Origin of the sequence: Nesterenkonia cremea (genome assembly GCF_014642675.1) — a bacterium.
Lineage (GTDB): Bacteria > Actinomycetota > Actinomycetes > Actinomycetales > Micrococcaceae > Nesterenkonia > Nesterenkonia cremea.
Map to the genome: position 1 here is coordinate 229717 of NZ_BMIS01000002.1, position 57671 is coordinate 287387.

Below are 57671 nucleotides of genomic sequence, written 5' to 3' on the forward strand. Positions count from 1 at the left end.
TGCTCGTAGAGGGCATCGATCACCCCGATGTCCTCGGTCACCTGCTCCAGCTCCTCACGCAGCCCCTGTTCCGAGGGCTTGAGTGTGCGGCGGTACACCGCTGCGGCGGCATGGCCGGCGCGGCTCTGCTTGAAGCTCTGCAGGCTCCGGCGCACCCGGGAGGCCAGCTGCTGTGTGGCTGAGGGCCGGGCGCCTGCGGTTGCGTCCGCCTTCCCCTCCCCCTCGAAGGGTTCCCTGGCCGGTGGCTGCCAGCTCTGCCCGTGGGGGAGCAGGTAGATCCGCTCGCGCTCCAGCCGTGCAGTCAGCTCCTGGGGGCGCAACTCTTGGGGGCTCGGCGCGGCGCTGTCCTCCCTGTCCGCGATCCACCAGGCGGTCAGCCCCAGCTCCAGGTCGGAGACCTCCGAGGCTCCCCGGATATGCCGGTGCACCAGGTGGTCCGTCTCCTCGGCGCTGCCCGGGACCGCCGCAGTGACAGCGGCGGACTGGTAGCGGAAGGCGGCCAGATGATCTGCCGCGTAGTGGGTGGGGTAGCGGTGCTCCGGGCTGACCGGCAGCAGGATGTCTGCTGCGCTGGGATCCAGTTGAGCCCAGGTGGTCAGGGTGAGCTGTGCGGCGTCGGGAAGCTCTTGGGCCTCCATGGCCGTGCGCAGCTCCTCGGTGATCTCCTCGGTCACCGCGATGACACGTTCCGTGGGCACCGAGACCTCGACGCCGGTCCGGCGCGCGGCCCCAGCCAGCAGATCGGCTCCGTGGTGGTGCAGGAAGACCTCACGGATTCCGGTGGACTGCACAGCGCGCAGCTCCTCCAGGTCCAGGTCCTCCAGGCGCTGCCGCACGTCCTCGGCGGAGCGGGCCGTATGCACCTGCGGGTACCGGGTCTCCACGCCGCGGCTGTAGGTGGAGAGCACCATGGTCCCGGAGGCCTGCAGCTCCAGGACCCGGTTGGCGAACATGGTCATGGAATCGGTCACCGAGTTGAAGTTCACCGCCACATCGGTGATGCGCTGCAGCTGCATGAGCTCGTCGTGGCCCATGGACTCGGTGCGGTGCGGCCAGTACTCAAACGGCACCAGCTGATTGGGCGTGGGCAGGCGGGTCACCGGGTTCTTCGCGCCCCACCAGCGGTCCACCAGGGCGAAGGGCCGTCCGGCCGAGAGCACGCCGTCCAGAATCCAACGGGCGTAGCGGGCCCGCTGCGGATACTTCCGGCCCATCCAGGAGCCGGCGAAGAAGATCAGGTCCTGCGGGGCCGTGGGATGGGCGGGCCGGCCTACGTCCTCACCGTGCCCCGGCCGCGGACGGCGTGAGCCCAGTGGGGTGTGCAGCTGCGGATTCACCGCGAAGGGCAGCACGGAGATGCTGCGGGCCTGCGGGCAGTCTTGGGCGTAGCGGGGGAGCATCTCCTCCGCCGTGGTGGCGATGTGCTCACAGGCCTGGGCCACATCGAGGAACTCCTGATAGTCCGGCGGGTCCTCCTTGCCGTAGAACAGCGTGGGGACGCCGTGGTCCCGGTAGGCGGGCAGAATCTCCTCGATGAGCATCCGGCGTCGGGCCGGGGCCTCCTCGGCGGTGACGTCCCAGGAGTGTCCGTCGTGGCCGCGCCAGGTGGCGGCCACCAGCAGCAGGTCCAGCTCTCCCAGATGCTCCCGCCAGTTCGAGCCGGTGATGGGGGTCAGCGGGGCCAGGCCGGTGAAGGTGTCGTAGAGGAAGCGGTCACAGATGATGCCGATCCGCAGGTCCAGGGCGGGCCGGGAGATGCCGTCCTCCGGGCTGGGCAGCTCCTCGGCGGCGCTCAGCGCCTGGGCGATCAGGCTCTGGGGCCGTGCCGCGGCCAGAGCGGCCGTGCTGTGCTCCTGTTCGGGGCGGGGGTCCTCGGCCCGAGCGGCGAGATCGGCGGCGCGGCGCTCATGGGCCTGACGCAGCGGCTGCCAGCGCTCGGGGAAGCGGGTGGTCTCCCGCAGCTGCGCCGCAGCGGCTCGGTGAGCCTCGGCGGCCTCGCTCAGGCGCTGGCAGTAGGTCTCCGCGGCATGGTCCTGTGAATGCACGTACCGACTCTAACGGCTCCCGCGCGCCGGATTTGGCATAGCCGTGCAGGCTGGGGCTAAGATGTGTGAAGCGCTCACAGCGCAGCGCCGGACCGCCAGGACCGGCAGAGCGGGGATGTAGCTTAATGGTAAAGCTTCGGTCTTCCAAACCGACGACGCGGGTTCGATTCCCGTCATCCCCTCCGATGGAGAAGCCCAGGGTCTACTTCGTGGTCCAACCGACCGTAGCCCACTACCGTGAGCCTCTGCTCCGGAACCTGCTGAAGTCCACCCGAGTCGCCTATGACCTGGTCGGACGCTTCAAGAACTCAGAGGGCGCCGCGGCTGACCGCATCCAACCGGCCTCCGAGGATGTCCTGAACCACGTCACCCCCATGACTTTGCGCACCGCCGGACCCATGTGGTGGGAGGACGGTCAGGTCCGCGATGTCTTCGTCGGCGGCCATGACGCCTATGTCCTGGCCGGACGCATCTACACCGTCTCCGCCTGGGCCGCCCTGGTGGCCGGCAGGCTGCGCCGCCGTCGGGTCATCTTCTGGGGCCACGGCTGGAAGCGTCCGGAGAGCGGCGCCAAGCGTCGGCTGCGCCTGGCCTTCTACGCCCTGGCCGACGGCCTGCTGGTCTACGGCGACCGGGCCAAGGAGCTCGGCATCTCCTACGGCGTGCCCGCCGAGAAGATCAAAGTCGTCTACAACAGCATCTACCCCGAGGCACTGACCGGACGGACCCGCCTTCAGGAGAGCTCCGCCGAGCAGACCCCCGACGCCGAGCGCCCCACCATCATCTACAGCTCCCGGCTCACCGCACGCCACCGGCTGGACACCCTCGCCGAGGCGCTGCATGCGTTCCCGCAGGACCGGCCGCGTCCGCGCGTGGTCGTGGTCGGGGACGGCGCCGAGCGCCCGCGGCTGGAGGAGAAGTTCGCGGCCCTGGGCGTGGAGGCAGAGTTCCTGGGCGCGGTCTACGACTATGAGCGGCTCAAGGCGCTCTACGCCCGGGCCGATGTGGCCGTGTCCATCGGCGGGGCCGGGCTGAACGTCACCCAGGCGCTGAGCTTCGGGGTGCCCGTGGTGGCCGAGGACGGACACCCGGATTCCAGCCCCGAGATCGAGGCCGTGATCGAGGGGGAGACCGGCCGGTATTACGCCACCGGCAGTGCGGAGGCCCTGCAACAGGTGCTCACCGAGGTGCTGGCGGACCCGGAGCAGCTGTGCCGGCTCGGCGAGCAGGGCCTGGCCGTGGTGCGGGACCGCTACACCGCGGAGAAGCACGCGGAGGCCATCGACCAGGCTCTGCTGGAGCTGTTGGAGAGCTGAGCCCGCTCAGCGGGGGCGGAGGATCATATTGGTCATCCGCGCCGTGGAGAGGCGGCGGCCGGCGTCGTCGCGCATCACGATCTCATGGCTGGTCATCTGCTTGCCCAGGTTCAGCGGCGTGCAGGTGGCGGTGACCGTACCCTCGCTGATCGAGCGGTGGTGGGTGGCGCTGAGCTCGGTGCCCACCGTCGGATGCACCTCGCCGAGGTTCTGATAGACGTGCAGCAGCGCGGCCACTGAGCCCAGGGACTCGGCCAGGACGAAGTGCGCACCCCCGTGGAGGATGCCCACATTCTGTTCATTGCCGGCCACCGGCATCGTGGCCACCATCTTCTCTGCAGACATCTCCACCATCCGGATGCCCAGCTTGCGGTTCAGCGGGGCCACGCCGTGGGGCCCCAGCAGGTGATGGAACTCCTCAGGGACGCCGCTCTCCTCGAGCAGGGCAGACCGGTCCTCATCGCTGGGGAAGGGCGTGGGCGCCGCGGCGGTCATCGTCTCGGAGGTGATCTCGGGTGCGGAATCGCTCATAGGGGCCACTCTATCGATAGGCTTGGACTGTGAATCCGAGTCCTGTGAACCCCGCGAGTGAGTCCCCTGAGAAGCTTCTGGTGGTCGATGGCCACTCCATGGCCTTCCGAGCCTTCTATGCGCTGCCCCCGGAGGCCTTCATCACCGACTCCGGGCAGTACACCAATGCGGTGCACGGCTTCACCAATATGCTGCTGAAGCTCATCCGCGAGGAGCGGCCCACCCATGTGGCCCTGGCCTTCGACCTGGACACCCCTACCTTCCGTCACCAGTCCTACGACGAGTACAAGGGCGGACGGGATAAGACCCCGGAGGAGTTCCGCGGCCAGATCGACCTGATCAAGCAGGTGGCCGAGGCGCTGCGCATCCCCGCGGTGACCCTCGAGGGCTATGAGGCCGATGACATCGTGGCCACCTACGTCACCCAGGCTGAGGCCGCCGGCTGGGAGACTCTCATCGTCTCCGGCGACCGCGACGCCCTGCAGCTGGTCACCGAGAACACCCACCTGGACTACCCGACGTCCGGGGTCTCCAAATCGGTGCGCCTGGACCCGGCCGGTGTGGAGGCCAAATACCTGGTGCCCCCGCAGCGCTACCGCGATCTGGCCGCACTGGTGGGCGAGAGCGCGGACAACCTGCCCGGTGTGCCCAAAGTGGGCCCCAAGACTGCGGCCAAGTGGATCGGCGAGTACGGCTGCGCCGAGGAGATCATCGCAAACGCAGCGAACATCAAGGGCAAGGTGGGGGAGAACCTGCGCGCTGCCCTGGACGACGTCCGGCGCAACCTGGAGCTCAACCAGCTCATCTGTGACCTCGACCTGCCCGTGGCGCTGGAGGACTGCCTGCTGACCCCGCCGGACCGCGAGGTGGTGGAGCCGCTCTTCGACTCTCTGCAGTTCAACCAGATCCGCGACCGGCTCTTCGAGGTATTCGCCAGCCGCTTCCCGGAGGCCGACCTCTCCGCCGAGCCCACTGAGGCCCTGCCCGAGGTCCGTGTGGCATCCTCGGCCGCCGAGCTGAGCGCCTTCCTGCAGGATCACGACGAGGCGCCGCTGGCGCTGACCCTCTGTCTGGACCGCTCCGGAGAGACCCACTCCACCAAGGCCAGGCGCGATGAGGCCGCCCGGGTGGCCGAGGCGCTGGCCGTGGTCCTGGTCCCTGCCTCCCAGCAGTCCGAGGGAGCAGAGGAGCCGGAGACGGTGCCCGCGCTCGCCATCGCGCTGACCTCCGCCGATGAGGAGTTGGAGGGTGCTCTGGTCCAGTGGCTGGGCGCTGCGGGGAAGCCCAAGCTGCTCCATGACGTCAAGGATGCCGGCAAGCGGCTGGCCTGGCGCGGTCTGCCGCTGCGAGGGGCCGTGGAGGACACGCTGATCTCCGGCTACCTGGTCCAGCCCGACAGGCGGAACTTCGCCTTCGAGGACCTGGTCACCCAGCATCTGAGCGGCTCGGTGGAGCCTGGCGACTACATCGGTGGCGAGGAGTTTAAGGACGCCGGTGAGGAACCCGTTCAGGGTTCGCTCTTCGACGAGTCCGAGGAGCCGGTCCCGGGCGTCACCGAGGAGGACCTGGCCCGGGCCGGGGTACGCGGCATGCTGCTGCACAGCCTCTCCTCCCGCCTGCATGCCGAGCTGGTGGATCGCAAGGTCGAGCAGCTCTTCTACGAGATGGAGATCCCGCTGGCGGAGATTCTGCTGCAGATGGAACTCACCGGCATCGCGGTCAGCACCGAGAAGCTGCAGGAGCTCGACGCCGACTTCGCCCAGAGCATCGAGGCCTCGGCCCAGGCGGCCTATGACGTGGTGGGCCACGAGGTGAAGCTCGGCTCGCCCAAGCAGCTGCAGACGGTTCTCTTCGAGGAGCTGCAGCTGCCCACCGCCGGGGTGAAGAAGAACAAGACCGGCTACTCCACCGATGTGGAGACCCTGCAGGACCTCCTGACCAAGACCAGCCCGGAGACCCCCGGCAACCAGTTCCTGGTCAATCTGATGGCCCACCGAGACTCCACCAAGCTGCGCCAGACCGTCACCGGGCTCATCGAGTCCGTGCAGGGCGGGCGCATCCACACCACCTACGCCCAGACGGTGGCCGCCACCGGACGGCTCTCCTCGCTGCACCCGAATCTGCAGAACATCCCGGTGCGCACTGCGGCCGGCCGGCTGATCCGCGACGCCTTCGTGGTCGGGGAGGGCTATGAGAGCCTGCTGACCGCGGACTACTCGCAGATCGAGATGCGCATCATGGCTCACCTCTCCGGGGACGAGGCGCTGATCGAAGCCTTCAAGGCCGGCGAGGACCTGCACAACTTCGTGGGCGCACGGGTCTTCGGCGTGGGCACCGATGAGGTCAGCGCCGAGCAGCGCTCCAAGGTCAAGGCCATGAGCTACGGCCTGGCCTACGGGCTCTCCAGCTTCGGACTGTCCAAACAGCTGGGCATCGGTGTGGACGAGGCCCGGGACCTGATGAACGAGTACTTCGAGCGCTTCGGCTCCGTGCGCGACTACCTGCGCGAAGTGGTCACCCAGGCCAAGAAGGACGGCTTCACCTCCACCATCTACGGCCGCCGCCGCTACCTGCCGGATCTGACCAGCGACAACCGTCAGCTGCGCCAGATGGCCGAGCGGGCCGCGCTCAACGCGCCCATCCAGGGCTCGGCGGCCGACATCATCAAGCGCGCCATGATCGATGTCGACGCCGCGCTGACTGAGCGGCAGCTGAAGTCCCGGATGCTGCTGCAGGTTCACGATGAGCTCATCTTCGACGTCGCCCCCGGGGAGCGCGAGACCCTGGAGGCGCTGGTCCTGGAGAAGATGGGAGCCGCCGCGGACCTCTCGGTGCCGCTGGAGGTCCACGTCGGCGTCGGCTCCAGCTGGCATGAGGCGGCCCACTGATGACTGCCCAGCCTCCGCAGGTGACCCCGCTGGCCGAAGGGCTGAGGGTGCGCACCTTCGCCGCCGCGCTGAACGAGGACGGAACTCCCGACGCCGACGGCGCGGCCTTCACCCGCACGGTGGAGCACGGCTTCTACGAGCCCTGGCAGAGCGACGAGCAGCTCAGCCGCTGGCTGCCCACCTTCGTGGAGGACGGCCAGCAGCTCACCGGAGTCTATGTGGACCCCGGCCTCGCCTCCCTGGAGCCCTGGGGAGAGGCCTTTGAGACCTATGGCTTCGGCCCGGAGCATCCGGTGGGGACCTTCGTCGACTATGACAAGACGCTCAACGCTGGGGGAGCGGAGCCCGTGCCGGCCCGGCTCATCACCGGGGTCACGGTGAACCCGGGATTCCGGCGTCGCGGGATCCTCAAGCACATGATGACCTCCCGGCTGGCGGCCGCCGTGCAGGAGGGTGCGGCGGTGGCTGCGCTGACCGCCTCCGAAGGTGGGATCTACGGGCGCTTCGGCTTCGCCCCGGCCACCCGAGAGCAGGAGGTCGCCTTCAACGTGACCGAGGCCGGGGAGGGCTTTGCGCTGCGCGGGCCCTCCACCGGACGGGTGCTGCCGGTGGATCCCAGCACGCTGGAGGAGCTGCTGAAGGAGACCTTCGTGCAGTTCCACGCCCGCACCCGCGGCTCGGTGGGCCGCTCGCCCGCCTACTGGAAGGCCGGGACCGCCCGCTGGGAGCCGGGGAACATCACCAGCTGGAACAGGAGGCTGCGGGCAGTGGTCCACGTGACCGAGGAGGGCGAGGTCGGCGGCTATGCCGTCTTCACCCATGAGGGCTGGGACTCCGATCCGCACACTCTGCGGGTCCACGACATGATCGCAGCGGACGCCGTCTCCCGCAGGGAGCTGATCCGTCATCTGGCTCAGATGGATCTGATCCAGCGGATCGTGATGAAGCAGGCGCCGGTTCAGGACACGTTCTCCCAGATGCTGGTCAATCCGAGGGCCGCCGCGGTGAAGTCTGTGCACGACCACCTCTGGGTCCGCGTGCTGGACCCGGTGGCCGCGCTGGAGGGGCGGGCCTGGGGCGCCGACGGCGACTTCACCCTCACGCTGACCGACCCGCTGGGGATCAGCTCCGGGACCTATGCGCTGCGGATCCGCGGCGGTTCGGCCGAGGTGGCCTCCGTCTCGGCGGAGGATGCGGAGCCGGCTCAGCATGTCACCATGGAGGCGGAGACGCTCGGAGCCCTCTATCTGGGTGATGTCTCCGTGCTGACCCTGCGCGATGCCGGCCGGGTGAGCGCCCTGGGTGAGGTGGCCTGGGAGCAGCTGGCCGCTGTGGTCGATCTGCCCGGAGCTCCGTACTGCGCCACGCACTTCTGAGCGGAAGCTCTGAGAGGGGGCCCGGAGGCGCTGAATCGGCTCTGTCACAGCGGTTGAACCGGATTGGCCGGTCAGTATAGACTGGCCTGGCGCGTTCTGCGCACAGAGTCGATTCCAGACTGTTTGACTCCAGGCTGAACGGATCCAAATGGTTCCAAGCTGTCTGACTGTCCATCGCTCAGTGCGTGACCTGATGCTCTCTTCTCTGTGTGCCTCAGGACCGTGCACTGACCAACACGCTAACAATCCATATCGGAGCCCCTACTACATGACCACCACTACCACCGCCCCGCAGGTCGCCATCAACGATATCGGCACCTCCGAAGAGTTTCTCGCCGCCGTCGACGAGACCATGAAGTACTTCAACGACGGTGACCTCGTTGAGGGCACGATCGTCAAGGTCGACCGTGACGAGGTCCTCCTCGACATCGGGTACAAGACCGAAGGCGTCATCCCGTCGCGCGAGCTGTCCATCAAGCACGATGTTGATCCGGACGAGGTCGTCGCCGTCGGTGATCAGGTGGAGGCTCTGGTCCTCACCAAGGAGGACAAGGAAGGCCGCCTCATCCTCTCCAAGAAGCGTGCTCAGTACGAGCGTGCTTGGGGCGACATCGAGCGCATCAAGGACGAGGACGGCGTCGTGTCCGGCACCGTCATCGAGGTCGTCAAGGGCGGCCTCATCCTGGACATCGGTCTGCGCGGCTTCCTGCCCGCCTCCCTGGTCGAGATGCGCCGCGTCCGCGACCTGGCACCCTACATCGGCCAGGAGATCGAGGCTAAGATCATCGAGCTGGACAAGAACCGCAACAACGTGGTCCTGTCCCGCCGCGCATGGCTGGAGCAGACCCAGTCCGAGGTCCGCTCCTCCTTCCTCAACAAGCTGGAGCGCGGCCAGGTCCGCACCGGCACCGTCTCCTCGATCGTCAACTTCGGCGCCTTCGTGGACCTGGGCGGCGTCGATGGTCTGGTGCACGTCTCCGAGCTGTCCTGGAAGCACATCGACCACCCGAACGAGGTCGTCGAGGTCGGCCAGGAGGTCACCGTCGAGGTCCTCGAGGTGGACATGGACCGCGAGCGTGTCTCCCTGTCCCTGAAGGCCACCCAGGAAGACCCGTGGCAGACCTTCGCCCGCACCCACGCACTGGGCCAGATCGTGCCCGGCAAGGTCACCAAGCTGGTGCCCTTCGGTGCGTTCGTGCGCGTCGAGGACGGCATCGAGGGCCTGGTGCACATCTCCGAGCTGGCCATCCGCCACGTGGACCTGGCCGAGCAGGTCGTGTCCGTCAACGACGAGGTCTTCGTCAAGGTCATCGACATCGACCTGGAGCGTCGCCGGATCAGCCTGTCCCTGAAGCAGGCCAACGAGGGCGTGGACCCCGAGGGCGAGGAGTTCGACCCCGCGCTGTACGGCATGGACGCCGAGTACGACGAAGAGGGCAACTACAAGTACCCCGAGGGCTTCGACCCGGAGACCAACGAGTGGATGGAAGGCTTCGAGGAGGCCCGCGCCGCATGGGAGGCTCAGTACGCAGCCGCTCAGGAGCGCTGGGAGGCTCACAAGAAGCAGGTCGCCGCTTCGCTGGCCGCCGACGCCGAGGCAGCAGCCGAGGCATCTGTGGGCGGCAGCAGCAGCTCCAGCAGCACCCGCAAGGCTGAGCCGGCGCCGTCCAACTACTCCTCCTCCCAGCAGGCACCTGTTGAGGATGCAGGAACTCTGGCCTCCGACGAGGCCCTGGCAGCTCTCCGCGAGAAGCTGACCGGCAAGTGATCCTGATCAGCTGAACAGCTGGACACGAAGAAGCCCGCCCCACCGATCAGGTGGCGGCGGGCTTCTTCGTATCCGCAGCCCGCCGAACAGGCGAGGGCAGTGCCGAGGGTGCTAACCGCGGCGGACGGAGCGAGTGACGGTGAAGGTCGGGTTCTTGGCCAGCTGCTCGGTGGCGCCCACGCGGCGCTCCAACCAGGCACGGTACTTCAGATGTGAGTTCCACACCGTATAGAGGACTCCGCCCGCGCGCAGGACGCGGGCCGACTCGCTGATCAGCCGATGCGCCACCGAGGTGTCCACGGCATTGCCCTGATGGAAGGGCGGGTTGAGCAGGATCAGGTCCTCGGAGGCCTCCGGCAGGCTGCTCAGCGCATCATCGCGCAGCGTGGTCACACGCTCGGCCACTCCGTTGGCCTCGGCGGTCATCCGCGTGGAGGTCACGGCGGAGGCCGACTGGTCGACGGCCAACAGCGGCAGCTGCGGATGGCGCAGTGCGGCCCAGGCGCTGATGGTCCCATTGCCGCAGCCCAGATCCACTGCTCGCTGCGGCGTCGGACGCCCATCACCGGCGGGGAAGTCGTCGAGTCCGCTGAGCACCTCCATCAGGAACCGGGTGCCGTGATCCAGCTTGGTGCCCCCATAGGTGGCGCCCAGGCTGCGCAGCTCCAGCTCCAGGCCGGCCTCACGCCGGGCCTGCCGGGGGAATGGAGCGGGCTGGTCCCGACGTGGACCGCGCGCGGTGAGCACCCGGGCCTTGGACCGGCCGCGTCCCGGAACCACCGATTCGAAGTGCCGCTCCAGCACTGTGTTCATCGAGCGGCTCATATGCTTATCACGGCCGCCGGCCAGCAGCACCACATCAGTGGCAGCGTGTTCGGCGATCATCCACGCCCAGTCCTCCAGCGCCTCCAGAGAGCGCGGCAGCGGCAGCAGCACAGTCCGCGCGCCGCGGAAGAGGTCGGCGGTGATCTCACCGCAGGAGGGGAACTCGACCCCGAGGGCCTGGGCATTGGCGGCCAGCGCCTTCTCCGAGACGATTCCATCGGCAGCAGTGCGCACCCGGCCGGGGGCGAAGGTCTCCAGAGCCAGCGTCAGAGCGCCCCAGCGGTCATCCAGGACCACCAGATCCTCCTGCGGATGTCCGTCGGCGAACCAGGCGGCCGCCGTATCCAGCATCAGCAGGTCCGCGGCATCGCAGCCCGGGGCCTCCCGGCGGCGGGGCCAGGCCCTGACCTGGGAGAAGTCGATGATCTCGGTCACGTCCGAGCGGGTGACATCAGGGGTCCGGCCGAGCGGCGTCTGGGAGGGCATCCACCACAGTCTAGAAGGGATGAGGCGGCGGCCACCACGTCGATGTTTCGGCTCGCGGAAATGTCTGCATGAGATTCTGTGTGATCTGCGGTAAGTATGGTGTCAGAACGAGACATTGGGAAAGATCGCACGAAACCAGAACTGAGCCCGGACGAAAGGCCTCTGATGTTACAGAAAGTCCATGATCTGTTCAGGCTGCGGACCAATCCGCTGCTCTTCTTCACTTCGTCGGGGATCATGCTCCTCTTCGTGGTAGCCACTCTGTTCATCCCGGAAGCGATGGGGGCCTTCTGGGCCGACGTCGCAGCGTTCGTCTTCGACTACTTCGGCTGGTTCTTCGTCTTCGGCGTCTCGGTCTTCCTGATCTTTCTGATCTACATCGGTCTGAGCCGGTTCGGCCGGCTCAAACTGGGCGCCGATGACGAGAAGCCCCAACATTCGGACATCGCCTGGTTCGGCATGCTCTTCGCCGCCGGCATCGGCACCATTCTGATGTTCTGGGCCGTAGCCGAGCCTGCCAACCACTTCGCCGAGCCCCCGCGCGCAGAGGACCTGGGCATCGAGCCGCGCAGCCAGGAGGCCGCCCAGGAAGCCATCGGGTTCACGCTCTACCACTTCGGCCTGCACACCTGGACGATCTTCGCTCTGCCCGGTCTGGCCTTCGCCTACTTCATCTATAAGAGGAACCTGCCCCCGCGCGTCTCCTCGCTGTTCCAACCGATCCTCGGAGACAAGATCCACGGCGGCATCGGCAAGGCCATCGACATCTTCTCCATCGTGGGTACGATCTTCGGCATCGGTATGTCCATCGGGCTGGGCACCCTGCAGATCCACTCGGGCCTCGCCGCCCGCTTCGGCGTCCCGGAGGAGAACTGGGCGATCTGGGTGATCATCGGCACGGTGACCGTGGTGGCCACGATCTCGGCCGTGGCCGGCATCGAGAAGGGGATCAAGCGCCTCTCGAACTTCAACATCGGCGTGGCCATCGCGCTGCTGCTGTTCATCCTGCTGACCGGGCCGACGGTCTTCCTGCTGCGCGGCATGGTGGAATCAGCCAGCATCTACGCCGGAATCCTGCCCGAGGTGATGTTCTGGAACGACACCTTCGCCGACACCGGATGGCAGCAGGGCTGGACCATCTTCTACTGGGCATGGACCATCTCCTGGGCACCCTTCGTGGGTATCTTCATCGCCCGCATCTCCCGCGGCCGCAGCGTGCGACAGTTCGTGGCCGGCGTGCTGGGTCTGCCGACCCTGTTCACCATCATCTGGTTCGGCATCTGGGCGGCCGGCACCTTCGACATCGAGTTCGAAAGAGGGGGCGGCCTCGTGGACACAGTCCTGGACGAGGGCCCCGAGGCGGCCATGTTCGCCTTCCTGGAGTACTTCCCACTGGCTGATGTGACCAGCGCCGTGGCCATCATGCTGGTCGGCATCTTCTTCATCACCTCGTTGGACTCTGCCTCCCTGGTGCTGGACGACATGTGCAACGGCTATGACGGCGACGGGCGCCCCAAGGGCACCACGGCACCCCACCAGCGCGCGGTATGGACCGTCTACATCGGCATCGTCGCAACTGTGCTGCTGACCTTCACACCCGGCGAGGAGGGCGGCGTGGCCGTGCTCCGTGACGTGGCACTGTTCTTCGGTCTGCCGTTCATGATTCTGGCGTTCTTCATGATGTACAGCCTCCAGCGGGCCATGAAGGAGGACGCCGGTGAGATCGGATTCCTGCGCAGCCGTCGGTGGCTGAAGACTCTGCCGCCGGAGGAGTACGAACGACGCATGGAGGAGAACGACCCCACGCTGGCCAACATCGTGGTGGCTCCGGACTACGCAGAAGGGACACAGCCGGAGAATGCCCCGGAGGTCGAGCACGCCGAGCAGCCGGAGATCGTCGAAGAGTACCGGATCCGCACCGGCGAGACTCCGACCGTCGACCCGGTCACCGGTGAGCCTGCAGAAGGACCCGGAGAGGAGCCCCGGAGCTGACTCTCTGTGGGCCTGTCCGCGAAACGGTCGAGCCGCAGCGTGGGGTGGTGACTATGAGTGAGTGTCTGAGCGTGGGGCTGACTGGGGGGATCGCCTCGGGGAAGTCGGCGGTGTCCCGGCGGATGGCTGAGCTCGGGGCAGTGGTCATCGATGCTGACGTTGTGGCTCGTGATGTGCTGGCTCGGGGGGGTGAGGGGCTCGCCGAGGTGGTCGAGGCCTTCGGCGAGGAGGTCCTGGCAGCGGATGGTTCCTTGGACCGGTCGGCGCTGGGGCAGATCGTCTTCGCCGATGAGACGGCGCGTCAGCGGCTGAACTCCATCGTGCATCCTCGGGTGCGGGCGGAGTCGGCCCGGCTGCGCGAGGCCGCCCCGGCCGGCTCTGTGGTGGTGGAGGACCTCCCGCTGCTGGTGGAGACCGGGCAGCAGGAGCGCTTCGACGTCGTCGTCGTGGTCCACGCTCCGGAGCAGGAGCGGATCCGGAGGATGGTGGAGGACCGAGGCTCCACTGAGGAGGATGCGCGGTCGCGGATGGCCGCCCAGGCCACCGACGCCCAGCGTGAGGCGGCCGCCGATGTCCTGCTGGACAACAGCGGCACCCCCGACCAGCTGCGGGTGCAGGTGGATGAGCTCATGGAGAAACTCACAGCGCAGGCCGCGGCACGGGCGTAAGCTGGTCCCGTGAGCTTGGCACCGAAGATCTCCAGGACCGTCGCCCCCTTCGAAGTCGTCAGCCCGTATGAGCCCTCGGGCGATCAGCCCAAGGCCATCGAGGAGCTCGCCGAACGGATCGAAGGCGGGGAGAAGGACGTCGTGCTGATGGGTGCCACCGGCACCGGCAAATCGGCCACGGCGGCCTGGCTCGTGGAGCGCATCCAGCGGCCCACCCTGATCATGGTGCAGAACAAGACCCTGGCCGCCCAGCTGGCCAATGAGTTCCGGGAGCTTCTGCCCAACAACGCGGTCGAGTACTTCGTCTCCTACTACGACTACTACCAGCCCGAGGCCTATGTGCCGCAGACCGATACCTTCATCGAGAAGGACTCCTCGGTCAACGAGGAGGTGGAGCGACTGCGCCACTCGGCCACCAATGCGCTGCTGACCCGGCGTGACGTCGTCGTGGTGGCCACCGTCTCCTGCATCTACGGTCTGGGCACCCCGGAAGAGTACATCGAGCAGATGGTCCGCATCCGCCGAGGCGAGCAGATCGAGCGCGACCAGCTGCTGCGCCGGTTCGTGACCATGCAGTACGTGCGCAATGACACCGACTTCCACCGCGGCACCTTCCGCGTGCGCGGGGACACGGTGGAGATCATCCCCATGTACGAGGAGCTCGCCGTGCGCATCGAGTTCTTCGGCGACGAGATCGAGGCCATCTACACCCTCCACCCGCTGACCGGCACTGTGGTCCGCGAAGAGGAGGAGATGTACATCTTCCCGGCCAGTCACTATGTGGCCGGCGACGACCGGATGGCCCAGGCCATCACCCGGATCGAGGATGAGCTGCAGATCCGTCTGGAGGAGCTGGAGTCCCAGGACAAGCTGCTGGAGGCTCAGCGGCTGCGCATGCGCACCACCTACGACCTCGAGATGATGCAGCAGATGGGCTTCTGCAACGGCATCGAGAACTACTCGCGGCATATCGACGGCCGCGGCCCCGGCTCGGCCCCGCACTGTCTGCTGGACTACTTCCCGGACGACTTCCTGCTGATCGTCGACGAGTCCCATGTGAGCATCCCGCAGATCGGCGGCATGTACGAAGGCGATATGTCGCGCAAGCGGACCCTGGTGGAGCACGGTTTCCGGCTGCCCAGCGCCATGGACAACCGGCCGCTGAAATGGGACGAGTTCCTGGAGCGGATCGGGCAGACCGTCTACCTCTCGGCCACCCCGGGCAACTATGAGCTCTCCCAGTCCGACGGCGTGGTGGAGCAGATCATCCGCCCCACCGGTCTGGTGGATCCGGAGATCGTGGTCAAACCCACCAAGGGTCAGATCGACGATCTGCTCGGCGAGATCCGCAGCCGCTCCGCCCAGGACGAGCGCGTGCTGGTGACCACGCTGACCAAGCGGATGGCCGAGGACCTCACCGAGTACCTGCTCGAACACGGGGTGAAGGTGGAGTACCTGCACTCCGATGTGGACACGCTGCGTCGCGTGGAAGTGCTGCGCGAGCTGCGCAAGGGCACCTATGACGTCGTCGTCGGGATCAACCTGCTGCGTGAGGGGCTGGACCTGCCCGAGGTCTCCCTGGTGGCCATCCTGGATGCCGATAAGGAAGGCTTCCTCCGCTCGACCACCTCGCTGATCCAGACCATCGGCCGTGCCGCCCGCAACGTGCAGGGCCAGGTGCATATGTATGCCGACCGGATCACCGATTCCATGCGCTACGCCATCGATGAGACCGAACGGCGCCGGCAGATCCAGACGGCGTATAACCAGGAGCACGGGATCGACCCGGCCCCGCTGCAGAAGAAGATCGCCGACATCACCGACCAGCTGGCCCGCGAGGACGCCGATACTGCGGACCTGCTGCAGGGGATGGGCGGCCTGGCCACCGGCTTCCAATACGGCAAGGGCCACCGCGGCCTGACCGGCTTCCAGAAGGACGGCGAGGAGCCCGAGCAGCAGACCGCAGCCTCCACCACACCGGCCAAGGATCTGGCGGACCTCATCGAGCAGATGACCGAACAGATGCACAACGCCGCCGAGGAGCTGAACTTCGAGCTGGCCGCGCGGCTGCGCGATGAGATCGGAGACCTCAAGAAGGAGCTGCGTCAGATGAAGGAGGCGCAGTAGCCGCCATGTCTCAGAGCGTGACGCGCCTGTTGGACCTCTCCGATGTGGAGGAGCTGACGGAGCTGCTGCGGGTGAACCGGGACTTCCTCAAGCCCTGGTCGCCCGCATGGGACGACGAGTTCTTCACTGTGGAGCGGCAGCAGGAGCTGGCCGAAGAGGCCCTGCGCCTGCACCACGATGCCTCCATGGTCCCCTGGGTGATCTGCGATGAGCACGGCCGCATCGCCGGGCGGCTCAACCTCAACGGGATCGTGCGCGGCGCGCTGCAGTCCGCCGCCGTCGGCTACTGGGTGGGGGAGCAGTTCAACGCTCAGGGTCTGGCCACCGCAGCGGTGGCCGAGGCCGTGGTCCACAGCCGCGAGGTGCTGGGTCTGCACCGGCTCCAGGCCGAGACTCTGGTGCACAACATCGCCTCCCAGCGCGTGCTGGAGACCAACGGCTTCTCCCGCTACGGAATGGCCCAGGAGTATCTGAAGATCGAGGGCGTCTGGCAGGATCACCTGATGTACCAGAGGATCCTCTTCTGAAGCACTGGCGCTTCTGAGGAACAGGAGTATCCTTAAAGGGTGCGAGGGAGTATCCCTCAGCGCTGCGGACGTCATCACGCAGAGCTCCTACAGCTCCGCCGGACGCAGCGAACCGGCTCGGCCGTCGTCGGGATCGGGGGGAGAGACTCGCGACGTTGCTCAATGCCGTCGCGAAAGGTCTGATCCATGGAGATCACCCCGTTCCTCTGGGGCACCACCCTCTCCCTCATCATCGGTCTGCTGGTCTTCGACTACGTCTTCCACGTCCGCAAGGCCCATACGCCCACCATCGGCGAGGCTGCCGTCTGGTCGGCGGTCTACATCGGGATCGCCCTGGCCTTCGGCCTGATCTTCTTCGCCCTGGGCGACGCCGACCACGCGCTGCAGTACTACGCGGGCTATCTCACCGAGAAGGCGCTGAGCGTGGACAACCTCTTCGTCTTTCTGGTCATCATGGCCTCCTTCCAGGTGCCGCGGAACTATCAGCAGAAGGTGCTCCTCTTCGGCATCACCTTCGCGCTCATCTCCCGCACCGCGTTCATCGTCCTGGGTGCGGCGATCATCGAACGCTTCTCCGCGGTGTTCTACCTCTTCGGTGCGGCTCTGCTGCTTGTGGCGGTCCATCAGCTCAAGGTCCAGCTCGAGGGCGGGCACAGTGCTGGCCAGGAGGCGGACAACGTCATGATCCGGCTGGCGCGGCGCCTGCTGCCCAGCTCCGAGCACTACGACGGCGACCGGCTCACCACGCGGGTGGACGGGCGCAGGCTCATCACTCCCATGCTGCTGGTGATGATCGCCATCGCTGCCACAGATCTGCTCTTCGCCTTCGACTCCATCCCGGCGATCTTCGGCCTGACCCAGGAGCCGTTCATCGTCTTCACCGCCACAGCCTTCTCCCTGATGGGGCTGCGCCAGCTCTACTTCCTCATCGATGGGCTTCTGGACCGGCTGGTCTACCTCTCCTACGGCTTGGCCGCCATCCTCGGGTTCATCGGCGTGAAGCTGATCCTGCACGCCCTGCACGAGAACAGCCTGCCCTTCATCAACGGCGGTGAGCATCTCCCCGTCCCGGAGGTGCCCACTCTGCTCTCCCTGGGCGTCATCGCCGGAATTCTGGCCGTGACCGTCACCGCCTCGCTGCTCAGCCCCGCGGGGCGCAGGCCGCGGACTTCGGATCAGGGGCGCCCGGTGCGCTCCAGGAGCGTAGAGAAGATCTGAGCGCCGTCGTCGCCGATCCCATCGTGGTGGAAGTCGGCGGTCTCCCAGACCGTCAGATTCGCCACTGCGGCGGCGGTCTCCAGGCTGAGCTCTCGGGCCACGAAGACGTCATCGGTGTAGACCGCAGCCGCGGCGGGCACAGTATTGCGCCCCAGCTGCTCCAGGTCATAGAGACGGTTCCAGTCCTCGACGCCGGCCAGGACCTCCGCGGTCTCGGCCAGCGGCGCCAGCGCAGGATCCAGGGCCACATGCTCGGGCAGGATCATCTCTCCCAGCAGCAGGGGAGACTCAGCCTCCGGGGAGAAGGCCGGGAACTTATCCCGCACCCGCAGCGCGGCCCAGCCGGTCTCCCCGCGCCCCTGGGTCTGCTCAGCGGGCTGGCCGTAGATGGATTCGTGGACCACGGCGTAGAGCGGATTGGCGGCGAAGGAGATCTGATGTCCGACGCCGGCCAGGAAGGTGTCGCTGAGCTCAGTCCCCGCATGGTCGGCGAAGGCCTCCTCCAGCAGATAGTGCAGCGAATCGATCCGGGTGTTGCCGCCCATGAGCATGCCCAGCAGCTGCAGACGGGACACGGTCAGCTCGCTGCCGTCGAGCAGCCGGACCGGATCGCCCTCGGCCGCGCGCCCGCGCAGATGGGCCACCACAGCGTCCACGCGCTCGCGGTCCTCCGGGTAGCGCTGGAAGTACTCCGCATTGCGGGCCGTCATCTTCGCGTAGGTGTGCTCATAGACGCGGTCGGCATGACCCGTCAGCGGGGCCAGCCCGCCGGTCAGCAGGGCACGGTCCAGAGATTCGGGGAAGAGGGAGAGGTAGGTCAGCGTGCAGAACCCGCCGAAGCTCTGGCCCAGCACACTCCAGGAACTCAGCCCCAGGTGCTCACGGAAGGCCTCGACGTCGCGGATGATGCTGTCGGCACGGAAGAGCCGCAGATAGGCTGCCTGGCTCTGCGGATCCATGCCGCGCAGCCTCTGCCGGTTCAGCGCAGTGGAGAGCCCGGTGCCGCGCTGATCGAGCATCAGAATGCGGAAGTCCTTGGCGGCCTCCTGCATCCAACCGGAGAGCCGTGCCGGTCGGCTGCCCTTGCCTCCCGGGCCGCCCTGCAGGAACAGCAGCCAGGGGAGTGCGGCCGCCTGCTCCGGGCTGTGCTGACTGCCGCGGAACCCGCGGGCGTAGACACTGATGCGTTCTGCGTCGGGGTGGTCCCAGTCCAGCGGCACCTCGATCCGATGATCGGTGATCGCCGTGCCGTCCAGCAGAGTACGGGTCTGGGTCTCCACGGCGGTGCTCATGCGGCTCCTCCCAGTTCGCCCACGCGGTCCATCACCACGGCAGGGGCTCCGGCCTCGTCGGAGGCGGTCAGGTCGATCCAGGCGTGGATGCCCCAGTCGTGGTTGCCCTCGGCGTCGTCCAGGACCTGGACGGCATACCACCAGGAGCGCTCTGGGTCCGGCGTGTCCTGTGGGCTCTGATCGATGCGGATCAGCCCGGGGCCCCGGGAGGAGGCATCGATGAAGACATCGTCATAGATGTCGAAGAAGGCGTCCATGGCTTCGCCCCAGCGGTCGGCGTCCCAACCTTGCTCGCCGTCGAGCTCTTCGAGCCGGCGCTCCTTCTCATCGGCGAAGAGCTCGGCGCGCAGGAACATGGCGTTGCGGACCATCACCGTGAAGGCACGCCGGTTGGCGGTGACCTTCTCCGGCTGGTCCATCTGGGCGATGTCCTGCTCCTTGACGGCAAGCTCTGCGAGCTTCTGGGGGTCATCGCCGGCGCTGAGCCGCTCCCACTCCTCGAGCAGGGAGTTGTCGGTCTGGCGCACCACTTCGCCCAGCCACTCCAGCAGATCCTCGAGCTGCTCGGTGGTCTTGGACTCCGGGACCGTCTGACGCAGCGCCTTATAGGCATCGGAGAGGTAGCGCAGCAGCACACCCTCCGAGCGGGCGATGCCGTAGTGATTGACCATATCGGTGAAGCCGAAGGCGCGCTCCAGCATGTCCCGGACCACCGACTTGGGCTTCAGCTCCTGATCCGCCACCCAGGGGGCGCCCGAGCGGTAGGCCTCGAACTGCTGGTTGAGCAGTTCGGCCAGCGGCTGCGGGTGGGTCAGTTCATCGAGGATGCGCATCCGCTCCACATAGTCCACGCCCTCGGCCTTCAGCTCGCCGAGCCGCTCCGACTTCAGCTGCTTCACCTGGGCGCCGGTGATCTGGTGCGGAGTCTCCAGGATGGATTCGATCACGCTGATCACGTCCAGGGCATAGGATTCGCTCTCCGGATCCAGCAGGTCCAGAGCGGCCATGGCGAAGGGAGCCAGCGGCTGGTTCAACGCGAAGTCATCCTGCAGGTCCAGGGTGAGGTCCACCGTCCGGCCGTCCTCATCGGGCCCATCCAGTCGCTCCAGCACACCGGCGGTCAGCAGCTCGCGCAGGATCTGCAGGGCACGCCGCTGCAGCTGGGCCTTGCGCACCGGGGTCTCATCGGAGGCCAGGATCATCCGGCGCATCGCGCGGATCGGGTCTTCGGGGCGCTCCAGCAGGTGCAGCACCATCGCATAGCTGACCTGCATGCGGGAGACCATCGGTTCCGGCTCCGCCCCGATCAGCCGTTCGAAGCTCTTCTCGCTCCAGGAGACGAAGCCCTCCGGCGGCCGCTTCTTCGGCGAGGACTTCATCGCCTGGGCGACCTTCTTCTCGTCCCCGCCGTGCTTGGCCTGGGCCTTGGCCAGCATGGCCTCATTCTCGATCACATGCTCAGGGGCCTGGACCACCACGGTGCCCGAGGTGTCGAAGCCCGCCCGCCCGGCCCGGCCCGCGATCTGGTGGAACTCCCGGGCGTTGAGCTGACGCGTGCGCTCGCCGTCGAACTTGCTCAGCGCAGTCAGCAGCACGGTACGGATAGGCACGTTGATCCCGACGCCGAGCGTATCCGTCCCGCAGATCACCATCAGCAGCCCCTCCTGGGCCAGCTGCTCGACCAGCCGCCGGTACTTCGGGAGCATCCCGGCGTGGTGGACGCCGATGCCGGAGCGCAGCAGCCGATTGAGCGTCTTGCCGAAGCCCTTGGCGAACCGGAAGGTCTCCAGGCGCTGCCGGATCCGCTCCTTGTCCTCTTTGGAGAGCACGTTGAGCGAGGCCAGCCCGGCGGCGCGCTCAGCGGCCTCCCGCTGGGAGAAGTGCACCACGTAGACCGGGGCCTGCCGGGTGGAGACCAGCTCCTCCAGCTTGGCCTGCAGGGGAGTCGTGGAGTACTCGAAGTGCAGCGGCACGGGGCGCTCGGCGCTGGTGACTGTGACCACATCGCGGGCGGTGCGCTCGGCGATCCGCTGTTCGAAGCGGCTGGTGTCGCCCAGAGTGGCCGACATGAGCAGGAACTGGGCCTGCGGCATCTCGATCAGCGGCACCTGCCAGGCCCAGCCGCGCTGCGGCTCGGCATAGAAGTGGAACTCGTCCATGATGACCGGGCCGACATCGGCGTCGGCGCCGTCGCGCAGCGCCTCATTGGCCAGGATCTCAGCGGTGCAGCAGATGATGGGGGCATCGGCGTTGACCGAGGAGTCCCCGGTGACCATGCCCACCTTCTCCGCGCCGAAGATCTCCACCAGGGAGAAGAACTTCTCCGAGACCAGGGCTTTGATCGGTGCGGTGTAGACGCTGCGCCGTCCCTGCTCCAGGGCCAGGAAGTGGGCGGCGGCGGCCACCATCGACTTCCCCGATCCGGTGGGGGTGGCCATGATGACGTGATGGCCCTCGGCAAGCTCCAGGACAGCGTCCTCCTGGGCCGGGTAGAGGGAGATGCCGCGGGATTCGACCCAGCTGTGGAACTTCTCCAGGCTCACCAGCCGCGCTCCCGCCACTGGGCGAGCTTGGGTCGCTCTGCGCCGAGGGTGGTGGGGTCGCCGTGGCCGGGGTGGACGATCGTGTCGTCCTCATAGACGGAGAAGATACGTTCCTCCACATCGTCGATCAGCTGTCGGAAGTCCTCCTCGGACCAGGTCTTGCCCACACCGCCGGGGAACAGGGAGTCGCCGGTGAACAGGTGGGTGGGTCCGTCCTCCACCGGGTAGACGAAGGCCACCGAGCCGGGGGTGTGGCCGCGCAGATGGATGACGTCCAGGCTGATGCCGTCATAGCTGACGGTGTCTCCGTGCTGGAGCTTGGTGGAGATGCTCACACCCTTGTCCTGTTCGATGGTCTCGGCGTCGTCTCCGCCGGCGGCCAGTGCGACGCCGGCATCGGCCAGTGCGGGCAGCGCACGGATGTGGTCCCAGTGCTGGTGGGTGGTCAGCACGGCGTGCAGGCCGGGAGAGCAGGGGGTGTCGGCGCCGGCTTCGGTCATCATCGACCGGATGGCCGCGGCGTCGTCGGCCGCATCGATGAGCACCTGAAGCCCTGATTTCTTCGAGGTGAGCAGGTAGACGTTGTTGCTCATCTCGGAGACCGAGATGCGCCGTACTGTGACGGCGGGGAGATCGTGAATCAGAGAACTGTCCGTGGCCATGACCGTCAGTCTATGGTCTGGCGCAGAAGCTGGGCCACCTTTGGACGGACTCTGCGGAGCGGGACCGCCCGCGGCGACTTCCCCGGCGCTGCGGGGATCGAATGTTTGTTCGAAAGGTGCCTCTGTGCTTAGACTTGTGCGCGTGTCTGAGACTAGAGCTGAAGCGACCGAGATCGTGGTGCAGGGTGCTCGCGAGCACAACCTGAAGGACGTCGGCGTCGAGCTGCCGCGCAACTCCTTCATCGTCTTCACCGGACTCTCCGGCTCCGGAAAGTCCTCGCTCGCCTTCGACACCATCTTCGCCGAGGGGCAGCGCCGCTACGTCGAGTCCCTCTCCGCCTACGCCCGCCAATTCCTTGGGCGGGTGGACAAGCCGGACATCGACTTCATCGAAGGCCTCTCACCGGCGGTCTCCATCGACCAGAAGTCCACTTCACGCAACCCGCGCTCCACCGTGGGAACGGTCACCGAGATCCACGACTATCTGCGTCTGCTCTGGGCGCGCATCGGCGTGCCCCACTGCCCGGTCTGCGGGGAGAAGATCGACCGGCAGACCCCACAGCAGATCGTGGACCAGGTGCTCACCTTCCCGGAGAGGACCCGCTTCCAGGTCCTGGCGCCGGTGGTCCGCGGTCGCAAGGGCGAGTTCAAGGATCTCTTCCGCGATCTGGCCGGGCAGGGCTTCGCCCGCGCCGTGGTGGACGGCGAGGTCATTCAGCTCAACGAGCCGCCTACGCTGGAGAAGCAGTACAAGCACACCATCGACGTGGTCATCGACCGTCTGGTCATCCGCGAGGGCATGCGCCAGCGCCTCACCGACTCGGTGGAGACCGCGCTGAAGCTGGCCGAGGGCCGCGTGGTGATCGACCTGGTGGACCTGGAGGAGGACGGCACACCGTCCGACCCCGACCGCGTGCCCGAGGGTCTGGCCGGCCCCAAGCTGCGATCCTTCTCCGAAAACCTGGCCTGCCCCAATGAGCACCCTCTGGAGATCGACGAGATCGAGCCCCGCTCCTTCTCCTTCAACTCTCCCTTCGGCGCCTGCCAGACCTGCTCCGGCATCGGCTCCCGTCTCGAGGTGGACCCGGAGCTGGTGGTCCCGGACGATTCGCTGACCCTGGAGGACGGAGCCATCGCGCCCTGGGCCATGGGCAAGGGCACCAAGGAGTACTGGTTGCGCATCATGGGTGGTCTGGCCGATGAGCTGGACTTCTCACTGCGCACCCCGTGGAAGGACCTGTCCAAGAAGGTCCAGAAGGCGCTGCTGCACGGGCGGAACTATCAGGTCACCGTCCAGTACCGGAACCGCTGGGGCCGGGAGCGCCGCTACTCCACCGGCTTCGAAGGCGTCATCGGCTATATCGCCCGGAAGTATGAAGAGGTCGAGTCCGACAACGCGCGTGACCGCTATGAGCAGTACATGCGCCAGATCCCCTGCCCGGACTGCGACGGCCAGCGGCTGAACCCTGCCTCGCTGTCGGTGCTGGTGGAGGGACGCTCCATCGCAGAGATCGCCCGCCTGCCGCTGGACGAGACCGCAGAGTTCTTCCGCGGGATGACCCTGTCGGCCCGTGACGCGCAGATCGCAGACCAGGTGCTCAAGGAGATCCACGCGCGGCTGGACTTCCTGCTCGACGTCGGCTTGGGATACCTCAACCTGGAGCGGGCCGCCGGCACGCTCTCCGGCGGTGAGGCTCAGCGCATCCGACTGGCCACCCAGATCGGCTCCGGCCTGGTGGGCGTGCTCTACGTGCTGGACGAGCCCTCCATCGGCCTGCATCAGCGCGACAACACCCGGCTCATCCAGACACTCACCCGGCTGCGCGACCTCGGCAACACCCTCATCGTGGTGGAACATGACGAGGACACCATCGCCGAGGCCGACTGGATCGTGGACATCGGGCCCGGGGCAGGGGAGCGCGGCGGCGAGATCGTCCACTCCGGCTCCGTGCAGGGGCTGCGGGATAACGAGAAGTCCATCACCGGCGACTACCTCTCGGGCCGCCGCTCCATCGCAGTGCCCCAGGAGCGCCGCCCGCTGGACCCCGAGCGCAGCCTGCAGATCGTCGAGGCCTATGAGAACAACCTGCAGGACGTCTCCGTGGACGTGCCGCTGGGCGTCTTCCTGGGCGTCACCGGCGTCTCCGGCTCCGGCAAGTCCACACTGATCAACGAGATCCTCTACAAGTCGCTGGCCAATAGGCTCAACAACGCCAAGCAGGTGCCCGGACGGCATCGGCGGATCGACGGCGTGGACCACCTGGACAAGATCATCCACGTGGACCAGAGCCCCATCGGCCGGACCCCGCGCTCCAACCCGGCCACCTACACCGGCGTGTTCGACCACATCCGTAAGCTCTTCGCAGAGACGCAGGAGGCCAAGACGCGCGGCTATCAGCCGGGCCGATTCTCCTTCAACATCAAGGGCGGCCGCTGCGAGTCCTGCTCCGGCGACGGCACGCTGAAGATCGAGATGAACTTCCTGCCAGACGTCTACGTCCCGTGCGAAGTCTGCCAAGGCGAGCGCTACAACCGGGAGACCCTCGAGGTCCTCTATAAGGGCAAGTCCATCGCCGAGGTCCTGGACATGCCGATCGAGGAGGCCGCCGAGTTCTTCTCCGCCTTCGCCCCGATCGCACGGCACCTGAACACGCTGGTGGACGTGGGGCTGGGCTATGTGCGCCTGGGCCAGGCGGCCACCACGCTCTCCGGCGGTGAGGCGCAGCGCGTGAAGCTGGCCACCGAGCTGCAGAAGCGCTCCAACGGTCGCTCCATCTACGTGCTGGACGAGCCCACCACCGGCCTGCACTTCGAGGACATCCGCAAGCTGCTCAACGTCCTCCAGGGTCTGGTGGACAAGGGCAACACTGTGGTGACCATCGAGCACAACCTGGACGTCATCAAATCCGCCGACTGGCTCATCGACCTGGGCCCGGAGGGCGGCACCGGAGGCGGACGCATCCTGGTGGAGGGAACTCCCGAAGATGTGGCTCAGACGGCCGAGGAGACCGGCTCCCACACCGGTGCCTTCCTCAAGCCGTTGTTATGATTCCGTGGTGAGTTCAGCAGAGGCATTCCCCGGCGAGAAGCGTGTGGTCACCCATGACGCCATCCGTAAGACCTTTGCGGGGATCGTCCGCATCTCCTGCCGCCCGGTCATCACCGGATTGGACGACGTGCCCGCCGAGGGCGGGTTCATCGTGGCCTCCAACCACCTGTCCTTCTTGGACTCCGTGCTCATCCAGGCCATCTCCCCGCGCCCGGTGAGCTTCTTCGCCAAGGCCGAGTACTTCACCCAACCCGGGCTGAAGGGGCGCGCCATGAAGACCTTCTTCGAATCAGTGGGCTCGGTCCCCGTGGAGCGTGACCGCAAGGCCGCCTCCGTGGAGGCCCTGTACGGGCTGGGCCGGATCGCTTCGGAGGGCCACGGCGTCGGAATCTACCCGGAGGGGACCCGCAGCCGCGATGGCCGTCTCTACCGCGGCAAGACCGGCGTGGGCTGGCTGGCCGTGGCCACCGGCCTGCCTGTCGTACCGGTGGGGCTGAAGGGCACCGAACATCTGCAGGCCGCAGACTCCTCCGCCATCCGTCCGCACCGCTTCGAGATGCATATGGGTCAGCCCCTGCAGTTCGAAAAGCTGGGGGAGCGGCACCCCCTGCCCGCACGCCGCGAGGCCACCGCCCAGATCATGGAGGCCATCGCGGAGCTCTCTGGGCAGGAGCGCGTGGACAGCTACAACAGCCCGCCGGCCGGCGGGAGCGAGGCCGGGGACTGAGCCGATGGCTGATCCCGCCTCCTACCGACCTCAGCCGGGCGAGATTCCCACCTCGCCCGGGGTCTACCGCTTCTTGGATCCTCACGGCCGAGTGGTCTACGTGGGCAAGGCCAAGAACCTGCGGTCCCGGCTGAACTCCTATTTCGCCCGGGTGGCCACGCTGCACCCCAAGACCTACGCCATGGTCCACGCCGCCTCGCGGGTGGAGTGGACTGTGGTGGGCTCCGAGCTGGAGGCCATCCAGCTGGAGTACACCTGGATCAAGCAGCACACGCCCCGGTTCAACATCATGTATCGGGACGATAAGTCCTATCCGTACCTCGCGGTCACCATGAACGAGAAGTTCCCGCGGGTCCAGGTCATGCGCGGGGACAAGAAGCCCGGGGTCCGCTACTTCGGTCCCTTCCACCCCGCCAAGGCCATCCGCGAGACCGTGGACACCATGCTGCGGGTCTTCCCGGTGCGCAGCTGCTCCGCCGGCGTCTTCCGCCGCGCCCAGGCCTCCGGCCGCCCGTGCCTGCTGGGCTATATCGACAAATGCTCTGCTCCCTGCGTGGGCAACATCTCCGAGGAGGACCACCGCGCCCTGGCCGAGGAGTTTGTGGAGGTCATGGCCGGACGCCCGGGGCCGCATATGCGCCGGATCGAGCGGCAGATGAAGGACGCCGTCTCGGAGCTGCGCTACGAGGACGCCGCCCGGCACCGTGATGACCTGGAGGCTCTGCGCCGGGTCTTCGAGCGCAACGCAGTGGTGCTCTCCGAGGAGACCGACGCCGATATCTTCGCCTTCGCAGAGGACGAGCTGGAGGCCGCCGCCCAGGTCTTCCACGTCCGGCAGGGACGGATCCGCGGCCAGCGCGGCTGGGTGGTGGAGAAGGTGGAGGAGACCGACGCCGCCGCCATGGTCGAACAGCTGCTCCTGCAGGTCTACGGCGCCATCCCGGACACCGAGCGCATCCCGCGCGAGGTGCTGGTCCCGGAGCTTCCGGAGAACGCCGAGGAGATCAGCACCTGGCTGCGTCAGCTCCGCGGGGCTCGAGCGGACCTGCGGGTGCCCCAGCGCGGAGACAAGGCCTCCCTGCTGGGCACGGTGAAGGAGAACGCGGACCAAGCCCTGGCACTGCACAAGGCCCGGCGCAGCTCGGACATCACCACCCGCTCGGCCGCGCTGCGCGAGCTCCAGGAGTCCCTGGGGGCGCCTGAGCCGCTGCTGCGCATCGAATGCTTCGACATCTCCCACACCGGGGGCACCAATGTGGTGGCCTCCATGGTGGTGCTGGAGGACGGGCTGCCCAAGAAGAAGGATTACCGCCGTTTCTCCATCCGTGGGGAGGCCGCCCGGGACGACACCTCGGCCATGCACGATGTGATCACCCGGCGCTTCTCCCGGTATCTGAAGGAGCAGGCCGAATCCGGTGAGGCGGCCCCGGTCTCTGGAGAGGTGGACGCCGAGGCCGAGGCCGAGGAAGAGCGCGGGCGCTTCGCCTATCCGCCGTCGTTGGTGGTGGTGGACGGCGGACAGCCGCAGGTCAACGCGGCGGCCGCCGCCCTGGAAGAGCTGGGCATCACCGATCTTCCGGTGGTGGGGCTGGCCAAGCGGCTCGAGGAGATCTGGCTTCCCGACGACGACTTCCCGCTGGTGCTCCCGCGCAGCTCCGAGGCGCTCTACATGCTCCAGCGGATCCGCGATGAGGCCCACCGCTTCGCCATCGCCTATCACCGCTCCAAGCGGTCCCAGCAGATGACCGCCTCCGCCCTGGACGAGGTGCCCGGGCTGGGCCCGGCCCGCCGCGCCGCCGTCGTCGAGCATTTCGGCTCGGTGGCCAAGCTGCGCGAGGCCACCGCCGAGGAGGTGGCCGAGGTGCCCGGCATCGGCCTGGCCACGGCGGAGAAGATTCTCGACCACCTGCAGCAGGAGTAGATAAGGTCGTCCTATGAGCAATGGTGATGCCCTGACCCCGGTGAAGCCTCCGGAGAACGAACTTCTGATTCTCACCGGTATGTCCGGGGCCGGGCGCACCACAGCCGCCCACGCCTTGGAGGACATGGGGTGGTACGTGGTGGAGGGGCTCCCGCCGGAGCTGATCACCACCATGATGGACATCATCGCGCGGCATCCGGGCTCGGTGGAGAAGCTGGCCGTGGTCCTCGATGTGCGCAGCCGTGGACTGTTCACCAACATCCAGGATGCCCTGGCCCAGGTGAAGGCCTCCGGCATCAACTACCGGATGCTCTTCCTGGACGCCTCGGACGAGCTGCTGGTCCGCCGCTTCGAACAGGGCCGCCGCCCGCATCCGCTGCAGGGCTCCGGACGGATCCTTGACGGGATCATCGCCGAGCGCGACCTGCTCAAGGACATCAAGGGCGGGGCCGAGGTGGTCCTGGACACCAGCTCGCTCAACGTCCACGGCCTGGCCAATTCGATGAACGACCTCTTCGCCGCCGACGGCCCCATCCAGCTGCGGCTGAACGTCATGAGCTTCGGATTCAAATACGGTGTGCCCGCCGATGCCAACTTTGTGGCCGATGTGCGCTTCATCCCCAACCCGCACTGGGTGCCTGAGCTGCGTCCGCTGACCGGTCAGGATGCGGAGGTCCGAGACTACGTCCTGGAGAACCAGGGAGCCGGCGAGTTCGTGGACCGCTACGTGGATGCCCTGCTCCCGGTGCTGGAGGGCTACCGCCGGGAGAACAAGCACTACGCCACCCTCGCCGTGGGCTGCACCGGTGGCAAGCACCGCTCCGTGGCCATCTCGGAGGAGCTGGCCCGCCGCCTGGATCAGCAGCCCAATGTCACGGTCAACACGGTGCACCGCGATCTCGGACGGGAGTGAAGGCGTGAAGAAATCCGTCTTCCGGGTCTCCGCCCTGGGCGGGGGCCACGGTCTCTCCGCCACCCTGAAGGCGCTGCGCATCATCGCCGCCGAACATCTGACCGCCATCGTCACCGTGGCTGACGACGGCGGCTCCTCCGGCAGGATCCGCCAGGACATGGACGTGCTGCCCCCTGGGGATCTGCGCATGGCTCTGGCCGCCCTGTGCGATGACACCGAATGGGGCCAGACCTGGGCCCAGGTCATGCAGCACCGCTTCCGCTCCAAGGACGGGGTGACCGGCAGCCTGGACGACCACGCCATGGGAAACCTGCTCATCGTGGCGCTCTGGGAGCTCATCGGCGACCCCGTGGACGGACTGCGCTGGGCCGGAGCTCTGCTGGGAGCCCGCGGCCAGGTGCTGCCCATGTCGCGTCAGCCGCTGACCATGTCCGGACTGGTCCACCCGCCGGCCCAGATCGGGTCCGAGGGCGGCTCGGATATCAGTGCTGAGCCTGACGCCGAACCGGTGCGCATCGACTCCCAGGTGGAGCTGGCCAGGGCCGGACGGATGGGCAGGCTCTCCGATGTCGAGATCCACCCCGCCCAGGCGGAGGCCTGCGCGGAGGCGCTCAACGCCATCGAGCTCAGCGACTGGGTGGTCTTCGGCCCCGGATCCTGGTACACCTCCGTGCTGCCACATCTGCTGCTGGAGGCGATGAGGACCGCACTGTATGAGACAGAGGCCAAGCGATGTATCGTGATGAACCTCATCGCAGAGACCGACGAGACGGCGGGCATGTCCCCGGCGGACCATCTGCGGGTGCTGCACCACTATGCCCCGCAGATCCGGATCGACCGGATCTTGGCCGATCCGGAGTCGGTGAAGCAGTCTGAGAGGGAGGCGTTCCAGGAGGTCGCCGCGCAGATCGGAGCGCAGGTCGTCTACCAGGAGGTCCGTTCGGCGGACCGTCCCGACGTCCATGACCCGCTCCGGCTGGCGATCGCACTGAACGAGGTGTTCAGCAGCTGACCAGGCTCTGCAGCAGCTGGAAGGAACCTGAATCAGGGCATTGAGGCCCTCATCGGGGAATCCAGTAGCATAGCGGGGCTGACACAACCGGAAGACTCAGGGGATCGATCACATGGCGCTGACCGAATCGGTCAAGGAAGAGCTCTCTCGCCAAGAGGCGGAGACCACCTCCGAGCGGAAGGCAGAGGTCTCCTCGATGCTCCGTTTCGCCGGCGGACTGCACATCATCTCCGGGCGCATCGTCATCGAGGCAGAACTTGACCAAGCCGCCTCGGCCCGCCGCCTGCGCGCCGCCATCGCCGAGGTCTACGGACACGACAGCGAGATCATCGTGGTCTCCGGAAACGGCCTGAAGAAGGGCTCCCGCTATGTGGTCCGCGTGGTGCGCGAGGGGGAGACCCTGGCGCGCCAGACCGGACTCCTGGACGCCCGGGGCCGCCCGGTGCGCGGCCTGCCCTCGGTCATCGTCAACGGTTCGGTGGCCGACGCCGTCGCCGTCTGGCGCGGAGCGTTCCTGGCCCACGGCTCGCTCACCGAACCCGGCCGCTCCTCCTCCCTGGAGGTCACCTGCCCCGGTCCGGAGGCCGCTCTGGCGCTGGTCGGCTCCGCCCGTCGCCTGGGCATCACCGCCAAGGCGCGCGAGGTGCGCAATGTGGACCGCGTGGTCATCCGCGACGGCGACTCCATCGCCCAGCTGCTCACCCGTATGGGCGCCCACCAGACGCTGCTGATCTGGGAGGAGCGTCGGATGCGCAAAGAGGTTCGGGCCACCGCCAACCGCCTGGCCAACTTCGACGACGCCAACCTGCGTCGCTCGGCCCAGGCCGCTGTGGCCGCCGGTGCCCGGGTGGAGCGCGCCCTGGAGATCCTGGGGGAGGACGTCCCCGATCACCTCAAGTACGCCGGAGAGCTTCGCCTGGCCCATAAGCAGGCTTCCCTGGACGAGCTGGGCCGGCTGGCTGATCCGCCGATGACCAAGGACGCCATCGCAGGACGGATCCGCCGCCTGTTGGCCATGGCTGATAAGAAGGCCTCTGAGCTGGAGATCCCCGGCACCGAGGCCAATGTGACTTCAGACATGCTGGAGAATTAGTCACCCCTAAAATCTCCTTTCCCGTTCGGGATTTCCTCCCTGGGTGAACACCTCGTTCATAGTGCGTAGTGCTCTTTCTGCCTGATGCCTATCGGCATAGGATGAGGGGCGGAACCCATCTCATAAGGAGGAAGATCATGGCTGAGTACACCCTTCCGGAACTCGACTACGACTATGGCGCTCTGGAGCCCCACATCTCGGGCCGCATCATGGAGCTGCACCACTCCAAGCACCACAACACCTACGTGGGCGGCGCGAACACCGCGCTGGAGAAGCTGGCCGAGGCTCGCGAGAAGGAGGACTACGCCTCCACTCCGCTGCTGCTGAAGAATCTGCAGTTCAACCTGGGTGGTCACACCAACCACTCCATCTTCTGGAAGAACCTGACCCCCAACGGTCAGGGCCGTCCCGAGGGCGAGCTGGCCGCAGCCATCGATGAGTACTTCGGCTCCTTCGAGAAGTTCCAGGCCCAGTTCACCCAGGCCGCACTGACCATCCAGGGCTCGGGCTGGGCGATCCTCGCCTACGAGCCCATCGGCGGCAACCTGGTGATCGAGCAGTTCTACGACCAGCAGAACGGCGTGCCGGTGGCCACCACCCCGCTGCTGATGCTGGACATGTGGGAGCACGCCTTCTACCTGGACTATCAGAACGTGAAGCCGGACTACGTGAAGGCCTTCTGGAACATCGTCAACTGGGACGACGTCGCCTCCCGCTTCGACTCGGCTCGGTCCGGCGCGGCCAAGCTGGTCACGCCCTGATCGACGTGACAGAATAGTCTGCGATAAATAAAAACTGCGTTCTACAGGCAACCTGAGAACAACGATGTTGTTGGGGGTCAGTGGGATCGGCTTTGGCCGTCCTGCTGATCCCCAACGCATGTCTTGAGGCAAAAACGAAAGGGAACATATGGCGACAAAGATCGCGATCAACGGTTTCGGGCGCATCGGCCGCAACGTCCTGCGTGTGCTGGAGGACCAGAACTCCGACCTGGAGCTGGTGGCCATCAACGACCTCACCGACCCGAAGGCTCTGGTCACCCTGACCAAGTACGACTCCGTGCTGGGCCGTTTCCCTCAGGACGTCTCGCTGGACGGTGAGAACCTGGTGGTCGGCGGCAAGAAGATCCGCCTGCTCTCGGACCGCGACCCGGCCAACCTGCCCTGGGGCGAGTTGGACGTGGACATCGTCATCGAGTCCACCGGCTTCTTCACCACCAAGGAGGCCGCAGGCAAGCATCTGGAGGCCGGCGCCAAGAAGGTCATCGTCTCCGCACCCGGCAAGGGCGTGGACGGCACCTTCGTCCTCGGCATCAACGAGGACACCTACGACGCCGAGAACCACACGGTCATCTCCAACGCGTCCTGCACCACCAACTGCCTGGCGCCGCTGGCCAAGGTTCTCAACGACGAGTTCGGCATCGTCGAGGGCCTGATGACCACCATCCACGCCTACACCGGTGACCAGCGCCTGCACGACGCACCGCACAGCGACGCCCGCCGTGCCCGTGCGGCAGGCGTGAACATGGTGCCCACCTCCACCGGTGCGGCAGCGGCCATCGGCCTGGTCGTCCCCGAGGTGGACGGCAAGCTCGACGGCTTCGCAGTCCGCGTGCCCACCATCACCGGCTCCGGCACCGACCTGACCGTGACCATCGAGAAGGACGGCGTCACCGCTGACGACGTCAACGCAGCCTTCAAGAAGGCCGCTGAGGGCCCGCTGAAGGGCGTCCTGTCCTACAACGAGGACCCGATCGTCTCCACCGACATCGTGGGCGACCCGCACGCCAGCATCTTCGACGCACCGCTGACCAAGGTCATCGGCAACACCGTCAAGGTCTTCTCCTGGTACGACAACGAGTACGGCTACTCCTCCCGCCTGGTGGAGATGGCCTCCTACGTGGCCGGCAAGCTCTGAGCACGCTGACCACCGCGCCTGCGACGGCGTGATCCAGTGGGGTGTCCCGGGCTCCGGCCCGGGGCACCTCTTCTGTCTGACGACGATTGGTAACCTGATCCCATGACTGCCAGAAATACGCTCGATGCCCTGCTCGAGGCCGGAGTCTCCGGCCGCACGGTTCTGGTCCGCTCGGACCTCAACGTCCCCTTGAAGAAGGAGGGCGAGGCGCGCATCGTCACCGACGACGGCCGCATCCGCGCCTCCCTCCCGGTTCTGGAGAAGCTGGCCCAGGCCGGCGCCAAGGTCATCGTGACCGCCCATCTGGGCCGTCCCAAGGGCGAGCCCACCTCCGAGTTCTCCCTGGCCCCGGTGGCCGCCCGCATGGGTGAGCTGACCGAGGTCACCATCCGCCGCGCCGATGACCTGGTGGGCGGGAGCGCCCGTTCCGCCGCCGACTCCCTGGGCGAGGGCGAGATCCTGCTGCTGGAGAACGTGCGCTTCGACGCCCGCGAGACCTCCAAGGAGGACGCCGAGCGTCAGGAACTCGCCGAGGAGCTGGCCGCACTGGTCGGCTCCGGCGGCGCGTATGTCAACGACGCCTTCGGCGCAGTGCACCGCAAGCACGCCTCGGTCTACGACATCGCGAGCCGTCTGCCCGTCTATCAGGGCGACCTCGTGGCCACTGAGCTCAAGGTCCTCCAGCGTCTCACCGAGTCCCCGAAGCGCCCCTACACCGTGGTGCTCGGCGGCTCCAAGGTCTCCGATAAGCTCGCCGTCATCGAGAACCTGATCCCCAAGGCCGACGCGCTGCTCATCGGCGGCGGCATGGTCTTCACCTTCGCCAAGGCCCTGGGCTATGACATCGGCAAGTCCTTGGTGGAGGAGGACAAGCTGGAGACCGCGAAGGGCTTCGTGAAGCTCGCCGAGGAGAGCGGCTGCCGGCTGATCTTCCCCACCGACATCGTCATGGCCGCCTCCTTCGCCGCCGACGCCGAGCACGAGGTGCTGCCGGTGGGCGAGCTGGAGACCGGCAAGCATGGCGCCGAGGCGCTGGGCCTGGACATCGGTCCGGAGTCGGCGAAGGCCTTCGCCGAGCAGATCAAGGCCTCCAAGACCATCTTCTGGAACGGCCCCATGGGCGTGTTCGAGATGGAGGCCTTCGCCGGGGGCACCGCTTCTGTGGCCCAGGCGCTCACCGAGACCGACGGCTTCACCGTGGTCGGCGGCGGCGACTCCGCCGCGGCGGTGCGCCTCCTCGGCTTCGACGAGGAGGCCTTCGGCCATATCTCCACCGGCGGCGGCGCCAGCCTCGAGTATCTCGAGGGCAAGGACCTGCCCGGCATCGACGCCCTCACTGCCTGAACACCACGGAAGGACATCCTGATATGACCACCCAGAAGGACGGGAAATTCGTCCGTCGCCCGCTGATCGCCGGCAACTGGAAGATGAACATGGACCACATGCAGGCCATCGCGCTGGTCCAGAAGCTGGCATGGACCCTGGACGACGCCGGTCATGACTACGAGCGCGTGCAGGTCTCTGTGTTCCCGCCGTTCACCGATCTGCGCGGAGTCCAGACGCTGGTCGCCGGAGATAAGCTGGGCATCGACTACGGAGCCCAGGACCTCTCGGACCAGGACTCCGGCGCCTACACCGGAGACATCTCCGGGCAGTTCCTGAACAAGCTCGGCTGCAGCCAGGTGCTGATCGGCCACTCGGAGCGCCGCGAGATCCACGGTGAGAGCGATGAGCTGCTGAACTCCAAGATCCGTGCGGCCCTGCGCCACAGTCTGGCCCCCATGCTCTGCGTGGGCGAGGGCCTGGAGGTCCGCGAGTCCGGCCAGCACATCGAGCATACGCTGGCCCAGCTTGCGGAGGCGCTCAAGGGTCTCTCCGCCGAGGAGCTCTCCGAGCTGATCGTGGCCTATGAGCCCGTCTGGGCCATCGGCACCGGCAAGGTGGCCGGCCCGGAGGACGCCCAGGAGATGTCCGCGGCCATCCGCGCCAAGCTGGCAGAGCTCTACTCCCAGGAGTTCGCAGACAGCATCCGCATCCTCTACGGCGGCTCGGTCAAGGCCAAGAACGTCGCCTCCATCCTCAAGGGTGCCGATGTGGACGGCGCCCTGGTGGGCGGCGCGAGCCTGGAGGCCGAAGAGTTCGCCAACATCGTCTCCTTCGAGAAGCATCTCGTCACGGAGTGAGTCCAGGTGATGCCGGGATGACGCCTCGTCCTCAGCGAGGCGTTATCCTGGTAGCTGGTACTTTTCCCGCTAGTCGTCACGAAAGGTCGCTGTGACCGCACTGTCCCTCGCTCTCCAGGTCACCCTGGCCCTGATCAGCCTGCTGCTGATTCTGCTGATCCTCCTGCACAAGGGTCGCGGCGGCGGCATGTCCGATATGTTCGGCGGCGGCGTGACCTCCTCACTGGGATCCTCCGGTGTGGCCGAGCGGAACCTGAACCGACTCACCATCACCTTGGGGATCCTCTGGGGCCTGATCGTGGTCACCCTGGGTCTGCTCATCCAGGTCACCGCCTGAGAAGAACACTCCACCGTTCACCTCCGCCCGCACCCGCTCACCGGGTGCCGGACGCCATCCCACCGTCTCGCCGCGCAGCCGTCTGCCTGCCCAGCTGACCTCCACGTCATGGGCGTGCCGGCCGTAGAGGCTCGAGACCACCTCCGCCTCAGCCCCCTGAGCATCATCGCCCTCGGCAGGGGAGAGGATCACATGATGCGGGGCCACTGCCAGCACTCCGGCGCGTGATCCGCCGGAATCTGCCGCTGATCCGTCGTCCTGCGGCTGAGAGATGCTCTCCCGCGGCACCTGAAGCTTCATCTCTGCACAGCGGAACCCTTCGGCTCTCAGCTCCCCGTGGAGCAGCGCCGCGTCCTGCAGGAACTGGGCCACGAAGCCCGTGGCCGGCCGCTCCATCAGCTCATCCGGGCATCCGATCTGCTGGATGCGCCCCTGGTCCAGCACCACGATCCGGTCCGCCACCGCCAGGGCCTCCGACCGGTCGTGGGTGACGTGAAGGACCGTGAGCCCCAGCCGTCTGGACATGGACTGCAGCTGCGCCCGCAGGGAGGCGCGCAGCGGCTCATCCAGCGCGGAGAGAGCCTCATCCAGCAGCAGCACACGCGGTTCATGGATGATGGCCCGTGCAAGAGCCACCCGCTGCCGCTGTCCGCCTGAGAGCTGGTCAGGACGCCGGCCGGCCATCCCGGCCAGGCCCACCATCTCCAGCGCCTCCTCCACCCGGCGACGGCGATCGCCGCCGCGGATCCCGGCCAGACGCAGCGGGTATCCGATGTTCTCGCCCACCTTCATATGCGGCCACAGGGCGTGCTGCTGGAAGACCATGCCCAGGCCGCGGTGCTCCACCGCCGTGCTGTGCTCGGAAGAGGACACCACCTGCTCGTCGATGCTGATCCGCCCGCGGCTCGGAGCGGTGAAACCGGCCAGGCTGCGCAGCAGCGTGGTCTTGCCGGAGCCCGAGGGCCCCACCAGGGCGATGATCTCCCCGTCGGCGATGTGCAGGATCACTGCGTCCAAGGCCCGGTGGCCGTCCTCGAAGACCACGTCCACGGCATCGAAACGGACTGAACTCATCCTGGGGTTCCTCTCATCGGGTATGCAGACGGCGGGTGATCAGCCCCATGCCCAGCAGCCCTGCCACGGTGACCAGCACCGAGAGGGCGGCGGCGGAGCCGTAGGAGCCGGCCTGCTGCAGGTTGAAGATGGCCACGCCCAGGGTCTGGGCGTTCGGGGCCAGGAGCAGGGCGGAGATGGTCAGCTCGCGCACGGCGGTCAGCAGCACCAGCAGTGCGCCGGCCGCTGCCGCGGGCAGGGCAAGCCGCACGGAGACGTCGCTGAAGGCGCGCAGCGCAGAGGCACCGCTGACCCGCGCGGCCTCCTCCAGGGCGGGGGAGGTGGAGCGCAGCGGCGCCTCGATGGCCTGCACCACCAGCGCCAGGAAGGACATGACATAGGCCCAGAGGATCAGCCAAGGGCTGTTGTAGAGGCCCAGATGCGGGGCCAGGAGCAGCCAGCCCACAGCCACGATCAGTCCGGGCACCGCCAGCGGCAGCAGGGAGACCTTGCGCAGCAGGCTGCGTCCGGGCAGCGAGGTCCGGGTCATCACTGTGCCGATGGCCAGCCCCACGACGCCGGTGATCAGCGCGGCACCCAGCGCCAGGCTCAGGCTCAGCTGCGTGCCCTCAGCCGCCCAGGGGCTCTCCAACACTGAGCTGAAGTTGCCCAGGCTCAGGTTTTCCCAGCTCAGCTCCATGCCTGGCGCCGGCAGCAGCGCCTGGATGAGCAGAGCGCTCAGCGGCAGGGCGGTGATGCCCAGCACCGCGGCCCAGGTGGTCCCGCCCAGCAGCCAGGGCCGCTTCAGCGCCAGCGGCGCAGCGCGGGAGACCGAGGGCTCCAGGGCATAGGAAGCCCGGGAGAAGCGCCGGATCAGAAGCATGCCTGCGGCCACCATGAGCAGCAGCACGACGCCGACGCAGGCCGCCAGCTCCACCGAGTTGTCCACGGTGCCTGAGCGCACGAAGCGGTAGGCGATGGTGGCCAGCGTCTCGTAGCGCTCGGGTGCGCCCACCAGGGCGGGGATGCCGAAGTCGGCGAGGTTGGAGACGGTGACCAGCACGAAGGAGGAGATCAGAGCCGGTCGCAGCAGCGGCAGGGTGATGTGGGCCAGTGCGCGCCGGGACCCGGCTCCGGAGGCTCGGGCTGCCTCCTCCAGCTCGGCAGGGATCCTCGCCAACGCCGCGGTCAGCAGCAGATAGGCGATGGGGTAGGCGTGCAGAGCCAGCAGCAGGATCACCCCGTCCCCGCCGTAGATGCTCCACAGCGGGCGCCCGATGAGGCCCTCGGCGGCGCTGTTGATCATCCCGGAGGGGCCGAAGAGACCGATCCAGCTGATCGCCCCGATGAAGGGCGGGATCAGCAGGGGACTCAGCGCCAGGATGCGCAGCGTCGCGCGGCCGGGCAGCCGGGTGTGCTCGATGACCAGTACCAGCCCCAGGGCGATCAGCACGGCGAGGGCTCCGGAGAGGACAGCGGAGCTGAGGCTGTTCCAGGCTGCCGCCGCGACCTCCGGCTCGGCGAGCTCCTCCAACCGTCCGCTGGCCAGACCGTAGAGGGCGACGGTGCCCAGCGGCACCAGCACCACGGTCAGGCAGAAGAGCCACAGGCCGGCGTTGATCAGGCCCAGTGCGGGCAGCGCCCGCTCAGCCTCCCACAGTCGAGTCGAAGGCATCCAGCGCCTCGCCCTGGACCTCGGTGATCTCGGAGAGGCCCTCCTCCATGAAGCTGATCTCATCCAGCCTCGGGGCGCCCTCAGGGGTTCCCGCATCCTCGCGGACGGGCAGGTAGTTCTGCTCCACGGCATACTCCTGGCCGCGCTGGCTGATCACATAGTCAACGAAGGCCTGGGCCGCCTCGGCCTCCTCCGTGGCCTCGAAGATCCCGATGGGCTGGTAGATGTAGGGGACACCCTCCTCGGGATACGAGACCGCCGCAGGGGAGCCGGCGTCGTGCAGATCACGCATCATGAAGTCCACCACGACGCCCACCGGCTGGCTGCCCTCGGCCACCGACTGGCCAACCGGTCCGTTGGACTCGGCGATCACGGGGGAGTTGCCCCCGAGGTCTGCGAACCAGTCCTCGCCCAGATCGTCCTGGAGGTACCAGACTGCGGCATTGAAGGCGGCGGCACCGGAGACGGCCGGATCCGGCAGGGTGATCTGACCGTCGTACTCCGCTTCGGTGAGCTCCTGCCAAGAGGCCGGGGCGGCGTCGTACTCTGCGGTGTTGTAGGCGATGACGGTGGGGATGATTCGGGTGCCCACATACTGGCCCTCGGGGTCCTGCCACTGGTCGGGGACGGCGTCGAGCTCCTCGGAGTCCAGTTCCATGAGCAGGCCGTCCTCCTTGAACCCTTCGAAGGTGGGAGCATCGGCGGCCAGGAAGACATCGGCGCCGGGATCTCCGGCGTTCAGGTCTGTCTCCAGGCGGGCCGTCAGATCACCGGTGCCCGCACGGAAGACCTCTACCTCGATATCGGGCTCCACCTGGGCGAAGTCGGCCAGAAGCTCGTCGATCTTCTCCTGAGGCTCGGAGGTGTAGAGCGTGATCGTGGTGGCCCCAGAGCCGTCGTCGCCGGTGCCGCAGGCGCTCAGCAGCAGCCCCGCCAGAGCGGTGGTCCCCAGTGCGGCCCGACGTCGTAGAGTCTGTGTCATAGTCCCTCTTCATCCGGTGGAGCGCGTACGCGCAGTGCCGATCAATTCTGCTCAGAGCAGGTGAACCGCAGATGACCGGCAGGCGAGACCGGGCTGAGGAGGGGATGAACTCGTTCAGAGCTTCGAGGCGGCGGGTTTGTCCAGATGCCAGATGGTCTCGGCCGAGCCGCGGGCGTTCTTGGCCGGGATCTGCTCCACAGCGGTCTCCTGGCGGAAGGCCAGGCCGGCGGCCTCAGCCTTGTCCTCGCCGGACACCACGGTCCACACACGCTCGGCGGAGTGGATGGCGTCGAAGGTCAGCGAGACCCGCGGCGGCGGAGGCTTGGGGGAGTCCTCCTCGCCCACTGTGGTGCGTCCGGTGACCTCCAGGGACTCTTTGCCGGGGAAGAGGCTGGCGATATGGCCGTCGGGCCCCACGCCCAGCAGGATCACGGCGAAGCGCGGCAGGGCCAGACCGGAGCGACCGCCCTCCTCGGCGTGGGCTGCCAGCTGCTCGGCATACATCTCAGCGCCCACCTGAGGGCTCGCGGCCTCTTCGGAGCTGGGCATGGGGTGCAGGTTCTCCTCCGGCAAACCGTGTTCGGAGACCAGGGCGTCGGTCAGCGCATCGGCGGCCTGCTTGGCATTGCGCTCACCGTCCTGGGTGGGGAGCAGGCGCTCATCGCCCCACCAGAAGTGGACCTTGGCCCAGTCCGGCTTCTCAGCACCGGGGGTCCCGGCCAGCTGGCGAAGGTGCTCCAGCACGGCGATGCCGGCTCCGCCGCCGGTCAGCGCGGCATGGGCCACGCCGTAGGTGTGGATCTCGTCGACCAGCACGGCCAGCAGCCGCTCGGCCACAGTGCGGACCACAGTGTCCTTGTCCGAGTAGATCTCTGTGCGCGGAGCTGCGGCAGAGGTGTTCAGTGCTGGCATGGCGGCGCCCTTCGTGTCGGAGGTCGGGGATCGGGTCTGGTGGGACGGGGTTCAGGCCGTGGCGCGGCAGACGTCGAGGTCCATGGCGGGCAGGCCGCGGGTCAGCACCTCGCCGAAGACTTCATCGGCGTCGAGCCTGCGCAGCTCCTCGGCCAGGCAGTCCTCCAAGGTGCGGTGCGGCATGGGGACCTGCTGCACCGGGCCGTCGGGAAGGTGCAGGGACGCGATGTCGCCCTCGGGCCGGGTGAGCACGATCTCGTTCCCGCCGCGGCTGCTGTCGCGCAGGTGCAGACGCACGCTGCTCAGCCCGTTGGCGGTGGCGCTGCGCTTCAGCGTCACCGGGACCTGCAGGGACATCTGCAGCCAGCCCGCCAGCAGCACGGCGCTGGGCAGCTCCGGAGGAGTCTCCACGGTCACGCCGGTCACGGTGCTGGCGTCCTTGGAGTCCAGGATGCTGGCCAGCTGGATGCGCCAGCCGGTCAGCCGGGTCCAGGCGAGATCGGTGTCGCCGTCGCCGTAGTTGCTGGCCAACCGCTCCAGAGTCGCCACCGGGGCTGCGGCCATCGCGCTGTCGGTGATCCGGCGGTGTGCGATGCGGCCGATGGGGGTGGCGCCGACGTCCTCCGGCACCTCTTCGGCCCACCAGGCCACGATGGGCGCATCGGGCAGCAGCAGCGCGGAGATCATCGCTTCGGACTGCTCGGCCAGCTCGCCGCCGGCGTTGAGGATGAGCACCTCGGAGGCGCCGGCGTCGCCGCCCACACGGATCTGGGCGTCCAGCCGGGTCTCCTCGGAGGAGCTCCCGGAGGCCAGCACGATGATCCGGCAGGGATGCTCGCGCGAGGCGAGGTTCGCCGCGGCGATGGCCGGCTCCGCATTGTCCTTCGACGCCAGGATCACCAGGGTCAGCACGCGGGTCAGGGCGACCACGCCGCCGTCCTCACGCAGCTCGGCGAGCTTCTTGGAGACCTTGGAGGTGGTGGTGTCAGGGATGTCGACGATCATTGCGACCTCTTTCTCAGGGCCTGCGCCAGGTGCGTCCGTCGCGGGCCAGCAGCTCATGGGCGGAATTCGGGCCCCAGCTTCCGGGGGCGTAGGGCTCCGGCTGAGACTCCAGGGACTCCCAATGCTCCTCGAAGGGATCGAGGATCTTCCAGGAGAGTTCGACCTCCTCATGCCGGGGGAACAGCGGCGGCTCGCCCAGCAGGACGTCCAGGATGAGGCGCTCATAGGCCTCCGGGCTGTCCTCGGTGAAGGCGTGGCCGTAGCCGAAGTCCATGGTCACATCGCGGACCTCCATCTGGGTGCCGGGCACTTTGGAGGCGAAGCGGATGGTGGCGCCCTCATCCGGCTGCACACGGATGACTACGGCGTTCTGGCCGAACTCGTCGTCGTCGTGGTCCTGAAAGAGCAGGTTGGGGGCGCGTTTGAGGATCACTGCGATCTCGGTGACCCGGCGTCCCAAACGCTTGCCGGCCCGCAGGTAGAAGGGGACACCGGCCCAGCGGCGGGTGTTGATATCCAGCTTCAGCGCGGCGTAGGTCTCGGTCTTGGACTCCGGGTTGAAGCCCTCCTCGTCGAGGAAGCCGACCACCTTCTCACCGCCCTGCCAGCCGGAGGCGTACTGTCCGCGCGCGGAGGCGGCGCCGAGGTCCTCGGGCAGCTTCACCGCGGCCAGCACCTTTTCCTTCTCGGCGCGCAGATGATCCGCGTCGAAGGAGATGGGCTCCTCCATGGCGGTGAGCGCCAGCAGCTGGAGCAGATGGTTCTGGATGACGTCGCGGGCCGCGCCCACGCCGTCGTAGTAGCTGGCCCGTCCGCCGATGCCGATGTCCTCGGCCATGGTGATCTGGACGTGGTCCACATGCTGGTTGTTCCACAGCGGCTCGAAGAGCTGATTGGCGAAGCGCAGCGCCAGCAGGTTCTGGACGGTCTCCTTGCCCAGGTAGTGGTCGATGCGGAAGACCGCATCCGGCGGGAAGACCTCCTCCACCACACGGTTGAGCTCGCGGGCGGACTCCAGATCGTGGCCGAAGGGCTTCTCGATGACCACCCGGCTCCAGGGCTTCCTTCCGGAGCTCGACGGCGACTGAACCTGATCGCGGGAGGCCAGCCCGTGGGCGGCCAGCTTCTGGCAGACCACTTCGAAGGAGTTCGGCGGGATGGAGAGGTAGAAGGCGTGGTTCCCGCGGGTGCCGCGGGAGGTCTCCAGCTCCGTCAGCGTCTCGCCGAGCCGGGCGAAGGCATCGTCGTCGTCGAAGCCTTCGCCCTGGACGAAGCGCAGCCCCGTGGAGAGCTGGTCCCAGACGCGCTGGTCGAACTCGGTGCGCGCCGAGGCCTTCACATGGCCCAAGACCTCCTCGGCGAACTGCTCATGGGTCCAGTCGCGGCGTCCGAAGCCCACCAGCGAGAAGCTCGGCGGCAGCAGCCCCCGGTTGGCCAGGTCATAGATCGCCGGGAGCAGCTTCTTGCGGGCCAGGTCGCCGGTCACGCCGAACATCACCATGGCGCTGGGTCCTGCGATCCGGTTCAGCCGGCGATCGCGGAGATCGCGCAGCGGGTTGCCGTTCTTCATATCCGGCTGGTTCCTCCTGCTCAGGAGAGCGAGTCGACGGCGTCGGTGAGCTGCTGCAGGCCGGCGGCGCGGTCCTTCAGGCGCAGCTGGACCACGGGCATGCCGTGCCCGGCCAACACCTGGGCGTCGCCGTCGGCCTGGGCGGCGATGAGCTTGCCCAGGGTGAAGGGCCGCTCCGGGACCTCGAGGTCCTCGGCGGCGCCTGCGGTGATCTGCAGGAACACACCCACATGCGGGCCACCCTTATGGAACTGGCCGGTGGAGTGCAGGAATCGTGGGCCCCAGCCGAAGGTGGTGGGACGACCGGCTGCGGCGGCCAGCTGCGGACGGAGGTCCTCCAGGTGGGCCTCAGCGATGCGGTCCAGATAGGCCATCACAGCCAGGTAACCGTCGGAGGGCAGCTGCTTCAGCAGGGAGCCCAGCACCTCGGAGACGGTGCTTCCGGTGACCTTATCGGTGCCGGAGACGCGGATCTCCACGGCGCCGTCCACCACCGGCTCGGCGGTCTCCGGAGCGGGGGAGTTCAGCAGGCCGCGGGCGGCCTTCTTGGCGGACTCGACATCGGGCTGGTCGAAGGGGTTGATTCCCAGCAGGGAGCCGGCCACGGCGGTGGCGATCTCCCAGAGCATGAACTGGGCACCCAGGCTGCCGCCGGTGCGCACCGTATGCGGGCTGACCACAGTGTCGGCGGCGTCGCCGTCCACCGAGGCGCCGTCCTCGGCGTCCACATCGATGATCTCGGCGATCAGCACGTCATCGGCGTCGGTGTGCAGCTCCGGCTCGCCGTCGGCCACGATGACCGGGAGCACGCCGGTGCCCTCCTTGCCGGTGGACTCGGCGATGAGCTGCTCGATCCACGCACCCAGGCCCACCAGCGGGGAGCCGACGTCGGTGATGACGAGTTTATTGCGCAGGATGCCGGCGGGACGCTCCGAGAGCGAGCCGCCGATGGCCGAGCCCAGCTGCAGGCCCGGGTTGGAGGAGTCATCTTCGGCCAGCACGGCCATGGTCTCCTCGGCCTCCTCCAGCAGCGCCTCCACATCGGCGCCGGCCAGTCCGGCTGGGACCAGGCCGAAGGCGGTGAGCGCTGAGTAGCGGCCGCCCACGCTGGGGTCGGCCTCGAAGACGGCGCGGACACCGGCCTCGGCGGACTGCTCGGCCAGCGGGGAGCCCGGATCGGTGACCACCACAGTGCGGGACTGGGCGTCGATGCCGGCCTTGGTCAGGGCCTGCTGGACGATCCGGCGCTGGGAGTCGGTCTCCACGGTGGAGCCGGACTTGGAGGAGACCACCAGCACGGTGCGCTCCAGGCCCTCGGCGATGACGGCGGAGACCTGCTGCGGATCGGTGGAGTCCAGCACGGTCAGTTCCACGCCGTCGGTGGCGCAGATGACCTCGGGGGCGAGGGAGGAGCCGCCCATGCCGGCCAGGACCACGCGGTCCACACCCTCGGCGGCGAGCTCCTCGCGCAGTGCGGTGATGCGGGGCAGCAGCGGGCGGGAGCCCTCGAAGAGGCTGACCCACCCCAGACGCTTCGAGGCCTCGTCCTCAGCGGCAGGGCCCCACAGGGTGTGGTCCTGGGCCGCCAGCCGGGAGGCGAACTCGTGGTCCACCAGTCCGGGGACGTGGTGATCGGCGGCTTCGCGGGCGGCGCCGCGCAGGCTCAGCGAAAGCGAACTCATGATGTGTGCGTCCTTTCGGGTGAAGGGCCAGGCTGTCGGCCCTGACCGGTGCCCCGGCCTCCGGCGAGCGGGGCGGGGCACCGTACGGGGCGGACAGCCTCAGCCGTCGTTGCGCTTGAGGCCCTCGGTGATGGTGCCGAGCAGGCCCTCCCAGGACTTGTCGAACTTGGCCAGTCCGTCGGTCTCCAGGTGATCGACCACCTCACGGTAGCTGATGCCGGCGGCGGAGATGCCGTCGAGCACGCGGTTGGACTCCACGTAGGTGTCGGTCATGGTGTCGCCGTCGATCTCACCGTGGTCTGCCAGAGCGTTCAGCGTCTTCTCCGGCATGGTGTTCACGACGCCGGCCGCGGCCAGTTCGGTCACGTAGAGGGTGTCCGAGAGGTTCGGGTCCTTGGTGCCGGTGGAGGCCAGCAGCAGACGCTGCGGGCGGCCGCCGCGCTCGGCCAGCAGCTGCCAGCGCTCGGAGCTGAAGGACTCGCCGGCGATCTGGTGGGCCAGACGGGCGTTGGCGATGGCTGCCTGGCTGCGCAGCTTCTCGGTGCCCGGCTTGCCCTCCTCAGCGGCGAGCTCCAGGCGCTTGTCGACCTCACCGTCTACGCGGGAGACGAAGAAGGAGGCCACCGAGTGGATCTTCGAGATGTCCTTGCCGGCGGCGTGCGCCTTCTCCAGGCCGAGCATGAAGGCGTTGATGACCGCGCGGTAGCGCTCCAGCGAGAAGATCAGGGTCACGTTGACGCTGATGCCCTCGGCGATGGTCGCTGCGATGGCCTCGATTCCCTCCACCGTGGCGGGGATCTTGATCAACACGTTCTCGCGGCCCACCGCCTCGTAGAGACGCTTGGCCTCTGCGATGGTCGCCTGGGCGTCGCGAGCCATGCGCGGGTCCACCTCGATGGACACGCGGCCGTCCACACCGTCGGTGGCGGCGTGCACGTCGGCGAAGACGTCGCAGGCCTCACGCACATCGGAGGTGGTGATCTCGAAGACCGCCTGCTCAGCGTCGGCACCCTTGGCGGCCAGCTCGGAGAGCTGCTGCTCGTAGGCCTCGCCGTTCTGCAGCGCGGACTCGAAGATCGTCGGGTTGGTGGTCACGCCGACCACGTTGTGGGTCTCGATGAGCTTGGCCAGCGATCCGGAGTTCAGCCGCTCGCGGGAGAGATCGTCGAGCCAGATGGAGACGCCCACATCGGAGAGCGCCTGGGTGTTCGGGTTTGCAGTCATGGGAGTGTTCTCCTGTTCCGAGGTCTGAGTTCTTGGCGTGCGGTGCCCTGGTGACGGGTCAGGACGCCGCGGCGATGGACTCCTGGGCCGCAGATGCCACGGCCTCGGAGGTGATGCCGAACTCCTGGTAGAGGGTCTTGTAGTCGGCGGAGGCGCCGAAGTGGTCCAGACCGACCACGCGGCCGGCGTCGCCGACGTAGCGGTACCAGCTCATCGGGTGCGCGGCCTCCACTGCCACGCGGGCCTTCACGGAGGAGGGGATGACCTTCTCGCGGTACTCGGCGTCCTGCGCGTCGAACCACTCCAGGCAGGGAGCGGAGACCACTCGGGCGGTCACGCCCTGCTCGGCCAGCGACTCGCGGGCCTCCACGGCCAGCTCCACCTCGGAGCCGGTGGCGATCAGCACGACGTCGGGGGTCACCACGGCGCCGTCCTTCACCGCCTCGGCCAGGACGTAGGCACCCTTGGCGGCGCCCTCCACGGAGGCGAACTCGTCGGCGGTGGCCTCGCCGGCGCCGCGGGCGAAGGTGGCGATGCCCTGACGGGTCAGCGCGAGTCCGGCCGGACGCTCGGAGTTCTTCAGGATCTCGCGCCATGCCACAGCCACCTCGTTGGGGTCGCCGGGGCGGACCACGTCCAGGTTCGGGATGGCGCGCAGGCTGGCCAGCTGCTCGATCGGCTGGTGGGTGGGGCCGTCCTCGCCCAGACCGATGGAGTCGTGGGTCCACACGAAGATGGAGCCCACACCCATCAGCGCGGCCAGACGGACCGCCGGGCGCTGGTAGTCGGAGAAGATCAGGAAGGTGCCGCTGTAGGTGCGCAGCGGGACCGAGAGCTGGATGCCGTTGGTGATGGCCGCGGCGGCGTGCTCACGGATGCCGAAGTGCAGGTTCCGGCCGTAGGGGTTGCCCTCGAACTTCTCCGTGGAGTGCTCGCTCGGCACGAAGGAGGGGGAGCCGGAGAGGATGGTGTTGTTCGAGCCGGCAAGATCGGCGGAGCCGCCCCAGAGCTCGGGCAGCACATCGGCCACAGCGTTGAGCACCTTGCCGGAGGCCGCACGGGTGGCCACAGCCTCGCCGGCGGGGAACTCGGGCAGATTCTCCTCCCAGCCCTCGGGCAGACGGCCCTCGGAGAGGCGGTCGAAGAGCTCGGCGGACTGCGGGTTCGCCTCGCGCCAGGCCTGGAAGCCCTTCTCCCACTCCTGACGGGTCTCCATGCTGCGCTGCTTGATGTCGCGGGCGTGGGCGATGACCTCGTCCTCGACGTGGAAGTGCTGCTCGGGATCGAAGCCCAGCGCCTTCTTCAGGCCTTCGAGCTCCTCGCCGCCCAGCTTGGCGCCGTGGATTCCGCCGGTGTTCTGCTTGGTGGGGGCGGGCCAGCCGATGACGGTGCGCAGTGCGATCAGCGAGGGCTTGGAGGTCTCGGACTTGGCGGCGTCGAGAGCGCGGGAGAGCTCCTCCACGTCCTCGGCGTAGTCGCCGGTCTTCAGCCAATCCACGCGTTGGACGTGCCAGCCGTAGGCCTCGTAGCGGGCCAGGACGTCCTCGGTGAAGGCGATGTCGGTGTCATCCTCGATGGAGATCTTGTTGTCGTCCCAGATGACGGTCAGATTGCCGAGCTCCTGGTGGCCGGCCAGCGAGGAGGCCTCGGAGGTCACGCCCTCCTGCAGGTCGCCGTCGGAGGCGATGACCCACACATTGTGGTCGAAGGGGGACTCGCCGGGTGCGGCCTCGGCGTCGAGCAGGCCGCGGAAGCGGCGCTGGCCGTAGGCAAAGCCCACGGCGGAGGCCAGTCCCTGGCCCAGCGGGCCGGTGGTGATCTCCACGCCGGCGGTGTGGCCGTACTCGGGGTGGCCGGGGGTCAGGGAGTCCCAGGTGCGCAGGGCCTCGATGTCATCGAGCTCCAGTCCGTAGCCGGAGAAGTAGAGCTGCAGATACAGGGTCAGCGAGGTGTGACCGGGGGAGAGGATGAAGCGGTCGCGGCCGATCCAGGTCGGGTCCGAGGGGTCATGCTTCATGACCTTCTGGAACAGCAGGTAGGCGGCCGGGGCCAGCGACATCGCAGTACCCGGATGGCCGGAGCCGACCTTCTCCACGGCGTCTGCTGCCAGCACGCGCAGAGTGTCGACCGCGCGCTTGTCCAGGTCGGTGAATACGGCTTGATCGGTCACTGAGTTTCCTCCAAATGAATGTGTGACAGTTGACAACGAGGACCGTGCACAACGTTGTGCCACGCTGTTCCCCAGCCTACCGCCGCCGAGCCTATTTCTCTCCCATGATCGGGAGATTGCTGAAGGCTCACAGTGTTGCGGCTGGGGGCTGAATCCGTCCTCTAGAGACCCAGCGCCAGAGCGACGAGCTCCAGCGAGCGATGCCTGATCACCAGATCCGCCTGTTCGGCCAGGGCGGGCTTGGGACAGAATGCGACGCCGACGCCGGCGGCGGTGACCATATCGAGGTCGTTGGCGCCGTCGCCGATGGCGACCACCTGCTCGGGCGCCAGGCCGTCTTCGACGCAGCGGGCCAGCAGGTACTCCTTCTTCGCGGCCCGGTCCACCACCTCGCCCTGGACCGTGCCGGTCAGAGAGCCTGCCGAGATGGTGAGGTCATTGGCATGGAATCCGGCCAGCCCCAGGCGGCCGGCCAGCGGCTCCAGCACCTGTAGGAAGCCGCCGGAGACGGCATAGGCGGGCCAGGCTTTGGCGGCAAAGGCGCCGATCAGCGCTTGGGCGCCCTGAGTGGGGGTCACAGCCTCCACGGCGGCGTCGATGACGGAGCTGGGCAGGCCCTCCAGAGTGGCCACCCGGGCATGGAGCGACTGGACGAAGTCCAGCTCGCCGCGCATGGCGCGCTCGGTCACCTCGGCGACCTCGGCCTGGCGGTCGGCGTGGCGGGCGAGCAGCTCGATGACCTCCTGGTCGATGAGCGTGGAGTCTACATCCATCAGCAGCGCGGCCCCTGAGGCTGCGGTGGGCCGGTGCTGGACGGGAAGGACGGTGGAGGTGACGTTCTCGGGGCCGCCGTTGGTCTCGGCAAGGATTCCGACGGCGTCCTCGAAGAGCGCCTCGATGAGCTGGGAGCCGAAGGAGTCGTCGGCGTCATCCAGCGTCACGGACCAGCGCACAGCCTGCACGGTGGAGGCGGTTCCGTCGGTCCGGCGCACTGCGACGTCGCGCAGCTCCACCGAGTGGACGGCGCCCCGGCGTTCGAACTCCTTGGTCAGCGAACGGATCAGTGCGGCATCGAGGAGTTCGGCCGCCAGCATCGCGACCGTCCCGGCGGGAAGATCAGGGGAGTGGGTCATCACCGGACCACCCTATAGCCTCAGCGGCCGATCGGTCCGACGTGAGTGGCGTCGACTCTTCGATAGTGTTATCCGCATGAGTTCAGTGCTCGATATCCGACATGCCACCGTGCGCCGTGGCCGCAAACTTCTTCTGGATGACGTCTCCTGGACCGTGGGCGCCGATGAGCGCTGGGTGGTCCTGGGCCCGAACGGGGCCGGCAAGACCACGCTGATGCAGCTGGCCGCGGCCCAGATGTTCCCCACCTCGGGCAGCGTCTCGGTGCTGGACGAGACCCTCGGCGCAGTGGACGTCTTCGAGCTGCGCCCGCGGATCGGCTTCTGCTCCAATGCGGTGGCTCACAGCATCCCGTTGCGCGAGACCGCGCTGAACGCCGTGGTCACCGCAGCCTACGGTGTGACCGGCCGCTGGCGTGAGGACTACGAGAAGCTCGACGAGCGCCGGGCCTTCGACCTGCTCAACGCCTGGGGCGTGGGGACCGTCTTCGACCGTCCCTTCTCCACGCTCTCCGAGGGGGAGCGCAAGCGCGTCCAGATCGCCCGGGCGCTGATGACCGATCCGGAGCTGCTGCTCTTCGACGAGCCCGGCGCGGGACTGGACCTGGCCGGCCGCGAGTCCCTGGTGGCCTCGATGTCCGAGCTGGTGGCGTGGGAGGGGGCGCCGACCTCGGTGCTGGTGACCCACCACCTGGAGGAGATCCCGCCAGGCTTCACCCATGTCCTGCTGCTGCGCGACGGCCAGGTGATCAGCGCCGGTGAGGTCTCTCAGACGCTGACCTCTGAGAACCTCTCGACGACGTTCGACATGTCGCTGGAGCTGGTGGAACGTAACGGCCGCTACAGCGCTTTTATGAAACAGTAGTTTCATGGACGCTCTTCTCGACTTCAGCCTGAACGGCCTCGGCCTCGGGGCTCTGCTCCTGGTGCTGCTGGCCGGAATCTGGGCCGGCGCCATCAACACAGTGGTGGGCTCCGGCACGCTGGTGACCTTCCCCGTGCTGGTGGCCATGGGCGTGCCTCCGGTCTCGGCCACCGTCTCCAACGCCATGGGCCTGATCGCCGGAAACTTCACCGGCGCCTGGGGATACAGGCGTGAGATCCGGCAGGTCAAGGGGATCCTGGCCAAGCTCATCCCGGCCTCATTGCTGGGCGGCGTCATCGGTGCCACGCTGCTGATCACCCTGCCGGAGGAGGTGTTCGGGCGGGTGGCCCCGGTGCTGATCGTCATCTCGCTGGGCTTCGTGATCTTCCAGCCGCGGCTCTCCCGCTGGGTGAAGGCCCGTGCGGTCCGCCGCGAGCGGCCTATGGACGCGGAGGAGGGCGAAGAGCGGGACATCCCCGAGGAGAAGAAGTCCCCCTCGATGCCGGCAGTGGGTCTGATGCTCATCCTGCTGGTCTTTCTGGCCGGGATCTACGGCGGCTACTTCGTGGCCGCCCAAGGCATCCTGCTCATGGCCATCCTGGGCATCTTCCTGGCTGCGAACATCCAGCAGGCCAACGGAGTGAAGAACCTCCTGGTGGCTGTGGTGAACCTGACCGCAGCGATCAGCTACGTCATCGTGGACTTCCTGATCCGGGATCCCGACGACCGGGTCATCCTCTGGGGCGTGGTGCTGATCATCGCCATCGGCTCCACCCTGGGTGGGCTGATCGGCGCATGGATCGGCCGGCGCATGTCCCCGGTGGTCCTGCGTGCGGTCATCGTGACCCTTGGTCTGGTGGCGCTGGCGGTCATGCTGAACAACCTCTTCGGCTGGGTCTGAGTGGTCTGATACAGTAGACCGCTGGCACTTCTGTGCCTGAATTCCATCTCCTACAGCTTCTGGCGGCTTCGCCTCAGACCGAGTCTGCTCAGCGAAGACCAGCGGCACAAGAAAAGGACACCATCATGAAGAAGGACGCCCACCCGCAGTACCAGCCGGTCATCTTCAACGACCTCTCCTCCGGTGAGAAGGTCCTGACCCGCACTACTGCCACCTCTGACAAGACCATGGAGTGGGAGGACGGCACCACCTACCCGGTCATCGACGTCGAGATCTCCGCTGCTTCGCACCCGTTCTACACCGGTAAGCAGCGCATCATGGACTCCGCGGGCCGCGTGGACAAGTTCAACAAGCGCTTCAAGGGCTTCGGCAAGAAGTCCTGATCTCGATTCGAGATCGAGGCTGTCCTCGTGCTAAGCTCTCTTGGTCCCGCTGATCAGGAGAGACGCGGATGACAGCCCACCTGCGCGGGTGGCGGAATAGGTAGACGCGCTAGCTTGAGGTGCTAGTCCTCGCATAAGAGGGTAGGGGTTCAAGTCCCCTTCCGCGCACAGATCAGAGGCCCGGAACCGTACGGTTCCGGGCCTCTTTCGCCTCTGCCCGCCCCAGGGCCGGCTCCTCGATAGGGTGGAGCCATGACCACATCTGATCTGAACCTCGCTGAGCAGGCGGCGGCCGACGTCGTCGATTTCTGCCGAGACCTCATCCGGTTCGACACCCAGAACTGGGGCAACGGGAAATCCAGCGGTGAGCGCGACGCCGCCGAGTACTGTGCTGAGATCCTCCGCCAGGCTGGGCTGGAGCCGCAGCTCTACGAATCCGCCCCGGGGCGCACCTCGGTGATCGCCCGCTGGAAGGGCGTCGGCCCTCAGGGGAGTGCCCCCGACCGCGGAGCACTGGTGGTCCACGGCCATCTGGACGTGGTGCCCGCCCAGGCCGAGGATTGGCAGGTGGATCCCTTCGCCGCCGAGCTGCGCGACGGCCTCATCTGGGGCCGCGGAGCCGTGGACATGAAAGATATGGACGCCATGATCCTCGCGGCCGTCCTGCAGCTGACCCGTGAGGGCTTCCAGCCGGAGCGGGACATCATCCTGGCCTTCTTCGCCGATGAGGAGGACAACGGCACCTACGGCGCCGGCTGGATGGTCCGTGAGCACCCCGAGGTCTTCGAGGGCGCCACTGAGGCGATCAGCGAGGTGGGCGGCTTCTCTGCCGACATCGCCGGGCAACGGGCCTATCTGATCCAGACCGGCGAGAAGGGCATCCACTGGACCAAGATGATCGCCGAGGGCACGGCAGGGCATGGATCCGCGGTCCAGAGCGACAACCCTGTGGTGACCCTGGGCAACGCAGTGGCCAAGATCGGCGAATACGAATGGCCCATCGAGTACACCAAGACCACCCGCGCCCTGATGGAGCAGCTCTCCGAACTCACCGGCATCCCCTTCGACGAGGAGGATCCCTCCGCGCTGCTGGAGGCCACCGGATCCACCTCGAAGTTCATCGCCGCCACGCTGCAGAACACCTCCAACCCCACGGCTCTGGATGCCGGCTATAAGCACAATGTGGTGCCCGGCTCCGCCGAGGCCCTGGTGGATGCCCGCACGCTGCCCGAGCAGGACGAGAGGGTTGCCGCCAAGCTCGCCGAGCTGGCTGGGGAGAAGGTCCGCTTCGAGCTGATGAATGGCGGCCCGTCCCTGGAGGTGCCGTTCTCCGGCGCCCTGGTGGAGCAGATGGTCGCCTCGCTGCGTGCTGAGGACCCCGACGCCGTGGTGCTTCCGTACATGCTCGGCGGCGGCACCGACAATAAGCACCTGGCCTCGCTGGGGATCGCGGGCTACGGCTTCGCCCCGCTGCGGCTGCCCGCCGATCTGGACTTCACCGGGATGTTCCACGGCGTGGACGAGCGGGTGCCGGTGGACGCACTGACCTTCGGCGTCACCGTGCTGCACCGCTTCCTTTCGGCGCAGTGATCTCGCCGCGCTGGTCAACAGGTGCGGTGCATGCTGTCCTACAGCGTGCGCCGCACCTTCATGATCCGGCGTCGCAGCCAGTATTTGCGCACGCCTCCGCCGTAGATGCGGCTGCGGCGGAGCTCCCATTTGCCGTATTCGGCGTAGTCCACCAGCTGACGGCGGACCTCCTTGAGGGACTCATGTGGCTGGCAGGTGACCACCATGTACTCCCAGTTGGGCCCTGTGCGGTCGTCGGTGGTGTAGCGGTCCGAGACTGCATGGGGCAGAGGAGGGAACTGCTGGGGCATCAGCGTGTCGTCCTTCCGGGCCGGAGCTTAGGGAGCGGCAGGCGGTCGCCTGATCGCTTAGTCGGCCACCCTAGCGCCGCAGGGTATTTTCTCCAAGGCCTTACCGCAGCGGTTCCGCGTTGATACTGTGAGCCTATGAATATGGACCCTCGCGTCGCGCTCAACGCGCTGACCACCGCGCTCGAAGAGCACCTCTCTGCCTCTGTGAATCGGCGCGGCGAGGAGGACCCCGCCGTGGAGTCCGCCTTCTACAGCGTGGCCGACGCCTTCGAGGCCTATGAGGATGCCCTGTTCGCCGCCACCGGCGAGGTCACTCCGCTGGACCTCTATGACGAGGAGGGCGACGCCGACGACCTCCTCGACGATGAGGAGGAGGACGAGGTCCTGCCCGATGAGGAGGAGGACCTCCTCGATGAGGAGGACGAGGACGAGCAGCAGTGAACACCTTCCTGAGGTGACGGCCCTCCCCAGCTTCATGCTCTAAGCTCACAGACGTGCAGTGGATCGAAGCAATCATCCTGGGGCTGGTCCAGGGCCTCACCGAGTTCCTCCCCGTCTCCTCCTCGGCGCATCTGCGCATCGTGGGCGAATTCCTGCCCGGAGCGGCAGACCCCGGGGCGGCGTTCACCGCCATCACCCAGCTGGGCACCGAGGCGGCGGTGCTGGTCTTCTTCTGGAAGGACATCATCCGGATCCTGAAGGCCTGGTTCGCCGCGGTCACGGGGCGCCTCTCACATTCGGACCCGGATGTCCGCATGGGCTGGCTGATCATCATCGGCACGTTGCCCATCGTGGTGCTGGGCCTGCTCTTCGAGGACATGATCGACACGGTCTTTCGGACCCTCTGGCTGACCGCCACCATGCTCGTGGTCTTTGCCGTGCTGCTGGCCTTCGCCGATGCCTACGGCAGACAGCGCAAGCCGCTGGATCAGCTGAGCGTCCGCGACGGCATCCTATTCGGCTTCGCGCAGGCCTTGGCGCTGATCCCCGGCGTCTCCCGCTCCGGCGGAACCATCACCGCCGGGCTGCTGATGGGCTACACCCGTGAGGCCGCCGCGCGGTACTCCTTCCTGCTGGCCGTCCCGGCGGTGTTCGGATCCGGCTTCTATAAGCTCATCGGCTCCTTCGGCGAGCAGTCCGGGCCCTATACGCTGGGCCAGACCTTCGTGGCCACGGTGGTGGGCTTCGCGGTGGCCTACTTCATCATCGGCTGGTTCCTGAAGTATGTCTCCACCAACAGCTACACGCTGTTCGTGAACTATCGGATCATCCTGGGACTCTTCGTCTACATCATGCTCGGAGCGGGAATCATCAGCGCCTGAGCGCTGTTGGCGAGTGGATGGTGTCTACCCAGGCGAAAGGACCGACTGCGTGAAATCGTGGACCTCCCCGGACGTTCCCGTCCTCCCGGCTCTGCCCCAATCCCTCCAGCTCCATGACACATCTCGGGGCCAGCTGGTCGAGGTCACTGCGCGCGAGGGCCTGGGATCCCTCTACGTCTGCGGGATCACCCCGTATGACGCCACCCATCTCGGGCACGCCAACACCTACGTGCAGTTCGATCTGCTGGTGCGCTACTGGCGGGCCAGCGGGCTGGACGTGAACTACGTGCAGAACGTCACCGACATCGACGACCCGCTGCTCGAGCGCGCCGAGGCCACCGGAGTGGACTGGCGCGACCTCGCCGTGGAGCAGACCGACCTGTTCCGCCATGATATGCACGCCCTGGAGGTCATCGCCCCCAGCTCCTATCTGGGTGCGGTGGAGTTCATCCCCTCTGTGGTCGAGGACGTGGAGCGGCTGGTGGAGCTGGGCATCGGCTACCGCGTGCCGACCCCCGACGCCGTCGACGGCGAGGACACCTACTTCGACATCGCCGCCGCCGAGGCCCGGACCGACTGGCGCCTGGGCAGCATCGGCAACTACGACCGCGCCACGATGGAGGAGCTCTTCCCCGAGCGCGGGGGCGACCCGGCACGTGAGGGCAAGCGCGATCCGCTGGACCCGCTGCTCTGGCGCGCACGCCGTGAGTCAGAACCTTTCTGGGACGGGCGCAGCCTCGGCGACGGGCGCCCCGGCTGGCACATCGAGTGTTCGGTGATCGCCCGCCGTCACCTGCCCGCACCGTTCACCGTCCAGGGCGGCGGCTCGGATCTGCGCTTCCCGCACCACGAGTTCAGCGCGGCCCATGCCACTGCCGCCGATGGCACCGCTCTGGCCGAGACCTTCCTGCACAGCGGGATGGTCGGCCTCGAGGGCGAGAAGATGTCCAAGTCCAAGGGCAATCTGGTCCTGGTCTCGAATCTGCGCGCCGCCGGCACCGACCCGCAGGTCATCCGCACGCTGCTGCTCTCGCACCACTATGCCGAGGACTGGAGCTACACCGACGCCGAGCTGGCCGCCTCCGCCGAGCGGCTCAACCGGTGGAAGCAGGCCTGGGCTGCGGCCCCGGAACAGGGCACCGAGGCTGAGGGTCAGGCAGAGGATATGCAGTATGCGCTGCACTCGGCGCTCTCGCTGAACCTCAACGTGCCTGCAGCACTGGACCAGCTGGATATGTGGGCCGCCGGGCATCTGGCCGCCGGCACCGGCCGGCGTCGGGTGCAGCAGGTGGTCCAGGCCATGCTGGGCCTGGACCTCTCCCGCTGAGCCGTCTCTAGGGCTCGGGCGGCTTGCGCCGGCGCAGGTAGCGTTCGAACTCCTGGGCGATGGCCTCGCCGCTGGCCTCGGGCAGGCTGGTGGTGTCCGTGGCCTCTTCGAGCCGCTTCACATAGTCGGCGATCTCATCGTCGTCCTGGGCCAGATCGTCCACACCGCGCTCCCAGGCCTCTGCGTCTTCGGCCACCTCATCGACGTCCAGGGTCAGGCCGAGCAGGTCTTCGAGCTGTCGCATCAGGGCCAGCTGCGCCTTCGGTGAGGGCGCCTGCCCCACATAGTGCGGCACGGCGGCCCACAGCGAGACCGCAGGGATGCCTGCGTGGAAGGCGGTGTGGGCGAGCACGCCCACGATGCCGGTGGGACCTTCGTAGGTGGGCTCGTCGATCTCCAGGATGTCCTGCAGATGCTCGTCCTCGCTGGAGAAGGAGGCTGGGATCGGGCGGCTGTGCGGCACATCTGCCAGCAGGGCGCCCACCAGGATCACTCCGGAGACATGCTGTTCGGCGGCGCGGGTGAGCAGGTCAGCGGTGAAGGCCTGCCAGCGGAAGCTGGGCTCCACGCCTTGGACCAGCAGCAGCTCGAATTCACCGGAGGGCGGGACCGCCCGGTAGAACTTGGTCGAGGGCCAGATCAGCTCCCGCTGGGAGCCGGTTCCGGTCTTGCGGATCTTGGGACGGGTGAACTGGTAGTCGTAGTAGTTCTCGTCCTCCAGCCGCTCCAGCAGCTCGGCGTCGAAGGTCTGGCTGAGTCCGCGCACCGCTGAGGTGGCGGCGCCGCCGGCGTCGTTCCACCCTTCGAAGGCGACCACCATGATGGTGGGCCGGCCGCCCGCGGAGGAGGGGGAGCGCCGAGGGCGCAGGGCCGGCATGGCCCCGGTGTCATCGCGGCCGATGTTGGTCCCTGCGGCACGCAGATAGGCGGCCAGTCGGGCGGCCCGGTCGATTCCGGAGGGCTGCTGGTCCTCGGGCTGATTCTCCTCACTCACATTTCTCACACTAGTCCGATGCCGTTGGCTTGAGAAGCGTACGATGGTCTGCATGTCATCCGCGCCCACCGCTCTGACCTCGACCTCCGCACCTGCGCTCCAGGCTGTCTTCTGGGATATGGATGGCACGCTGGTGGACACCGAGCCGTATTGGATCGCGGCCGAATATGAACTCGTCGAGTCCTACGGCGGCACCTGGTCCGAGGAGCAGGCCCATCAGCTGGTGGGTCAGGCCCTGACCTACAGCGCCTCCGTGCTGCAGCAGGCCGGCGTGGAGATGGAGAGCCAGGAGATCATCGACTGGCTGATCACCCGTGTGGCCGCGCGCGCCCGGGAGTCCATGCCGTGGCGCCCCGGCGCCCGCGAGCTGCTGGCCAGCCTGCATGAGGCCGGAGCGCGCAGCGCCCTGGTCACCATGAGCCACCGTCCGCTGGCCGAGGCCATCGTGGAGGCCCTGCCCGAGGGGCAGATGGAGTTCATCGTCTCCGGCGATATGGTCACCCGCGGCAAACCGGATCCGGAGGCCTACCACCTGGCCTTCGAGACCATGGGCGCCGATCATCAGCAGCGCAGCGGCGAGCAGCTGACCCGCTCCCGCTGCATCGCCATCGAGGACTCCGTGCCCGGCACAGCGGCCGCCGCAGCCTCCGGGATGGTGACCGTGGCCGTGCCGCACTTCACCGAGCTGCCCGAGTCGGACCAGTGGCATCTGCTGCCCACTCTGGCGGGGCTGGACGCCCGGCAGCTTGAGGAGCTGCTCGCCGATCCGGTTCCGGCGGCCCAGCGCTAGCCCATGGCGGCACGCAGAGGCTTCACACTGGTGCGGGTCGCCGGGATCCCGATCCGCTTCCAATACTCCTGGTTCCTGGTCACCGCAGTCATCGTGGTGATCTTCGGTCCCCAGGTCTCACGCATCTTCCCGGAGATCGGACTGGGCGCCTACGCCGTGGCGCTGGGCTATGCCCTGCTGCTCATGGTCTCCGTGCTGGCCCATGAGCTCGCTCATGCGCTCAGCGCCAAAGTCTTCGGCTGGCCCTCCACCGAGATCGAGCTGAACCTCTGGGGCGGGCACACCCAGTTCATCGCTCATGACGCCACCCCAGGGAAGTCACTGGCGGTCTCTCTGGCCGGGCCGGCGTCGAACCTGGTCATCGCCGGAGTGGGCTGGTACCTGATCCAG

Annotated in this window: 47 protein-coding genes and 2 tRNA genes (2 of these 49 only partly in view); 31 read left to right on the forward strand and 18 right to left on the reverse strand. The window is 67.5% G+C overall.

Annotated features, from left to right (window positions below; genetic code table 11):
• A protein-coding gene (locus tag IEW85_RS03335) for a glycosyltransferase family protein (RefSeq protein WP_188682707.1) crosses the window boundary here: on the reverse strand, positions 1-2045 show its 5' portion. 76 nt of this gene lie to the left of the window's left edge; only the first 2045 of its 2121 coding nucleotides appear in the window; it begins with the start codon at positions 2043-2045; its stop codon lies beyond the left edge, outside the window.
• Positions 2046-2156: 111 nt separating this feature from the next.
• Between IEW85_RS03335 and IEW85_RS03340 the strand changes: the two genes are divergently transcribed.
• Positions 2157-2227, forward strand: a tRNA-Gly gene (locus IEW85_RS03340).
• Between the two features lie 3 nt (positions 2228-2230).
• Entirely contained in the window at positions 2231-3361 is a 1131-nt protein-coding gene (locus tag IEW85_RS03345; RefSeq protein ID WP_188682708.1) for a glycosyltransferase family 4 protein, read from the forward strand.
• Positions 3362-3367: 6 nt separating this feature from the next.
• Here the strand turns inward: IEW85_RS03345 and IEW85_RS03350 are convergent, their stop codons facing one another.
• Positions 3368-3856: a hotdog fold thioesterase gene (locus IEW85_RS03350; protein WP_373286541.1), complete on the reverse strand. Its 489-nt coding sequence runs from the start codon at positions 3854-3856 to the stop codon at positions 3368-3370.
• Positions 3857-3936: 80 nt separating this feature from the next.
• Here IEW85_RS03350 and polA point away from each other — a divergent pair, with 80 nt between their 5' ends.
• The 3 genes from polA (at position 3937) to rpsA (ending at position 9924) form a co-directional block, all read left to right on the forward strand.
• Positions 3937-6780 (forward strand): DNA polymerase I, encoded by a 2844-nt coding sequence (polA, locus tag IEW85_RS03355; RefSeq protein ID WP_268234645.1) that lies wholly within the window; start codon positions 3937-3939, stop codon positions 6778-6780.
• Complete coding sequence (locus tag IEW85_RS03360) at positions 6780-8156, forward strand: GNAT family N-acetyltransferase (RefSeq protein ID WP_188682710.1); 1377 nt, start codon at positions 6780-6782, stop codon at positions 8154-8156. Before polA ends, IEW85_RS03360 begins: the two co-directional genes overlap by 1 nt.
• Positions 8157-8424: 268 nt before the next feature.
• Complete coding sequence (gene rpsA, locus IEW85_RS03365) at positions 8425-9924, forward strand: 30S ribosomal protein S1 (RefSeq protein WP_188682711.1); 1500 nt, start codon at positions 8425-8427, stop codon at positions 9922-9924.
• Between the two features lie 111 nt (positions 9925-10035).
• Here rpsA and IEW85_RS03370 read toward each other — a convergent pair whose 3' ends face one another.
• Positions 10036-11235, reverse strand: coding sequence for a class I SAM-dependent methyltransferase (locus tag IEW85_RS03370; protein ID WP_188682712.1), 1200 nt, complete (start codon positions 11233-11235; stop codon positions 10036-10038).
• A gap of 165 nt (positions 11236-11400) precedes the next feature.
• Between IEW85_RS03370 and IEW85_RS03375 the strand changes: the two genes are divergently transcribed.
• The 5 genes from IEW85_RS03375 to IEW85_RS03395 all read left to right on the forward strand — a co-directional run bounded on the left by IEW85_RS03375 (position 11401) and on the right by IEW85_RS03395 (position 17767).
• Positions 11401-13227, forward strand: coding sequence for a BCCT family transporter (locus tag IEW85_RS03375; protein WP_188682713.1), 1827 nt, complete (start codon positions 11401-11403; stop codon positions 13225-13227).
• A 53-nt stretch (positions 13228-13280) separates the two neighbouring features.
• Positions 13281-13895 carry a dephospho-CoA kinase gene (coaE, locus tag IEW85_RS03380; protein ID WP_188682714.1) on the forward strand — a complete coding sequence of 205 codons (615 nt, stop codon included), beginning with the start codon at positions 13281-13283 and terminating at the stop codon, positions 13893-13895.
• Positions 13896-13904: 9 nt separating this feature from the next.
• The gene (gene uvrB / locus IEW85_RS03385; protein ID WP_188682715.1) at positions 13905-16022 is read left to right on the forward strand and encodes an excinuclease ABC subunit UvrB; all 2118 of its coding nucleotides are present in this window, start codon (positions 13905-13907) and stop codon (positions 16020-16022) included.
• A gap of 5 nt (positions 16023-16027) precedes the next feature.
• Positions 16028-16549 (forward strand): GNAT family N-acetyltransferase, encoded by a 522-nt coding sequence (locus tag IEW85_RS03390; protein ID WP_188682716.1) that lies wholly within the window; start codon positions 16028-16030, stop codon positions 16547-16549.
• A 186-nt stretch (positions 16550-16735) separates the two neighbouring features.
• Positions 16736-17767: a TerC family protein gene (locus tag IEW85_RS03395; RefSeq protein ID WP_188682717.1), complete on the forward strand. Its 1032-nt coding sequence runs from the start codon at positions 16736-16738 to the stop codon at positions 17765-17767.
• On the opposite strand, the gene IEW85_RS03400 is transcribed toward IEW85_RS03395, so the two are convergent.
• From IEW85_RS03400 to IEW85_RS03410, 3 genes are read right to left on the reverse strand one after another with little or no spacing between them, the layout of a single operon-like run.
• On the reverse strand, positions 17725-19059 hold the full coding sequence (locus IEW85_RS03400; protein ID WP_188682718.1) for an alpha/beta fold hydrolase: 1335 nt from the start codon (positions 19057-19059) through the stop codon (positions 17725-17727). The two genes, IEW85_RS03395 and IEW85_RS03400, sit on opposite strands and share 43 nt — an antisense overlap.
• Positions 19056-21620, reverse strand: a complete 2565-nt coding sequence (locus IEW85_RS03405; protein WP_188682719.1) for a DEAD/DEAH box helicase — start codon at positions 21618-21620, stop codon at positions 19056-19058. The genes IEW85_RS03400 and IEW85_RS03405 overlap by 4 nt, the downstream gene beginning before the upstream one ends.
• Positions 21599-22264 carry an MBL fold metallo-hydrolase gene (locus tag IEW85_RS03410; protein ID WP_188682720.1) on the reverse strand — a complete coding sequence of 222 codons (666 nt, stop codon included), beginning with the start codon at positions 22262-22264 and terminating at the stop codon, positions 21599-21601. Before IEW85_RS03410 ends, IEW85_RS03405 begins: the two co-directional genes overlap by 22 nt.
• 142 nt (positions 22265-22406) lie before the next feature.
• Here IEW85_RS03410 and uvrA point away from each other — a divergent pair, with 142 nt between their 5' ends.
• The 11 genes from uvrA to secG all read left to right on the forward strand — a co-directional run bounded on the left by uvrA (position 22407) and on the right by secG (position 35416).
• A complete protein-coding gene (gene uvrA / locus IEW85_RS03415; protein ID WP_229658751.1) occupies positions 22407-25313 on the forward strand; it encodes an excinuclease ABC subunit UvrA in 2907 nt (968 codons plus the stop codon).
• A gap of 43 nt (positions 25314-25356) precedes the next feature.
• Entirely contained in the window at positions 25357-26040 is a 684-nt protein-coding gene (locus tag IEW85_RS03420; protein ID WP_188682976.1) for a lysophospholipid acyltransferase family protein, read from the forward strand.
• A 4-nt stretch (positions 26041-26044) separates the two neighbouring features.
• On the forward strand, positions 26045-27961 hold the full coding sequence (uvrC, locus tag IEW85_RS03425) for an excinuclease ABC subunit UvrC (protein ID WP_188682722.1): 1917 nt from the start codon (positions 26045-26047) through the stop codon (positions 27959-27961).
• Between the two features lie 13 nt (positions 27962-27974).
• Positions 27975-28874 carry an RNase adapter RapZ gene (rapZ, locus tag IEW85_RS03430; RefSeq protein ID WP_188682723.1) on the forward strand — a complete coding sequence of 300 codons (900 nt, stop codon included), beginning with the start codon at positions 27975-27977 and terminating at the stop codon, positions 28872-28874.
• Positions 28831-29886, forward strand: coding sequence for a gluconeogenesis factor YvcK family protein (locus IEW85_RS03435; RefSeq protein ID WP_188682724.1), 1056 nt, complete (start codon positions 28831-28833; stop codon positions 29884-29886). Before rapZ ends, IEW85_RS03435 begins: the two co-directional genes overlap by 44 nt.
• Before the next feature lie 112 nt (positions 29887-29998).
• A complete protein-coding gene (gene whiA, locus IEW85_RS03440) occupies positions 29999-30979 on the forward strand; it encodes a DNA-binding protein WhiA (RefSeq protein WP_188682725.1) in 981 nt (326 codons plus the stop codon).
• A gap of 137 nt (positions 30980-31116) precedes the next feature.
• A complete protein-coding gene (locus tag IEW85_RS03445) occupies positions 31117-31740 on the forward strand; it encodes a superoxide dismutase (protein WP_188682726.1) in 624 nt (207 codons plus the stop codon).
• Positions 31741-31888: 148 nt separating this feature from the next.
• The gene (gene gap, locus IEW85_RS03450; RefSeq protein ID WP_188682727.1) at positions 31889-32896 is read left to right on the forward strand and encodes a type I glyceraldehyde-3-phosphate dehydrogenase; all 1008 of its coding nucleotides are present in this window, start codon (positions 31889-31891) and stop codon (positions 32894-32896) included.
• Between the two features lie 102 nt (positions 32897-32998).
• The gene (locus IEW85_RS03455) at positions 32999-34240 is read left to right on the forward strand and encodes a phosphoglycerate kinase (protein WP_188682728.1); all 1242 of its coding nucleotides are present in this window, start codon (positions 32999-33001) and stop codon (positions 34238-34240) included.
• A 23-nt stretch (positions 34241-34263) separates the two neighbouring features.
• Positions 34264-35079: a triose-phosphate isomerase gene (gene tpiA / locus IEW85_RS03460; RefSeq protein ID WP_188682729.1), complete on the forward strand. Its 816-nt coding sequence runs from the start codon at positions 34264-34266 to the stop codon at positions 35077-35079.
• 91 nt (positions 35080-35170) lie between these two features.
• Positions 35171-35416 (forward strand): preprotein translocase subunit SecG, encoded by a 246-nt coding sequence (gene secG / locus IEW85_RS03465; protein WP_188682730.1) that lies wholly within the window; start codon positions 35171-35173, stop codon positions 35414-35416.
• On the opposite strand, the gene IEW85_RS03470 is transcribed toward secG, so the two are convergent.
• The 10 genes from IEW85_RS03470 to serB form a co-directional block, all read right to left on the reverse strand.
• Positions 35300-36490, reverse strand: coding sequence for an ABC transporter ATP-binding protein (locus tag IEW85_RS03470; RefSeq protein ID WP_188682731.1), 1191 nt, complete (start codon positions 36488-36490; stop codon positions 35300-35302). The genes secG and IEW85_RS03470 overlap by 117 nt on opposite strands.
• Positions 36491-36503: 13 nt before the next feature.
• The gene (locus IEW85_RS03475; protein ID WP_229658753.1) at positions 36504-38144 is read right to left on the reverse strand and encodes an ABC transporter permease; all 1641 of its coding nucleotides are present in this window, start codon (positions 38142-38144) and stop codon (positions 36504-36506) included.
• Positions 38116-39126 carry an ABC transporter substrate-binding protein gene (locus IEW85_RS03480; protein ID WP_188682733.1) on the reverse strand — a complete coding sequence of 337 codons (1011 nt, stop codon included), beginning with the start codon at positions 39124-39126 and terminating at the stop codon, positions 38116-38118. The genes IEW85_RS03475 and IEW85_RS03480 overlap by 29 nt, the downstream gene beginning before the upstream one ends.
• Positions 39127-39240: 114 nt before the next feature.
• Positions 39241-40038 (reverse strand): 6-phosphogluconolactonase, encoded by a 798-nt coding sequence (gene pgl / locus IEW85_RS03485; RefSeq protein ID WP_188682734.1) that lies wholly within the window; start codon positions 40036-40038, stop codon positions 39241-39243.
• A gap of 51 nt (positions 40039-40089) precedes the next feature.
• Entirely contained in the window at positions 40090-41043 is a 954-nt protein-coding gene (locus IEW85_RS03490) for a glucose-6-phosphate dehydrogenase assembly protein OpcA (RefSeq protein WP_188682735.1), read from the reverse strand.
• A 13-nt stretch (positions 41044-41056) separates the two neighbouring features.
• On the reverse strand, positions 41057-42613 hold the full coding sequence (gene zwf, locus IEW85_RS03495; RefSeq protein ID WP_188682736.1) for a glucose-6-phosphate dehydrogenase: 1557 nt from the start codon (positions 42611-42613) through the stop codon (positions 41057-41059).
• A gap of 20 nt (positions 42614-42633) precedes the next feature.
• Positions 42634-44295, reverse strand: a complete 1662-nt coding sequence (locus tag IEW85_RS03500; protein ID WP_188682737.1) for a phosphoglucose isomerase-related protein — start codon at positions 44293-44295, stop codon at positions 42634-42636.
• Between the two features lie 99 nt (positions 44296-44394).
• Positions 44395-45519, reverse strand: coding sequence for a transaldolase (tal, locus tag IEW85_RS03505; RefSeq protein WP_188682738.1), 1125 nt, complete (start codon positions 45517-45519; stop codon positions 44395-44397).
• Positions 45520-45577: 58 nt separating this feature from the next.
• A complete protein-coding gene (tkt, locus tag IEW85_RS03510; RefSeq protein WP_188682739.1) occupies positions 45578-47689 on the reverse strand; it encodes a transketolase in 2112 nt (703 codons plus the stop codon).
• Positions 47690-47850: 161 nt separating this feature from the next.
• Complete coding sequence (gene serB, locus IEW85_RS03515) at positions 47851-48822, reverse strand: phosphoserine phosphatase SerB (protein ID WP_229658754.1); 972 nt, start codon at positions 48820-48822, stop codon at positions 47851-47853.
• A 76-nt stretch (positions 48823-48898) separates the two neighbouring features.
• On the opposite strand from serB, the gene IEW85_RS03520 reads away from it, so the two are divergent.
• The 5 genes from IEW85_RS03520 (at position 48899) to IEW85_RS03540 (ending at position 52558) form a co-directional block, all read left to right on the forward strand.
• Positions 48899-49684, forward strand: a complete 786-nt coding sequence (locus tag IEW85_RS03520) for an ABC transporter ATP-binding protein (protein WP_188682740.1) — start codon at positions 48899-48901, stop codon at positions 49682-49684.
• A 4-nt stretch (positions 49685-49688) separates the two neighbouring features.
• Entirely contained in the window at positions 49689-50585 is an 897-nt protein-coding gene (locus tag IEW85_RS03525; RefSeq protein WP_188682741.1) for a sulfite exporter TauE/SafE family protein, read from the forward strand.
• A 125-nt stretch (positions 50586-50710) separates the two neighbouring features.
• Entirely contained in the window at positions 50711-50968 is a 258-nt protein-coding gene (locus IEW85_RS03530; RefSeq protein ID WP_188682742.1) for a type B 50S ribosomal protein L31, read from the forward strand.
• 82 nt (positions 50969-51050) lie between these two features.
• Positions 51051-51136, forward strand: a tRNA-Leu gene (locus IEW85_RS03535).
• A gap of 84 nt (positions 51137-51220) precedes the next feature.
• The gene (locus tag IEW85_RS03540) at positions 51221-52558 is read left to right on the forward strand and encodes a M20/M25/M40 family metallo-hydrolase (protein ID WP_188682743.1); all 1338 of its coding nucleotides are present in this window, start codon (positions 51221-51223) and stop codon (positions 52556-52558) included.
• A gap of 38 nt (positions 52559-52596) precedes the next feature.
• Here IEW85_RS03540 and IEW85_RS03545 read toward each other — a convergent pair whose 3' ends face one another.
• Entirely contained in the window at positions 52597-52848 is a 252-nt protein-coding gene (locus IEW85_RS03545) for a DUF5703 family protein (RefSeq protein WP_229658755.1), read from the reverse strand.
• Between the two features lie 135 nt (positions 52849-52983).
• Here IEW85_RS03545 and IEW85_RS03550 point away from each other — a divergent pair, with 135 nt between their 5' ends.
• From IEW85_RS03550 to mshC, 3 genes are read left to right on the forward strand one after another with little or no spacing between them, the layout of a single operon-like run.
• Entirely contained in the window at positions 52984-53289 is a 306-nt protein-coding gene (locus IEW85_RS03550) for a primosomal protein (RefSeq protein ID WP_188682744.1), read from the forward strand.
• A 53-nt stretch (positions 53290-53342) separates the two neighbouring features.
• The gene (locus IEW85_RS03555; RefSeq protein ID WP_188682745.1) at positions 53343-54170 is read left to right on the forward strand and encodes an undecaprenyl-diphosphate phosphatase; all 828 of its coding nucleotides are present in this window, start codon (positions 53343-53345) and stop codon (positions 54168-54170) included.
• Positions 54171-54219: 49 nt separating this feature from the next.
• On the forward strand, positions 54220-55497 hold the full coding sequence (gene mshC, locus IEW85_RS03560; RefSeq protein WP_188682746.1) for a cysteine--1-D-myo-inosityl 2-amino-2-deoxy-alpha-D-glucopyranoside ligase: 1278 nt from the start codon (positions 54220-54222) through the stop codon (positions 55495-55497).
• 7 nt (positions 55498-55504) lie between these two features.
• Here mshC and IEW85_RS03565 read toward each other — a convergent pair whose 3' ends face one another.
• Entirely contained in the window at positions 55505-56374 is an 870-nt protein-coding gene (locus IEW85_RS03565; RefSeq protein WP_188682982.1) for a PAC2 family protein, read from the reverse strand.
• A 169-nt stretch (positions 56375-56543) separates the two neighbouring features.
• Between IEW85_RS03565 and IEW85_RS03570 the strand changes: the two genes are divergently transcribed.
• Together IEW85_RS03570 and IEW85_RS03575 are read left to right on the forward strand one after the other, a co-directional pair.
• Positions 56544-57281, forward strand: coding sequence for an HAD family hydrolase (locus IEW85_RS03570; protein ID WP_188682747.1), 738 nt, complete (start codon positions 56544-56546; stop codon positions 57279-57281).
• Between the two features lie 3 nt (positions 57282-57284).
• Positions 57285-57671 carry the 5' portion of a site-2 protease family protein gene (locus IEW85_RS03575; protein ID WP_188682748.1) on the forward strand. Its footprint extends 354 nt past the window's final position, so 387 of the gene's 741 nt are visible here — the first part of the coding sequence; the start codon lies at positions 57285-57287; the stop codon falls past the right edge of the window.

Coding starts and splice junctions, on each gene's coding strand:
- IEW85_RS03390 (WP_188682716.1), top strand. CDS start 16,028: ATGTCTCAGAGCGTGACGCGCCTGTTGGACCTCTCCGATGTGGAGGAG.
- IEW85_RS03375 (WP_188682713.1), top strand. CDS start 11,401: ATGTTACAGAAAGTCCATGATCTGTTCAGGCTGCGGACCAATCCGCTG.
- whiA (WP_188682725.1), top strand. CDS start 29,999: ATGGCGCTGACCGAATCGGTCAAGGAAGAGCTCTCTCGCCAAGAGGCG.
- tal (WP_188682738.1), bottom strand. CDS start 45,519: ATGACTGCAAACCCGAACACCCAGGCGCTCTCCGATGTGGGCGTCTCC.
- pgl (WP_188682734.1), bottom strand. CDS start 40,038: ATGCCAGCACTGAACACCTCTGCCGCAGCTCCGCGCACAGAGATCTAC.
- IEW85_RS03550 (WP_188682744.1), top strand. CDS start 52,984: ATGAATATGGACCCTCGCGTCGCGCTCAACGCGCTGACCACCGCGCTC.
- rapZ (WP_188682723.1), top strand. CDS start 27,975: ATGAGCAATGGTGATGCCCTGACCCCGGTGAAGCCTCCGGAGAACGAA.
- uvrC (WP_188682722.1), top strand. CDS start 26,045: ATGGCTGATCCCGCCTCCTACCGACCTCAGCCGGGCGAGATTCCCACC.
- tpiA (WP_188682729.1), top strand. CDS start 34,264: ATGACCACCCAGAAGGACGGGAAATTCGTCCGTCGCCCGCTGATCGCC.
- IEW85_RS03500 (WP_188682737.1), bottom strand. CDS start 44,295: ATGAGTTCGCTTTCGCTGAGCCTGCGCGGCGCCGCCCGCGAAGCCGCC.
- IEW85_RS03475 (WP_229658753.1), bottom strand. CDS start 38,144: ATGCCTTCGACTCGACTGTGGGAGGCTGAGCGGGCGCTGCCCGCACTG.
- rpsA (WP_188682711.1), top strand. CDS start 8,425: ATGACCACCACTACCACCGCCCCGCAGGTCGCCATCAACGATATCGGC.
- IEW85_RS03470 (WP_188682731.1), bottom strand. CDS start 36,490: ATGAGTTCAGTCCGTTTCGATGCCGTGGACGTGGTCTTCGAGGACGGC.
- IEW85_RS03565 (WP_188682982.1), bottom strand. CDS start 56,374: ATGCCGGCCCTGCGCCCTCGGCGCTCCCCCTCCTCCGCGGGCGGCCGG.
- IEW85_RS03480 (WP_188682733.1), bottom strand. CDS start 39,126: ATGACACAGACTCTACGACGTCGGGCCGCACTGGGGACCACCGCTCTG.
- IEW85_RS03410 (WP_188682720.1), bottom strand. CDS start 22,264: ATGGCCACGGACAGTTCTCTGATTCACGATCTCCCCGCCGTCACAGTA.
- IEW85_RS03520 (WP_188682740.1), top strand. CDS start 48,899: ATGAGTTCAGTGCTCGATATCCGACATGCCACCGTGCGCCGTGGCCGC.
- IEW85_RS03360 (WP_188682710.1), top strand. CDS start 6,780: ATGACTGCCCAGCCTCCGCAGGTGACCCCGCTGGCCGAAGGGCTGAGG.
- IEW85_RS03395 (WP_188682717.1), top strand. CDS start 16,736: ATGGAGATCACCCCGTTCCTCTGGGGCACCACCCTCTCCCTCATCATC.
- IEW85_RS03570 (WP_188682747.1), top strand. CDS start 56,544: ATGTCATCCGCGCCCACCGCTCTGACCTCGACCTCCGCACCTGCGCTC.
- coaE (WP_188682714.1), top strand. CDS start 13,281: ATGAGTGAGTGTCTGAGCGTGGGGCTGACTGGGGGGATCGCCTCGGGG.
- IEW85_RS03350 (WP_373286541.1), bottom strand. CDS start 3,856: ATGACCGCCGCGGCGCCCACGCCCTTCCCCAGCGATGAGGACCGGTCT.
- IEW85_RS03545 (WP_229658755.1), bottom strand. CDS start 52,848: ATGCCCCAGCAGTTCCCTCCTCTGCCCCATGCAGTCTCGGACCGCTAC.
- IEW85_RS03445 (WP_188682726.1), top strand. CDS start 31,117: ATGGCTGAGTACACCCTTCCGGAACTCGACTACGACTATGGCGCTCTG.
- IEW85_RS03455 (WP_188682728.1), top strand. CDS start 32,999: ATGACTGCCAGAAATACGCTCGATGCCCTGCTCGAGGCCGGAGTCTCC.
- IEW85_RS03370 (WP_188682712.1), bottom strand. CDS start 11,235: ATGCCCTCCCAGACGCCGCTCGGCCGGACCCCTGATGTCACCCGCTCG.
- IEW85_RS03530 (WP_188682742.1), top strand. CDS start 50,711: ATGAAGAAGGACGCCCACCCGCAGTACCAGCCGGTCATCTTCAACGAC.
- zwf (WP_188682736.1), bottom strand. CDS start 42,613: ATGAAGAACGGCAACCCGCTGCGCGATCTCCGCGATCGCCGGCTGAAC.
- IEW85_RS03525 (WP_188682741.1), top strand. CDS start 49,689: ATGGACGCTCTTCTCGACTTCAGCCTGAACGGCCTCGGCCTCGGGGCT.
- IEW85_RS03400 (WP_188682718.1), bottom strand. CDS start 19,059: ATGAGCACCGCCGTGGAGACCCAGACCCGTACTCTGCTGGACGGCACG.
- gap (WP_188682727.1), top strand. CDS start 31,889: ATGGCGACAAAGATCGCGATCAACGGTTTCGGGCGCATCGGCCGCAAC.
- IEW85_RS03345 (WP_188682708.1), top strand. CDS start 2,231: ATGGAGAAGCCCAGGGTCTACTTCGTGGTCCAACCGACCGTAGCCCAC.
- IEW85_RS03490 (WP_188682735.1), bottom strand. CDS start 41,043: ATGATCGTCGACATCCCTGACACCACCACCTCCAAGGTCTCCAAGAAG.
- serB (WP_229658754.1), bottom strand. CDS start 48,822: ATGACCCACTCCCCTGATCTTCCCGCCGGGACGGTCGCGATGCTGGCG.
- IEW85_RS03540 (WP_188682743.1), top strand. CDS start 51,221: ATGACCACATCTGATCTGAACCTCGCTGAGCAGGCGGCGGCCGACGTC.
- IEW85_RS03435 (WP_188682724.1), top strand. CDS start 28,831: ATGTCACGGTCAACACGGTGCACCGCGATCTCGGACGGGAGTGAAGGC.